Raw genomic sequence first — 55,626 nt, 5'->3', positions numbered from 1 at the left:
ACGAAGCGCTGTGGCACGCCGTGGCGCTGGCGGTCAGCCTCAACGTGCACGCGGTGTACGTCCAGCTGCTCGAGGATGCGATCGGTGAGGCGACGCTGCAATTTCCCTGGCCGCCGCCTGCGGGCGCGGAGCGGCTGCTCGAGCATTATTCCTGCGCGGTGAAGTTCAACGCTGCCGCCTTCATCTTCGAGGTACCGAAAGCGCTTGGCGCGCGGCCGTCGCCGTTTGCCGATCCGCAATTGCACGCCAAGGCCATCGAAGCGCTCGAGGCGATCGAAAATCCGCAGCCCGACACCACGGCGCTGGCGGGGATCGTCGAGCGCCTGATCGCGGCCCGCCTGCCGCGGCGTCTCGCTGAGGAGGAGGCCGCGCGCCTCGTCGGCACCTCGCGGCGAACGCTGGTGCGGCGGCTCGCCGAGACCGGCAGCGCCTTCCGCCCGCTGCTCGACGGCGTGCTGCGCGAGCGCGCAAGGATCATGCTCGCGGCCGGCACCCAATCGCGCGACGAAATGGCGGCCGCGCTCGGCTACACCGATGCGACGAGCTTCAGCCGGGCGTGCCGGCGGTGGTTCGGAGAGAAGGGCGGGCGGGGTTAGGGCGCGGTTGACGCCTCGCGCAAGCCCACAGACCTGGTGGACGGTACGCAGACTTAAACGATGCCGATCCCGTCAATGCGTATGCAGGGCGTCGTAGGCGTGAGCAAAAAACACAGCGGCGCTGAGGAGCAGCAGCGCGACAATGGTCGCTTCCATCATGACACTTCCCCATTATTGTTTGGGAGAAGTGGTACCGGTCAAATGTTTCCGCCAGGTTTCGTCCGCTGGTGAAAATGGTTTCGTGGCTGCCGTCGCACGCTGCCACGGGGGCGTCCAAATCGTGGCGCGCTCGGAAGGATTCGAACCTCCGACCCTCGGAATCGAAATCCGATGCTCTATCCAGCTGAGCTACGAGCGCGTTGCGGGTCGATTATCAGACTTGGGCGGGGAGGGCCAGCAGGCACGAAGCGCGGCACCCGGCGGTGCCGGCGCCCCGGCGGTCCTCTCCCTTAAAGCCGTCAGAAGCAGGGATGCCGTCGGTGGTCCTGGCCGATATAGGCGGCCGCGCCCTGGTAGCACTTGTTGCGCGGGGAGCCATCGTAATAGGCGAACGTGCCGGCAGTCGGGCCGGGGCCGTAATTGTGCAAATAGCTGATGTGGTAGGGCAGGCCCCAATGGGCGTGGTGGTGATGCCGGTGGTGGCGCGGATGGGCCGTGAGGTCGGCCGCAGCCGCCGGGGTCAGGGCCATCACGGCCAGAGCGAGGGCGGCGAAAAGCTTGGTCTTGGTCATGGGCGGCCTCCGGTCATTTACGGGAATCGGCATTGTGGGCCGCCCCGGGGCCCATTTAACCTGGAATCGGGGCCAAAAGCTGCGGGAAATCAGTCACAGCGCGCCAAATTTTGCCTTTTTGCGGATGCTTAACGGATTGCCAACACAGTCCGGCCAGAGTCTTGCGGTCAGGTCCGCCCGGGCCCGGCCTTTCCCGCGGTTTCGAACGATCCATGCGCATCACGCCCCTTGTCGCCTTGCTGCTCTCGGTTCTGGCCGCGACGCCCGCGCGGGCGGTGTTGCACATTACCCGCGACCATGGCGGCTATGTCGAGGAGTACAAGGCCAAGTACAAGCGCGTGCGCGAGAAAGGCGAGCGCGTCATCATCGACGGCATCTGCAATTCGGCCTGCACGCTCGTGCTCGGCATCGTGCCGATGAACAAGATTTGCGTGACGCCGCGCGCGAGCCTCGGTTTCCACCAGGCCTATTACGACAAGGCGTTCACCTTCGGCATCAAGGTCACCAGCGCCGAAGGCACCTCCGATCTCATGTCCTACTACCCCGACAAGGTGAAGGACTGGATTCGTCGCAATGGTGGACTCACCACCGACATGAAGAAGATCAAGAACGGCGTCGAGCTCTGGAAGATCATCGATCCCTGTCCGGAAGAATGGTAGGCGCGGACGCGCTCGCGCTTCGAACCTCCTCAGGTCTCTCTTGGGGCTTCAAGTCTTGGGATTTCAGGTCCTGGGCCTGACGTCGCCATCCGACACCAGCAGCACGGACGCCTTCGACTTGCCAAGCACGGCCGTGGCGACGCTGCCGAAATTCAGGCTGTCGCCCTGGATGCGGTCGACGCCGATCACAACGAGGTCTGCCCGGCTTGACGCGATCTCCTGCTGGATCGCGACCTCAGGTGCGGTGTTGGCGCGCAGCCGCGTCGTCACGTTGATGTCGTAGCGCGCCGCGGTCGCCGCGATGTCCTTCAGGATTGCTTCCTCATGCGCCAGCGACATACTGGGGCTGGTGCGGCGGGCGCCCTTGTCGCGCGTGGTCGAGACATAGACCACCTGCAGCGGCTCGCTCGAAAGGCGCGCCAGCGCGATCGCGACCTCGGCTCCGCGCCGTGAGACGTTGCTGCCCGAGACCGGCACCAGGATCTTCCGCGCATTCGCCGTCGGCTCTTTCTCGTGTACGCCCTTGGCGGCCGCGATCGCCAGCGGGCCGTCGAAGCCGGAGGTCAGGTCGTCGAGCTGCCGGTCGAAGCCGCCATCGGGGCCGGCGACCGCGTCCATGCCGACCACCAGCAGGTCGAAACCTTTTTTGGCTTCCTCGGCGATCGCCTCCGCCGCCGTCTCCTCGCGGGCGCGGCTGATGACGTCGACATTGCCGCCGCCGTCGGCATCGGCTTCGGCGCTCGCCTTGGCCGCGTTGATGACCGCCGCCTCGGGGCTCTCCTCATCGGCACGGTTCTTCTCCTGCAGCTTGGCGTTGGCGCCGACATGCAGCACCGTGATCGGCAGACCGCGCCCGCCGGCGAGCTGGCCGGCGAGATGCGCGGCGAATGTCGCGTTGCTGCTCTCGTCGACCGCGAGCAGCAGGCGCTCGAGATTGGCGACGAAGCCGCGCTTCTCGAATTCTTCGCGCTCCAGCCGCTCCCTCTCCTCCTCGTTCATCGGGAGCCTCGCCAGCGCCGCGCGCAGCATCGGCGGCATCGCCATCGTGGTCACGATCGCCATGGTCACGATCATCGTGAACAGGTTCTGGCTGAGCACGCCGATGGAGAGGCCGATGGTGGCGATGATGACCTCGGTCGAGCCGCGCGCGTTCATGCCGCTGGCGAGCGCATAGGACTCCTGCCGGGTCAGCCCGCCGAGCGCACCGCCGACAAAGGCGCCGCCGAACTTGCCGACGCTCGCAATCAGCACCAGCGCCGCGGTCAACCCCAGCACCGACGGATCCTTCAGCACCGAGAGATCGGCGCTGAGGCCGGCGAGGCCGAAGAACACCGGCATGAAGAAGCTCGAGATCAGTCCGCGCAGGCGCTCGTCGATCTGCCGCGTCAGGATCGGGGACTCGCCGACCAGGATGCCGGCGACGAAGGCGCCCAACACGGTGTGGACGCCGATCAGATGCGTGATCATCGCCATGACGCTCATCAACAGCAGGATCACGGTGATGACGGCCGCCGCGCTGACGAGATTGTCGTTGGCCCAGCGGATCAGCAGGAACACCAGGCGGCGGCCGATGGTGAAGCTGACGGCGAGGAAGGCCAGCGTGCCGAACAGCGCCTGCGCGACCGAGAGGAGATCGAGCGTGCCGTGCGAGGCCAGGCTGAAGATGACCGCGATGATGATCCAGCCGATGGTGTCGTCGATGACGGCGGTTGCGACGATGATCTGCCCGACATTGCGGCGCATGAAGTTCATCTCGCGCACCACCACGGCGACGATCTTCACCGAGGAGATCGACAGTGCGGTGCCCATGAACAGCGAGGCGATCAGCCGCGCTTCGGGATGCGGCAGCAGGCCGTCGGGAAGGAATTCGCCGAGCACGAAGCCGCACACGAACGGCACCGCGATGCCCGCCACCGAGATCGTGGTCGCGGCGCGGCCGACCTTCCGCACCAGCTTGAGGTCGGTATCCATGCCCGTCAGCAGCAACAGGAGCAGGATGCCGAACTGCGCAATGCCGTCGATCAGCGCCTTCTGCTCGCCGGACGGCGGAAAGATCACGCCGTGCGCCGACGGCCACAGCCAGCCGAACAGCGACGGTCCGAGCAGAATGCCGGCGAGCAGTTCGCCGATCACCGAGGGCTGACCGATCCGCTGCATGACCTCGCCGAGCCCGCGGCCGACCGCGATCAGCAGCACGATCTGGACGATCAGGAGGAATTCGGATGGCTTGCTCGCCTTGTCGCCCGCGGCGTCGGCTGCCGTGATGCTCACGAGCAGGATGACGGTCGCCCAAATCGCCGGTTGAAGCCGCCCCCAGCGGATCACCATGGTATCTCCGATTTCCAATTCCAGCGCGGCTCGGCCGGCTTGCCGCATGCGGTCAACGCCCGGGTTCCGAAAGTGATCCACTGGGTCAGATTTTGGAACGGACGCACCGGCGGTTCGTTTCGCTCATGATGCGTTCATCCTGGTGATGCGAATGTCTCCATGAGCGAGCCTGACCGCCGGAGCGGCTGTGGCTCAGCTCGCGCGAACGGGAGGCTGCGATGGCAACCAGATCCAATCTTTCGAAGGCTGAACTCGCGCGTAGCGTTGCCGGCGCCACATCGGCATTGGTGCTTAGCGCGCTCGTCCTGTTCGTCGCCGCGCATCACCTGAGCGGCGGGTAGGCAGGCGGCGCGTGCCGCACCGATCCATCACAGCAGGAAGGTCCCGATCAGGAGGCCGGCCGCAAATGCCCAAAGCCCGAGGGTGCAGGCCGATATGACCCGGACGAGATTGCGCAAATCCACGTCCTGCCAACTGCTATGGGACCGATACGTCAATTGCAGGCACCCCCTGCGGTGGCCGCCTTTGCTTCGCTTTTGCTTCCTGGCCTGACAGCCTGTTCCCGATAGGTGCCGAAATGAAGGCAACCGGTGGTGGCGCCCGATCACGCATTTGCGAGCCGTCGCCTAAGGCGCGATGAGATCGGGTCCCGTCGTCATCGCGCTTCAGGTTGTTGTTCAAGCATGATCTTTTCGGAAAATCGCTGCGCACTTTCCCCGATCATGCTCGGGCGTGCGGTATTGTCTTGCTGTCTGCGGGGGCGCCCGCGGCCGGTCAAGCGGCCCGGCGTTTGCGGGTGCGTGCCGCCTTTTTCGCCGAGCGCGACCGCTCCGCCGCGGGGCGGCTCGCGGCCGCCTTGCCGCCGAGCTTGCCGCCCTTGCGCGACGGGGAATGATCCTCGCGCGTGCCGCGGCCGGAGCCGCTCTTCTTGCCGCCGTGGGTCTCCTTGTTGACGGTCGCCCATGCGCGCCGCTCGGCCTCGCGATCCGGAACACCACGCGTCTCGTAGCCTTCCTCGATGTGCTCGGCCTGCCGCTTCTGCTTGTCGGTATAACTCGACTTGTCGCCTCTGGGCATCGCGCTCTCCGGTCTATTTTGATCGAGACGTCTGTCGGACTTCGGCCGTGTCGTCGCTCGTCTCGACGACCTCGAATCTGGATCGGCTGAAGCGGCCCAATCCGCTGAGCTCGTAATAGCCGTCACGTTCGATATCCCTTGTCACCTCGTAGACGCGCCCGAGCGACAGCGTGTCCCGCTGCAACGTGTTGTCGACGCAGCGAACGTGAAAAATCTTGCCGGTTTCGGCCATGCGCTCACCCTGAATTGTTGGTCCGGTTCGACGTTACTTATCGCGCAACGTCACGATCGCAACCGGCAACCCTGCCGCGGGCCGATCACGAAATTTCGTTCGGTAACTTCCATTCGGGCGCTGGTTCGAAGACTTCGCCGTCGCCGGGAATTCGCTTCATGTGATAGCCGGCCGGCAGCACCTGGCCCGGCGCTTCATCCGCGACCGGAACGTCGAAGATCAGCCCGCAGATCAGTGCATGTTCCCACGCTTGCTTCTCCGTCGGAAAAGCCTTGTCGATCTGTCTGTCGCGATCGAATAGCGCGTAGGGCATCTGGCATCCTCGATGCATTGGCTCGACGCAGGCGGCTCGCGTGTCTCGTTCGCCCGATATGTCGAAAACGTCCGTTGCCGACCGGTGTTCCTAAATTCACCCACCAGCCGCGAACGCCGAGCCGCTACCTTGCATGATATCGCTGAGATATTTCGCCGGTGGCTTGCCGAGCGCCTTCTTGAACATGGTGATGAAGGCTGTGACGGACTCATAGCCGAGTGCGGACGAGACCTGCTGTACGCTCGCGCCGGCGGAGAGCTCGCGCAACGCGACGATCAAATGAAGTTGCTGGCGCCAGCGCCCGAATGTCAGGCCGGTTTCCCTCAGGATGAGACGCGCCAGACTGCTCTCGCTCAGCGCCACGCGTTCAGCCCATTCGGCCATCGTGCGGCGATCGGCCGGATCATCGGCGAGCGCTGCCGCGATCCGTCGCAAGCGTGGCTCGGGCGAGATCGGCAGATGCAGCTGCTGCAGCGGCATGCGCGGCAATTCGCTCAGCAGCAATTGCGCAACGAGCGTCTCGCTGCCGCCGTCGTGCTGCATGCGGTCGGAAAGCGCGATGATCAGCTCGCGCAGCAAGGGTGAGATCGACAATGTGCAGCAGCGGTCGGGCAGGTCGGCGGCACCGGGCTCGATGAAGACGAAGAAGATCCGCGCATTGGCGGTTGCGATGTTGGTGTGGCGCGTGCCGCCGGGAAGCCAGACGCCGCAATGCGGCGGCACCATCCACAATCCGTTAGGAACGCGACACATCACGCCGCCGCCGAGCGCAAAGACGAGCTGTCCCTTCCGGTGCGCGTGCTCGGCCGCCTCGACCTTGTTGTCGGTGACGTCGAGGCGCACGGCGATGGCCGCCGCCGCGACGTCATCCGGATCAAGGTCCGGCCAGGGATAGCGAAGTTGAAAGCCCATAACGGAGCTGGAAACCCGTCGAGTGACCGAATTTAGCGATCGATAGAATAGATATGTAAATTCTTCCGACAGCCAAGTCGATAGCTTGGTGCATGCAGATGGCCAGGAGCATGCGATGACGATGATTGCGCCGATGCGCACGCTGGGCGGGCAGGGGCTGTTGTTGACGGGGATCCTGCTGATCGCCTCGACGCTCCGCGCGCCCATTACCGGCGTCGCGCCGATGCTCGGCATGATCGGTGAGACCAGCGGGATCAGCGCGGCGGAGGCCGGAATCCTGACGACGCTGCCCTTGCTGGCATTCGCCGCGATCTCACCGGTTGCAGCTGTGCTCGGGCGCGAATGGGGCATCGAGCGGTTGCTGTTCGGTGCGCTGCTTGTCATCGCGGCCGGGATCGCGCTGCGCTCGTCCGGTCCGGTCTGGGCGCTGTTCGCGGGCACCGCCACCATTGGTGCCGGAATCGCCGTTGGAAATGTGCTGCTGCCGAGCCTGCTCAAGCGGGACTTTCCGACTCGCATCGCCAGCCTGACCGGCGCTTACGCGATCACGTCCGCATTGGCCCAGGCGCTCGCATCGGTCGTGGCAATCCCGCTCGCGCAATTGCCGGGATCGAACTGGCATCTCTCGCTTGCGAGCACGCTGATCTTTCCGTTGGTGGCGCTGATAGCCTGGGCACCCCAGCTGGCGACGCACTCGGCCCCGACGGTCGAGCCGGCCTCATCGCCGCATCGCGGGCGCATCTGGCACTCGCTGCTCGCCTGGCAGGTGACCGGCTTCCTCGGCCTGACCTCGCTGGTGTTCTACATCATCATCGGTTGGTTGCCTGCCATCCTCGTGCAGGCAGGCTACCCGGCGGCGACGGCGGGTACGCTGCACGGTGTGCTGCAATTGGCGACCGCGCTTCCCGGCCTGATCCTCGGGCCGATGGTCCGGCGCATGAAGGACCAGCGCGGGATTGCGATTGCCGTGTCGCTTGCAACCTGCGTCTCGCTGCTGGGATTGTGGCAGTGTCCGTCGCTCGCAATGCTGTGGGTCGCGCTGTTCGGCTTCGGAGCGGGTGCAGCCTTCATCCTCGGCTTGACATTCGTCAGCCTGCGAACCTCGCACAGCCACCAGGCGGCCGCGCTGTCGGGCATGGCGCAGTGCCTCGGCTACTCGCTCGCCGCTGCGGGCCCGCCGCTCGCCGGACTTGCCCATGATGCGACCGGAGGCTGGGAGGTTGCGCTCGCGTGCTGCGCCGTCGCGACGGTGCTGATGGCAGTCCTGGGCCGATCAGCCGGCCGCGCGGCGACAATCTGATTGTCGTTCGATGCGGAAATATCGCGAGCCAGATCCGGCTCGCAGCAAGGCGTGGCGGGGGCCGGTCGGTTGTCTGCGTCGCAGGCGCGCGCTAGAGAAGGCGGGAAGCCTCGCAAGCAAGAGCCAAGGGAAGAGCATCGTTGAGGACATCTGCCAGCACGCGCATCGCGATCGGATCGACACTCTTTGCCTTGGCGTCGAGTGTATTCCTTTTTCTGGTTCCTCCGAGTCCGATCGACAGGAACCTGCTGCGTGGCGCCTTCCGCCTTTACAAGGGATATGCGTATCTCATCCCCGTCAAATACGTGGACGGCACGCTCGAGACTGCCCGATTGTACGAAGACGACCGGCTTCTCGGCCCCGCTAACACCGCCCAGCAAGAGATCATCGACAAGGGTGCCGGCCGCTTCGCATTTTACCGGGACACCTGGAATTACTTCGGCCCGGCTTTGATGTTCTCGACAAGCGACAACACCGACCCGAACACCAACGGCAGGAAGTATCACCTGAGATGACGAACTGACGTGCGCTGTGTCCGGCTGTCGTCACGTCGTGCGTATCACGCCCAGTTCCTTCGACCGTTGGAGAAGAGCCGGCCGGTAAGGCGGGGAGGGATCGTCGTCGTCAGGGATGGCGCAATGGCCGAACTCCTGCTGGATGCGCTGGATCTCGACGACCCGATCGTTCAACCGCTGCAGATGCTCAAGCGATGTTGCCTTCCAGTAGCGGAAGGTGTCGAGCGTAACCGGCACGAAGGCGGTGCCGAACAGCGTTGGATCGGGCACGATGGTCCGCCCGAGCAGCAGGTAGCGGTCCTGACCGACGATGACGAGGGTGGCATACGGCCGCCCTTCACTTACCCTGAGGCCCTTCAACGAAAGTTCGCACAGCTTGCTGAAATAGGGTTCCTCGCGCCAGCGGTCGGGATCATCGAGGTCGACCTGCACATTCAGCGCATCGAGCCCGAAATGCGGCACCATGCCCGTGGTCTCGGGAAACCAATCATCATCGAGGTGGCCTTGCAGCCAGGCACAGCTGAATGAGCGGCACTGCCGGGGACGCTCGTGGTAGATTTCGCATCCGCCGCCCGCCAGGATGTGGCTGCAGACCGTATTCACCGGCTTGCCGAGATCGGTCACCTCAAGCACCTTGCAGCAGAGTGTGCATGATCCACATTGCCTGACGGTCGGAGCCACGGGAAAGCCGAGGGCCCACAAGCCTTGTCGTTCGCGGAGGAGCAGCTTCTGCTTCTCCAGCGTGCTCAGTGCACGCTCGACCTTGAGACGCGACAATCTGGTCACGCCGATAATATCTTTCGTCGTCGTCGCGCCGCTCTCGACCGCCCGAACGACGACCAACGCCACTTGATCCATTGTTTTTCTTCTTGTCCGGCTCGTGGCCGGCTCTTCTTGTGCAGTGTTTTTGGCCGCCGGTATTCGGCAACGGTAAATTCCAGTGCAATCCGGAACGTGCCGCGACCGACGGCTGCGAGATTCTACCGAAGCGTATCGGCGAGGGCGGCATGTCGCATCCGATAAACGCGCATGGCATCCCTGAGGACACATCGTCGTGATTGGCAGCACGTGCGGCCGGCGCTTTGCGTCGCATCGCGTGAGAGGACTGGCGAGGCCGGCGAGCTCGCGAGCCGCTGTTGCCACGGCAAGTCGACCCGACGCGCAACTCAGTGAAAACCTACTCAATCTCCTCGCGCACACCACTGACCGCGCAACACACTCAGTGTCGTCCCTGCCTAGTGCGCAATTGCGCACTAGGCAGGGACGACAGTGTGCTTGCGGAACGGGCGCGGCCACCCCACCAAAATTCACGATTGCTGGCTGCCTCGTCTTCAGGCAATGACAGCCTGCAATGAACAAGAGCTTCGAGGAAACTGCCGCTCGTCTGGCGCCGGCGATCTTTGTGGTGCTGTGGAGCACCGGATTCATCGGCACCAAATACGTCATCAACAATGCGGAGCCGCTGACCTATCTGGCGATCCGGATGGCGTTCGTGGTGGTGGTGATGGCGGTCATCGCCGCGATCGCGCGGCCGAAATGGCCCGACCGGATCGGCATCGCGCACAGCGCGGTCGCCGGCATCCTCGTCCACGGCTTCTATCTCGGCGGCACGGCGATCGCGATCGCGCATTCGATTCCTGCCGGGCTCTCTGCGCTGATTCCGGGACTGCAGCCAATCCTGACCTCGACCATCGCCAATCGCTGGCTCGGCGAGAAGGTGACGCCGGTGCAATGGGGCGGACTGGTGCTTGGCCTCGCCGGCGTCGTCTTGATCCTGCACAACCGGCCGATGACGGGTGAGGCGGGGTGGGGCTGGCTTGCCTCGGTGGTCTCGCTGATCAGCATCACGCTCGGTACGCTCTATCAGCGCCGCTACTGCAACCACATCGACTGGCGAGCCGGCAATCTCGTGCAATACATCGCGGTGACGATCTTTTTCGGCATTGGCGCCTTTGTGTTCGAGACCAATGTCGTGCATTGGACCGGCGAGTTCGTGCTGGCGCTGGCCTGGCTGGTGTTGGCGCTCTCGATCGGTTCGATCGGGCTGTTGTACTGGCTGATCCGCCACGCTGCAGCAACCTCGGTCGCGAGCCTGTTCTACCTGGTGCCCGCCGTCACCGCGCTGATGGCCTACGTCTTGTTCGACGAGCGGCTGGATCATGTCGCCATCGCCGGCATGGCCGCCTGCGCCGCGGCGGTGCTGCTGGTCAACCGCCGCGCTTAATTCTTGCGGCGGATCTTGGCATAGGCCGCAAGCGCGCGTTCGCGGCCTTTTTTGTGATCGACGATCGGCGGCGGGTAGGTCTTGCCGAGTTCGATGCCGGCGCTCGCCAGCTCGATCGGTGTTGCTGTCCAGGGCTGGTGGATCAGGTCGTTGGAGAGCTGCGCGAGCTCCGGCACCCAGCGCCTGACATAGCCGCCGGCGGGATCGAACTTCTCGCCTTGCAGGACCGGATTGAAGACGCGGAAATAGGGCGCGGCGTCAGCGCCGCAGCCCGCGACCCATTGCCAGTTCGCTGGGTTGGAGCCGGCATCCGCATCGACCAGCGTGTCCCAGAACCAGGCTTCCCCCTCGCGCCAGTCGATCAGCAGATGCTTGACCAGGAAGGAGGCGACCACCATCCGGACCCGGTTGTGCATCACCCCGGTGTGCCAGAGCTCCCGCAGACCGGCATCGACGATCGGATAGCCGGTGCGCCCGCGCTGCCAGGCCTTCAGCGCGCGGGCGTCGCGTTTCCACGGGAAGGCATCGAAGTGCTCCTGCATGTTCCGCTCAGCCAGGTCGGGGACGTCGAACAGCAAATGGCGGCAGAATTCGCGCCAGCCGAGCTCGCTCAGGAATTTTTCGATGTCGCCGGCAAGGCGCGAGTCTTCCGCGGCGGCGAAGCGGGCCGCGTGCCAGACCTGCCGCGGGCTGATCTCGCCGAAGCGCAGATGCGGCGACAGGCGCGAGGTGCCGTCGCGGTCGGGCCGATCGCGGTCGTCGGCGTAACCGCTGATCCCCTCATCGAGGAATCGCTTCAGCCGCGCCTGCGCCGCGGCTTCACCCGGTATCCAGGTCTCGCGCAGGCCGCCGGCCCAATCCGGCCTGTCGGGCTCAAGCCGCCAGTCGCCGAGGTCCTCGCTGGCGACGCCGCTGACGGATGTGAGCTTCTTCGGAGCCGGCAAAGGCTTTGGCGGATCGCCGAGCGACAGCACGCGCCGCCAGAACGGCGTGAACACGCGCAGGCCCCGGCCATCCTTGTTGCGGATCGCCGAGGGTGGGACGAGCAAATCGCCGGGACAAATCTGCGAAGCAATGCCGTCACTTGCGAGCGTGGATTCAACGTCTCTCGCAATCGCCTGATGCGGTGCCTGCGCGATGTCGTTCCAGAACACGGCGCCCGCGCTGATTTCGCTCGCCAGCGTGGCGATCACGGAGGCGACCGGTCCGGTGCGCAGCACCAGCGTGCCGCCGATCGCCTCAAGGCTGTTGCGAAGCGCGCGCAGCGATTGCGCCAGCCACCAGCGCGTCGCGCCCCCGAGGGGGCGCGGGGCTGGAGGTTTCAGGGTGCGGCTTGCTTCGTCGCGGACATAGAGGCCAACCACGGGCGCGCCGCGGCTGGCTGCTTCGTGGAGGGCCGGGTGATCCGACAGCCGCAGGTCATCACGAAACCAGACGACGATTGGCCGTGCGCGGGTCACCCGGACGCAGTGAGCGTGCCGTTATTTCGGCTGCGGCACGATGCGCAGGTAGGGCTTCGGCTCCTTCCAGCCCTGCGGGTAGATCGTCTTCGCCTCGTCGTTGGAGACCGAGCCCGCGATGATGACGTCATCGCCCTGGGTCCAGTCGGCCGGGGTGGCGACACGATGCTTGGCGGTGAGCTGGAGCGAGTCGATGACGCGCAGGATCTCCTGGAAGTTCCGGCCCGTGGTCATCGGATAGACCAGCACGAGCTTGATCTTCTTGTCCGGCCCGATGATGAAGACGTTACGGACGGTCTGGTTGTCGGCGGCGGTACGCTTGAGGGGATCGCCCGAGATCGCAGCCGGCAGCATGCCGTAGAGCTTCGAGACGTTGTAATCGGTGTCGCCGATCATCGGATAGTTGGGCGCTGCGCCTTGCGTCTCCTTGATGTCCTCCGACCAACGGGCATGGTTGTCGACGGGATCGACCGAGAGCCCCATCAGCTTGACGCCGCGCTTGTCGAATTCCGGCTTCAGCCTGGCGAGCGCGCCGAGCTCGGTGGTGCACACCGGCGTGAAGTCCTTGGGGTGCGAAAACAAGAGCGCCCAGCTATTGCCGATCCAGTCGTGAAACTTGATCTTCCCTTCGGTGGTCTCGGCTTCGAAGTCGGGTGCGGTAGCGCCGATCGGAAGTGTCATGATTTTACCTCATCACATTGAAGTTGCGATTGAATTTGTATTTGAGGCTGTCTGTTTCAGTATAGGACGGGATAAGGCTTAAGTGAACGGGTTCTGAAAAAAGGTGAAACATTTCTTCTTGAGGGTGGAATTCCAAGCAACTTGTTTTGATCCGGATCCCTGCGGCGAAATATCAGCTGCGGCACAAAGGCTTGGAAATGCCCAGATAATGCCGCTTATCGCCGTCATCACGCCGGCCCTGGCTGCTATAGGACTGAACCGTGACGACGTTTAAAGCGACCAAATAGCAACCATCTAAAAATCTCGGAACGCAAGTTCCGAATCATTAACCACTCGTTTACGCCCGCATGGAAAAGCTGGCCTGAGATAGGAATTGAAAGCTCCCACAATGTCTACCCCAAGTACCAAGACCGCTGAGCCTCTCAGCGGTGCGTTGCATCCGTCCTGCCGCGACACCGCGGCTCATGCACTCTCCATCGTGCGGGACGGCGTGATCACGGGCGAAGGCCCGACCACCAAGGGCCGCGTCCACTTCTCCCGCTCGCTCGATGCCGATGACACCGCCTGGTGCCTGCGCATCCTGACCGCGACCGCCGTCAACGACCAGCCGGTCAGCCGGGCCGAGATCGAGGCGCTGTTCGCGATCAACGAGGCCGCGGCCGAGCGCACCGATGGCGGCCGGTTCGACGACCTGCTCGCCAAGGCGGTTGCCCATTGCGCGGCCAGCGCCTCGGGCCTGAAGGTGCCGCCGCGGAGCGTGGCGCTGTCGGCCGACACCGAGATCGAGAGCTGGGCGCCGTGGCAGGGTGCCAAGATGGACACAAAGGTCCTGGAGTGGATCGCGGGCCAGATGCGCGGTCAGCGCCGCACCGGTCGCGCGCTGGCGGCGATGGTGGCGACGCTGGTCGGCGCGACTGCGCTGCCGCTCGCGGCGCAGCTCCCCAACGTGTTCGACATCGGGATGATGTAAGCCATCATCCCGCGTCACTGGAATTCGACGAGAGCGGCGGGGATCACTTCCCCGCCGTTTTCTGTTTGCCGCCGGTTTCCTTGAGCCCGAGCGTCCGCCCCGGGAACCCGGCGACGTCGAAATAGCGGGTCGACAGCACGCGCTGGAATTTCAGCACGGTGCGCAGGCCGTTGGCCGACGCCTTCTTCGACATGATGGTGCCCTCGGCCATCTTCGGCACGATGCCGTTGGGCATGGCTTCCGACATCACGCGGCCGATCAGGCCGCCGTTCTGCGAGCCGCGCAGGCCCATCAGCCGGGCGGCCGTCATGCCGACGTCGGCATTGCTGACCGGAATCTCGTCGACATAGCCCGCCTTGAAGTCCGGACCGATCGCGGCCATGAAATTCATGGTGTCGCCGCGGCTGAAGCTGCCATGCATGCCCTGGCCCTGGCGCAGCACGGTATCGGCGACCTGAACCGAGCAGTTGGTCGGGATTTCGCAACCGCTCGACCAGGAGCGGAAATTGACCACGATCGACGGGGTCGGCGTCACCGCCTTGCCCTTCAGATTGAGGTTCGACATCGGCAGCGTGCCGGGAAAGGTGCCGAGCTTGTCGTCGACAAACAGGCCGCTGACATAGTCCTGCTCGAGCAGCGCCTTGATCACGCGGTCAGCGAGCTTCTTGTCCTTGTTCGGCAGATAGATCAGGTCGGAGCCGCCATTGGTGGCGACGACGAGATCAGGCTTCTCCGGATCCTTGCCGAGCACGCCGTTGCCCGCCCTGGGATGCTTGTTGCCTTCGATCTTCGCGTTCTTGTCGTTGGGGTCGAACAGCGGCAGGTCGAGCGCCTTCGCAAGGTCGAGCGCCAGGAATCCCATCGGCAGGAAATCCTTCGGCGTGTCGTCATAGCCGACCTTGGCCGACGGGCTGGACTTGCTCTCCTTGGAGATGGTCGAGAAGCCGTGATCTGCGGAGACGATGATGTTGGTGTCGGCGGAAAGGCCGAGCTCGTCGAGTGCCTTGCGGAGCTGGGCGAGGTTGGTGTCGGCGTTCTTGATGCCGGCCATCGAGGTCGGCCCGTTGATCCCGGGCATGATCTGGTTGAGGCTGTCGCCGGTATTGTGCTGGCTGCCGTCAGGATCGCGCGACCAGAACACCAGCACGAACGGCTTGTTGCGCGCCTTGAACATCGGCAGCACCACCTTGGTGGCGACGTCGGCGAAATAGGCCTGCTGCGCGACGTTGGCGACCGTGGTGCCCGGCGTCTTGGCATCGCCCGCCTTGGAGTTGTCGCCGCGCGGCGGCGTGGCGAGGGGCAGGCCGGCCTTGGTCAAGGCGTCCTTCACCTCGTCGGACAATGCGACACCGTTCTTGCCGCCGGTGGAATCGTCGAACACGACCGTGTTCTTGCCGCGATCGGTGTGGTCGAACTGGTAGGTCGGGCCGACCTTGCCGATCGCCGCGGTGCTCAGCCCCTTGTCGCGGGCCATCTTCAGGATGGTCTCTTCGTTGAGGTAGTCGCCCTTGAAATGCTCGTCGATGTCGCCGAGCACGGCGTCGTTCTCGATGAAGGGGACGACGGTGTCGCCCGCAGGTGCGGAGGTGTAGTTGGTCCAGATCGTGTTGGAGAACACACCGGTGTCGCCGAGATAATGACCGGTCGACATCGCCGAGCCGTTGGCCATGGTGAAGGTCGGGAACAGCGAATGCGGGTTCTTGAAGTTGACGCCCTTGTCGCGGACTTCGGCCATCGCTGGCGCGGTTTCCGGCGTCACGATGCCGCCGCGGAGGCCGTCGGGGACGAACAGGATGAGGTTGCGGGGCTTGGCGTTCTGCGCCGAGGCGGCGCCCGCCGCAAGCGCGATCATGCTCGCGGACAGTAACGTAATGGCACGACGCATATTGCTGTTCCCCCTGATGAAGCCCCGCGGCAGCCCGCCGCAGCCTTCGTTTAGTTTTGCCATATGACAGAAATGTTACAGCGCTTGTTCGTCGCTGTAACGGCCGGATTTTTCCCGCGGAATGCCGGTCAACACACTGTCATTCCGCAGGTTGAATCGCCGTTCTCTCATTGCGCGCAGCGCTTCCGGCATGCCCGTACCGGGCATAGAGCGCCGGCAGCACGGCAAGCGTGAGCAGGGTCGCGCTGATGATGCCGCCGATCACCACGGTCGCGAGCGGCCGCTGCACCTCGGCGCCGGCACCGGTGGCGAGCGCCATCGGCACGAAGCCGAGCGAGGCGACCAAGGCGGTCATCACCACGGGGCGGAAGCGGGTGAGGGCGCCTTGCTCGATGGCTTCCCGCATCGGCACGCCGCGCTCGCGCAACTGCCTGATAAAGCTCAGCATCACGAGCCCGTTCAGCACCGCAACGCCCGACAATGCGATGAAGCCGACCGCCGCCGAGATCGAGAACGGCATGCCGCGCAGCCAAAGTGCGGCGATGCCGCCGGTGAGCGCCAGCGGCACCGCGCTGAACACCAGCAGGGCATCGCGGGCCGAGCCCATCGCCGCCAGCAGCAACAGGAAGATCATCGCAAAACAGGCCGGCACCACGACGGCCAGGCGCTGGCGCGCCGCGGCGAGATTTTCCGACTGGCCGCCCCAGGTCATCCAATAGCCCGGCGGCAGTTGCACCGATTGCGCGACTTTTGCCTGGGCTTCCTCGACCACCGAGCCGAGATCGCGGCCGCGAACATTGGCTGTCACCACGATGCGGCGCTTGCCGTTCTCGCGGCTGATCTGGTTCGGCCCCTCGGTGAAGGAGAACTGGGCGACGCGGTTGAGCGGCAGGCTCTGCACCGGCGAACTCGGCGTTGCCTTCGGTAACGCGACCGGCAAATTGCTCAGCGCCTCGAGATCGGAGCGCACGCTCTCCGGCAATCGCACCACGATGTCGAAGCTGCGGTCGCCTTCGTAGACGACGCCGGCATCCTGGCCGCCGACCGCGGCACCGATCACGTCCTGCACGGCCGAAACGCTGAGGCCGCGCCGGGCGATCGCAGCCTTATCGACCTTGATCTCGAGCACGGGCAGGCCGCCGGCCTGTTCGACCTTGACGTCGGTCGCGCCGCGCACGCTGCGCAGCGCGGCGGCAATCTGGTTGGCGGCTTTCTGCATCGGCCCGAACTCGTCACCGAATACCTTGACCGCGATGTCGCCGCGAACGCCGGCGAGCAGTTCGTTGAAGCGCATCTGGATCGGCTGGGTGAATTCATAGACGTTGCCGGGCAGCCGGCCGACCGCCTTCGAGATGTCCTCGATCAGTTGCTCCTTGGTCAGCGATGGGTCCGGCCACTGCTCGCGCGGTTTCAGGATGATGAAGGTATCGGACGCGTTCGGCGGCATCGGATCGCTCGCCACCTCCGCGGTGCCGGTCTTGGAGAAGACGAACGACACCTGCGGAAAGCGGCTGACGGTCTTCTCGACCGACAGCTGCATCGCCTGCGACTGCGACAGCGCCGTGCTCGGAATCCTGAGCGCGTGCATGGCGATGTTCTTCTCGTCGAGCGAGGGGATGAACTCCTGGCCGAGGCGGAAGAACCCGAACAGGGCGGTCGCGAACAGCACGACCGCCACCGCGATAACCGGAATAGGCGTTGCAACCGCGCGCCGGAGCAGCGGGCTGTAGCAGCGCTTCAGGGCGGCAACGAGCCGGTTTTCCTGCTCCTGCACGCGGCCGGTGATGCCGATCGCGATCAGCGCCGGAACCAGTGTCAGCGACAGCACGAAGGCGGCCGCGAGCGCAAGGATCACCGTCAGCGCCATCGGCTCGAACATCTTGCCTTCGACACCGGTGAAGGTCAGCAGCGGCACATAGACCAAGAGGATGATGGCCTGGCCATAGAGGCTCGGCTGGACCATTTCCACCGCGGACGCCCGCACCGTCGCCAGCCGTTCGTCGCGCGTCAGCACGCGGCCGAGCGCATGCTGCTTCTCGGCGAGGTGACGCAGGCTGTTCTCGGTGATGATCACGGCGCCGTCGACGATCAGGCCGAAATCCAGCGCTCCAAGGCTCATCAGATTGGCGCTGATCCGGCCTTGCCACATGCCGATCGCCGTCATCAGCATCGCGACCGGGATCACCAGCGCCGTGATCAATGCCGCGCGGAAATTGCCGAGCAGCACGAACAGCACGGCGATCACGAGCAGCGCGCCTTCGCTGAGGTTGCGCGCCACGGTGCCGATCGTTGCATCAACCAGCTGGGTGCGATCCAGCACCGTCTTGACCTCGATGCCGGCCGGCAAGGACGGCATGATTGTCCGCAGTTTGGCGTCGACCGCGGCCGACACGGTGCGGCTGTTGGCGCCGATCAGCATCAGCGCGGTGCCGACCACGACCTCGCGGCCGTTCTCGCTGGCGCTGCCGGTGCGCGTCTCACCGCCGATCGAAAGCGTGGCGAGGTCGCGGATCCGAACCGGGACGCCGCCGCGGGTGGTGACGACGACGGCGCCGAGCTCGTCGATGTTCTCGAGCCGGCCGCCGGAGCGCACGACGAAGCCTTCGCCGTTGCGCTCGATATAGCGCGCACCGCGGCTGACGTTGTTGGTCTCGATCGCCTTGGCAACGTCGGCAAAGGTGAGACCGAGCGCGATCAGCTTCGCCGCATCGGGATGGACCTGATACTGCTTGAGGTATCCGCCGATCGTATCGACGCCGGCGACGCCAGGCACCATCTTGATCTGCGGCTTGATGATCCAGTCCTGCACCGTACGCAGATAGGCGTCCTTCTCGACCTCGCTTTGCAGCATCTGGCCGTCCGCCGTCAGGAAGCGGCCGTCGCTTTGCAGGCCCGGCGCGCCGTCGGCCTGCACCTTCTGCCCCGAATAATGGACGGTCCACATGTAGATCTCGCCAAGGCCGGTCGAGGTCGGGCCGATCCGCGGCTCGATGCCTTGCGGCAGGCGCGCGCGGACTTCGGTCAGGCGCTCGCCAACTTGCTGGCGGGCAAAATAGATGTCGGTGGCCTCGCTGAACACCGCCGTGATCTGGGAGAAGCCGTTGCGGGAGAGCGAGCGCGTGCTTTCAAGGCCGGGCGCGCCGGCCAGGGCCGTCTCGATCGGGAAGGTGATCTGCTTCTCGATTTCCGCCGGCGACAGCGCCGGGGCCACGGTGTTGATCTGGACCTGGACGTTGGTGATGTCGGGCACCGCGTCGATCGGCAGCTTCGTCAATGCAAGGCCGCCGACGAACATCAGGATCGCCGCCAATGTCACGATCACCCAGCGCCGCTGGATCGCAAGACCAATGATGCGCTCAATCATGGTCGTGCTCCGCCTCGTCCTTCTCGAACTCCGCCTTCAGCGTGAAGGTGTTCTGCACCGCGACGATCTCGCCGGCTGTGAGGCCGGCAACGATCTCGATATCGTCGTCGTCCTCGCGGCCGGTCCGCACCGATCTCGCCTCGAAGCCGTCGGCATCGCGCACGAACACGGTCGGCGTTCCCTTGATGGTTTGAAGCGCCTTCTTCGAGACGATCACGGTCGACGGCGCGCCCGACAGCGGGACCTCCACGGTGACAAAGGTGCCCGGCTTCCAGCGGTGGTCCTTGTTGGGCATGGTCGCGATCACGCGCGCGTTGCGGGTCTCGCGGTCGAGCAGGGGGCTGACGAAGATCACACCGGCATTGGCTTCATCTTCGGTGCCGATGGCGCGGATTTTCACCGAAACACCTTCGCGGACCGCGCCGATGTCTTCGGGTGAGACCGCCAGATCGACCCAGATGTCGTCGAGATTGACGATGACATAGAGCTCGCTCTCCTGGCCCTCGCGGCCGATCAAGCCGCCGAGATCGACGCGCCGTTCGGATACCCGGCCGCTGATCGGTGCGCGCAAGAACTGCGTCCGCAGGCTTTCCGGGGGCTGGTTCGGCAGATCGGCGATCTCGGCCTCCGACAGACCCAGCGCAAACAGCTTTTGCCGCGCGCCGTCGAGCTTGATCTGGGCATCGTTCGCGGTCAGCCGCGTGCGCAGGAACTCGTTTTCCGACACGATGCGGGTCTCGACCAGCGTCTTCTGCCGTGCGTAGAGGGTCTGCTGCAGATCGTTGGTGAGCCGCGCGGCGAGGTATTCGCTCTTGGCGTCGGCCACCTCGCGGCTTTCGATCGCGGCGACGATCTCGCCCTTCTCGACGACGTCGCCGAGGCGCTTGCGCAGTTCCGTGACCGTCGCAAGCACGCGTACCGAGACCCGGCCGATGTGATCCGCATCGGGGATCAGCGATCCCGGCGCGAGGAAATGCCGCTTCAGCATGCCGCCGCTGGCCTGCGCGAACGTGATGCCGGCTTCGCGAACCTGGTCTTCGCTCAGCTCGATATGCCCGGGGGCCTCGTGCCGGGCCTCGGTCTTTGTGTCTGTCGTCGCAGTCTCCTGCATCGCGGCCGGGAACCTGACCGGCCAGCCGATCCATCCGGCCGCCACAACGACCAGTGCAATGCCGGCGGCCACGCCGGCGAAAAATAGAACAACCCGTTTCATATGCGTCTCTCCGCAGCGCAGGCCGATGGCCCTGCGCCGTCGCGACATCGATCTGTGCGGAAGCGTGCGCGCGGCCGAATGGCAGCAGCGCACGGCCGGTCATGTCGACCGGATCAGGTGCGGGGTGGCTTGAAGGGAGAGAGGCGATCGGCCGAAGCCGGCAGCCCGATGCTGGTGTCGCCGTAGCTGTGCAGCGCATAGGCGATCGGGAACGCGGTCTCCTGCGGAGCCACGGAGGCGACGTGCGTCAGGCAATGGTCGCTGTGAGGCGAGGCGGGATGCGCCGGAGCCTTGCCGCCGGCACTGGCGTCATTGATCGGCTGCGCGATCGAGAAGCCGGGAGCCGCGTCGGCATCGCCGTCGGAGGTCCAGCCGTGGAAGAACGACAGCACCAGCGCAAGCGAAATCAGTCCCGCAAGCAGGCTGCGCCAGCGGCGCGATCCCGTTGCGTGAGGAGAAGACTGAATCATGGTGCGCGAAGCGTCCATGGGGCCTACTTAGCGCCGTGCCCGCGCGCATTCAAGTTCGGGTCCGCGACAGATTGGCCGCGGAAACTATAACGTTACGCGCTGTCTGCGGTTCGGCGCAGCAGCCATCGGCGCGCCGCGACGACGGACCAGATCGCCTCGACCAGCCCGAACGGCCAGGCGCCCTGGAGAAAACCGTAGACCGAGCCGAGCGCGCAGGATGCGGCGAAGGCCAGGATGAACCAGGGGCTGCGATCTTCGGCCGCATAGCAGGCGAGCATCATGGTCACGGCGAATAACCCGAACAGCGTCAGCGCATCCATTCCGCAGCAGAACTCCTGTTGTAACGCTGTTGATATCTGAGCATGCTTGGGATGGAATATCCATCCAGCGCCGCCGCCCTGAAAGGACCGCCCCATGAAGCGCATGCATGTTCACGTCGCGGTCAAGGATGTCCCGCAATCGGTCGGCTTCTACTCGGCGCTGTTCGGGGCCGAGCCGACGGTCGTGAAATCCGACTATGCCAAATGGATGCTCGACGATCCCCGCGTCAACTTCGCGATCTCGAGCCGCGGCCGCGAACCGGGCCTCGACCATCTCGGCATTCAGGTCGAGAGCGCTGAAGAGCTCGGCGAGGTGTACGGACGGCTGCGCGAGGCAGGCGGCGAGGTCATCGAGCAGGGCCAGACGGTGTGCTGCTATGCCAAGTCGGAGAAGTCGTGGATCGACGATCCCGCGGGGATCGCGTGGGAGACGTTCCACACGACCGGTGAGAGCATCGTCTATGGCGACGGCACCGGCGAGCGGACCGCGCGTGTCGCGCACGAGAAACAGGAGGGCAAACAGAGCGCTTGTTGCGCCCCACAGCCCAACGCCGCGCCCCCCGGGGCGTCGGCTTGCTGCAGCTCGTGAGCATGGAGCGGCCGAGGGGGCCGGTTCTGCGCGAGTCCACACTGGCCTTAACCGCCCGATAACTGATTTTCCTAACCACCCCTTGGGTTGTGTTCCCGTACAAGGGCATCCACAGGGGCAGGAAAATGTCGGTTGTCTCAACGAGCAGCGTGCCGGAATACCGGCGGCTGTGGATCAAGGGTGTGTTGCGCGCCAGCAGGATGGGCGCGATTCAGTGGCTCGTCTTGAGCGCCGCGCTGCTGGTGCTCGCCGTCACGCTTGGCACCGGCTATCTCGCACTGCAGTTTCGCGAGCGCGCGCTGGAGATGTCCGAGCGCGAGCTCAACAACACCGCGCTGCTGCTGTCGCGGCATTTCGACCAGCAGCTTACAGATCTCCAGCATGTCCACGACGACATCGTGAATTATCTGCGGGCCGAGCAGGTCGAGACCGCCGATCAATTCGAAAAGAACATGTCGCTCCTGAGCGCGCACGAGATGCTGCGCACGCGGCTGGCGGCGCTGCCGCATGTCGGCGGGCTCAATCTGTTCAACGCCAAGGGATGGCTGATCAACTCATCCGAGATGTGGCCGGTGCCCGACATCAGCGTTGCGGACCGGCGCTATTTCCAGGAGTTCACCTCGGGACGGCCAACGTCTCCTGTCATCGTCGAGCCCGCAATGAGCAAGGTGACCGGCAACTGGACCACGATCTTTGCGCGCAAGATCACCGGGCGCAACGGCGAGATCATCGGCTTCGCGAGCCGCGGCGTCGAGCCGAGCCATTTCGAGGATTTCGTCGCCTCGCTGGCACTGAGCGGCGACACCGTGATTTCGATGATCCATCGCGACGGCACCATCATCGCGCGCTATCCGCAGGATGCCAGCGTGATCGGCCGCAACATCATCAACCTGCCGGTGTTCCAGAAGGTCATCAGCTTTGGCGGCAACACCTCGGGAAGGTTCGTTGGCGCTTCGGGTGAGGAGAACGTCGGCGCGGTCAAATCGCTGTCGCATTTTCCAATCCTGATCCTCGCCACCACAAGAACTTCGAGCGCGCTGGAGGACTGGCGCACCCAGACCAAACTGCAATTCTGCGCGGCCGTGTTGGCGGTGCTGATCATCAGCTTCGCGGTCTTCCTGATCGTCCGCCAGTTGCAGCGGCAGCACGATGCGGCAAGCCGCAGGCTGTCCGAGAAGAGCCAGTACCTCGACGCCGCCATCAATACCATGACGCAGGGGCTGCTGCTGTTCGACGCCTCGGCGCGGCTCGTGATCTGCAACCAGCAATATATCGACATGTTCGGCCTTTCGCCCGATGTCGCGAGGCCGGGCTGCCATCTGCGCGACCTGATCCTGCATCGCCAGGCGATCGGCTCGTTTGTCGGCGACGTCGACGAGTACTGCGCCCGCTTCACCAATCCGAGGGGCGACGAGGTCCGGGACTCCGTGATCATGACGCCTGACGGTCGCAGCATCCGCCTGATCTACAAGCGTGCGCCCGACGGCGGCTGGGCCACTACGCTCGAGGACGTCACCGACGGGCGGCGTGCGCACGCGCGGATCGAGTATCTCGCGCATTACGATGCGCTGACCAATCTGCCGAACAGGACGCTGTTCCAGCGCCACGCGGAAGGGCTGCTGCTCGAGGCCGCCACGCGCGAGTTCGCCATCCATTACATCGATATCGACGAGTTCAAGCGGATCAACGACACGCTGGGCCATCTGATCGGCGATGAATTTCTCCGGCGCGTCGCCGAGAAGTTGCGCCAGTCGGTCGGGTCGAGCGACTTGATCGCGCGGCTCGGCGGCGACGAGTTCGCGATCGTCCAGCACGACATCACCTCGGACGACGACGTCGGCGACCTGGTCGCACGCGTCTATCAGTCGCTGCGCACGCCGTTCGACTGCCTCGGCCATCATTTGTCGAGCGACGCCAGCATCGGCATTGCGATCGCCCCGCGTCACGGCTCCGATCTGTTTCGCCTGCTCAAATGTGCCGACCTTGCGATGTACGCCGCCAAGGCGGCGGGCCGCAGGACCCATCGCTTCTTCGATCCGGCGATGGAGGCGCAGGCCAATCTGCGCCGCGCGCTGGAGGCCGATTTACGCACTGCGCTGGCCGATGGCGGCTTCGAGATTCACTATCAGCCGCTGGTCGACCTGCGCACCAACGAAGTCTCCGGCTGCGAGGCGCTGCTGCGCTGGCGGCATCCCGAGCGCGGCATGGTGTCGCCCGCGGAGTTCATTCCGGTCGCCGAGGACACCGGCATGATCAACGAGATCGGCGACTGGGTGTTGCGGATGGCCTGCAACGAGGCCGCGACCTGGCCGGCGCATGTGCGCGTCGCGGTCAACGTCTCGCCGATCCAGTTCAAGTCGGAGACGCTGGCGCTGAAGGTTGCGAATGTGCTTGCCGAGAGCGGGCTCGACCCGCGCCGGCTCGAGCTCGAGATCACCGAAGCGGTCCTGATCCGCGACGACGATGCCGCGCTGGTCACGCTCGGCCAGCTCCGCGCGCTCGGTGTCCACATCGCGCTCGACGATTTCGGCACCGGATACTCGTCGCTGCAATATCTGCACCGCTTCCCGTTCGACAAGATCAAGATCGACCGCAGCTTCGTCAAGGAAGTGACCCGCAACAGCGGCTCGGCCTCGATCATCCGCGCCGTGGTTTCGATCGCAGCCGACCGCAACATGATCACCACCGCCGAGGGCGTCGAGACCGATCAGCAGCGCGACACCGTGCAGATGCTCGGCTGCACGCAGATGCAGGGCTATCTGTTCAGCAGGCCGGTTCCTGCGCGGGACCTGCGGACGCTGCTCGCGGCCGATTGCGTCGCTGCCTGAGCGCCTGCCGATCCGGTCCGTCAGGAACAATCGTCGCCGTCTCCGATTGAGAGTGGAAGCTCTTGAGAGGCGAGGCGGTCCATGAAAAGCAAACTCGTATCCGATGCGCCCAGCGCGCAGGTTCACGTCGTCGTGCTCGATAGCGGCGAGGAAGCGTTCGGCGCGCTGACGAAGTTCGCCAATGATGCGAAGGTGACGGCGGCATCGCTCACCGCGATCGGCGCGTTCGAGCGGGCAACCGTCGGCTGGTTCGATTTCGCATCCAAGAGCTACCGGAAGATCGAGATCAACGAGCAATGCGAGGTGCTGTGCGCGATCGGCGATATCGCGACCGGCGACGACGGCAAGGCCAGCCTGCATGTTCACATCGTGCTCGGACTGTCGGATGGATCGACACGCGGCGGCCATCTGCTTGCCGGCATCGTTCGGCCGACGCTGGAGGTTGTGGTCACGGAAGCCCCCGCCAGGCTTCGCCGGCGCAAGCGGCCCGAGCTCGGCATTGCCCTGATCGATCCCGTCGCGACCGCCTGACGCTTTCCGCCGAAAGTTCCTAAAAATCGACCTGCCGACGCTAAGGCGCGGAACCGAAATCGTGGAACCGCGTTCCCTTGCGGGGCTCGACCGGCAGGCGACCAATGAAAACCGCAGCAACGTCCGCGGCCATGCTGCTGTTTGCCTCGTGCATGGCAAACGCAGAGAGTGGCCTTGCGTCTTATTATCGTGGCATCGGCAGGAGTGGCGAGATGACCTGCGCGCATCGCAAGCGGCCATTCGGCAGCATGATCACCGTCTCGTATCTGGGAAAATCGATCCGGTGCCGCGTCAACGACCGGGGCCCGTTCGTTCGCGGACGGATCATCGATGTGTCGACCACGGCGGCCCGCGCGCTCGGCATCCTTCAGCTCGGCGTCGCACATGTCGTGATCCAGTAGAGCGCGGCCGGCGGCAGGATCAGGGCTTGGAAGCGGTCGCCCGCTGTTCGGCGATCGCCTTGCGGAGCGTCCGCGAGAGCGCCTCGACCGAATAGGGTTTCTGGATCAGCTCGAAGCCGCTGTGCGCGTTCTCGGCGAGCACATTGCTGTAGCCGCTGGTCAGCACCACCGGCAGGCCAGGAAAGCGATCGCGGATGATTCCGGCGAGCTCGACGCCGTTGATGCCCGGCATGATCACGTCGGAGAAGACCAGGTCGGCGGCGAATTCGTTCTCCGAGAGGATCGAGAGCGCGGCATTGGCATTGGCCGCGCGCTTGACCGAATAGCCGAGATCCTCGAGCAGCTCGGTGGAGAACTGGCCGACATCGTCGTTGTCCTCCACCACGAGGACGCGATAGCCGCGGCCGATCGAAGCCTGCTCGGTGCCCGCGCGGGCTGCGACCTTGGCGTCCGCCGGGCGCATCGCCTGCGGCAGATAGATGGTGAAGGTCGCGCCGTGCCCGGGCGTGGAGGTGACCGCGATGTCGCCCTCGGACTGTTTTGCGAAGCCGAAGGCCTGGCTGAGGCCGAGGCCGGTGCCCTTGCCGACCTCCTTGGTCGTGAAGAACGGCTCGAAGATCGAGTCGAGATGTTCCGGCGAGATGCCGGTGCCGGTGTCCTGGATCGAGACCGTGACGAAATCGCCGCTGCGCGAGGCCTGGGCGCGCAGGGCGGGGATATTCTTGACCTTCCGGACGCCGATCGTCAGCTGGCCTTCGCCATCCATGGCATCACGGGCGTTGATGGCGAGGTTGATCAGCGCAGTCTCGAACTGGCCGATGTCGGCGATCGCAAAACAGTCGGAATCCTCGATCCTGACCTCGATGTGGATCCGCACGCCGACTAGCGGGCGGATCAGCTGCGTCACGCTGTCGACCTGCGTGCCGACATTGAACACTTCCGGATTGAGCGGCTGCCGTCGCGCGAACGCCAGAAGCTGTGCCGTCAGCTTGGAGGCGCGCTCGACCGTCTCGGAGATGGCGTCGACATAGCGGCGGCGGCGTTCTTCCGGCAGCTCGCGGCGGCGCAGGAAGTCGGTGGCAGAGCGGATGATGGTGAGGAGATTGTTGAAGTCGTGCGCGACGCCGCCGGTGAGCTGGCCGATCGCCTCCATCTTCTGCGATTGCCGCAGCGCTTCCTCGCCGCGGCGGCGCTCGGTGACGTCAACCGCCTCGGGCACCGCGCCGACGATGGTGCCGTGCTGGTCCTGCAGCGGCCGCATCGCGAAATCGAAATAGCGTTCGCCGATCGGCAGGCGCAGCTGCATCTCGATCGTGACTTCCTCGCCGCGCATCACGGTCGCGAAGGCATTCTGGATCACGCGCGGCATGCCCTCGGTCGCGGCGAACCACGGCGTGTCCCAGAACGGCTTGCCGACGACGTCGGCGGCATCGGTACAGATGCCGGCCAGCGCCGTCTGGTTGGTGTAGAGCAGGCCGCCATCGCGGTTGAGCAGCATCTGGTATTGATGGCTGGTTTCCAGGATCGCGCGCGTCTGCGCTTCGCGGGATTTCGAGCTGCGCGGTTCGCTCCAGGATGCGCTGTTCCAGCGTCTCGTTGAGCTGCCGGAGCTCGATCTCGGCCTGCTTGGCGACGGTGATGTCGTGGGCGACGCCGATGAAGCCGATATGCTTGCCCGTCGGGTCCCATCGCGGCTGCGATTCCGATCGAAGCCACCGCCATTCGCCTGCGGCGTTCCGATAGCGGGCCTCGAGCACGAATGGCTTCAGCGAGAGCTCGCCGGTGATCTGCTCCTGCAGGATTTGCGGCAGGTCATCCGGATGCAGCGCCTTGCGCCAGTCGAACACGATCGCTTCCTCGAACGGCAGTCCAAGGAAGTCGACATAGGCCCGGTTGGCGAAGGACCGCTTGCGGTCGAGCTTGGTGACCCAGATCGGCACCGGCGCGCTGTCAGCGATCAGCCGAAAGCGCTCCTCGCTCTCGCGCAGCGTCTCCTGCGCCAGCATCTGATCGGTGACGTCGAGATCGGCGCCGACCAGCCGCAGCGCACGGCCGCTGCGGTCGCGCTCGATCTTGGCGACGACCCGGATCCAGCGGGTCTCGCCGTCGCTGGGACGGATGATGCGGTATTCGGCGCTGTAGTCTTCGCTGCCGGCCTTGAGCACGCCGAACAGGTGCCGGATCGTGCGCTCGCGATCCTCGGGGTGGATGCGCGCGACCCAGCTCTCATAGGTCTCGTTGACCTCTTCGGGCGGCAGCCCATGCACCAGGAGATATTCGGGAGAGCGGCGGTTGCGCACGCCGTCGCGGAAATCGATCTCGAGTCCGCCGACGCGCGCGATGCGCTGGATCCGCGCAAGCTCCGCCTCGCGCTCCTGGAGCTCGCGATGGGCGCGATCGCGTTCGCGCGCGATCTCCTCGAGATGCTGCCGCAGCCGTTCGGCTGCCGCAGCTTCGGGAAGCACATCAGCGGGATCGGATGGGGTCATACGCGCCGGCAACCTCTCGGTGCAGTCTCACACAGGACGAGGCGGCTTTGCCAGCTTGATTTATCGCGATCACTTGCCCTTCACTGGTTCTTCATTTGGCTTTGGGCGAACGGCAATTATAGGCCCGGCGGAACCCGGCCGCCTGTGCATCCTCTTCGGAGCAGAACCAGCGATCCGGATTGCCGAGGCCCGGGTAACTGCGGCACGCCTGCAGGTGATAGATGCCGATATTGCCGGTGACGCGGGCGCGCACCGCAAGCTTGCCCTTGATGCTGCAACTGGGCGGCATCGGCAGGTCGTCGGGGAAGAGCGCATTGCGGATCTGCGTGTCACGGTCGGCGGGGCAGGCGTTGCCGAGCAGGGCGCCATCCTTCCTGGCCGTACGAAAATCGCGCGGCGCCACGAAGCAGCCCTTCCAGAGCCCGGCGCGATTGTCCTTGGCGGTGGCTTCATCCGGCTTGAATCGGCCAGTGGCCGACCCCTCGACATTGAGGGCGTAGCCCTTCTGGACCAGCACCTGGCTGAGGCTGGTCGGATCGCCCTCGATCTTGCAGACGCCGAGGCGGCGCTTCTTGAAGGTCGGATCGACGCCGATATCGTCGCAGTGAATTGGCTTGCCGCCGATCAGCCTGGTCAGCTGGTCGCGCGCCTCGATCCCGCAGGTCCAGACGTCGGCGTGCTCGTCGATGCAGAGCTGATCGACCGCCGGCGCGTCGATGCCGTCGAGCCGATAGGTTGTGTTGCCGAGCTGAACGGTGCCGGCGTCCTTAATGACCGCAATGGCCGTCGGGCCTGCGGTTGCAGTCAGGCTGGTGGTTGCAGACAGGAAGGCCAGGAGAAGCGTCGTGGCGACCGGATTTCGAAACCGCATTTTCTCAACTTCAGATCTTTGGCGGGCAGCCGAACTTCTAGCACAAGCCGGTACGATCCAACCAAGGACTGTTCGCGAGTGGGGGCGTGCGCATCGTCACGTCCCAATCGGCATTCCGCGAGGTAGAACGGCCGGACAGTGGCATTGAAGGGATGCGCATGGCCGAGTTCATCATCAAGGTCCTCGCCGAAATCGTCACCGACATCTGGACCCTGCATGGCCTCCCGCGCTGGTGGCGGAAGAGAAAAGCGGCCGAGGAGACCGCGTCCGATCTAAAGATCCGATTGACTTGATGAGAACAAAATAGGAACATGACGCACCACCTGAATCCCGGATACCCCATCATGTCTGCACGGCCCGAATCTGACGACGATGACGGGCTGGAAGCCGCTGTCGATCAGGCCATTTCCGCCTGCGGCGGGAATTTGCGCGCCACCATCCGGGCGCTGATCGTGGCCAATGAATTCCTGGAGAACGAGGTCAGCGAGCTGATGAAGGCCGTCGCGAAGGCTCATTCGCGTGGCCGCTTCAAGACCTATTCGGGCTGAAATACCCCTCGGGCTACCGCCGAGGACTGACCATGGACTGGCCGGGCAGCGGGCAGGGTCTGCATTAGACCGTTGCCTCCGGGGCAATTTGCTGTACCAACGGAGTGGTTACGCCCAATCGCCCGTGCCGGATTGCGCGGGGAGGAATCCTGCCAAATGGACAATTCGAAGTCCGAAAACGCCCAAGCAAGAAAAGCATGTTCAAACGGATTCTGATCGCCAATCGCGGCGAAATCGCCTGCCGGGTCATCAAGACCGCTCGCAAGATGGGAATTCAGACGGTTGCGGTCTATTCCGAGGCCGACCGCGACGCCCTCCATGTCGAGATGGCCGACGAGGCCGTTCTGATCGGCCCGCCGGCGGCGGCCGAGAGCTATCTGGTGATCGAGAAGATCGTCGAGGCCTGCCGCAAGACGGGCGCCGAGGCGGTGCATCCCGGCTACGGCTTCCTGTCCGAGCGCGAGGCGTTTCCGCGCGCGCTGGAAGCGGCCGGCATCGTCTTCATCGGCCCGAACCCGGGCGCGATCGCGGCGATGGGCGACAAGATCGAATCCAAGAAGGCGGCGGCGAATGCCAAGGTCTCGACCGTGCCGGGCTATCTCGGCGTCATCGAGGACGACAAGCACGCGGTCAAGATCGCCGACGAGATCGGCTATCCCGTGATGATCAAGGCCTCCGCCGGCGGCGGCGGCAAGGGCATGCGCATCGCGCATTCGACCTCGGAGGTCGCGGAAGGTTTCAACCTCGCCAAGGCCGAGGCCAAGGCCTCGTTCGGCGACGACCGCGTCTTCATCGAGAAGTTCATCGTCGATCCCCGCCACATCGAGATCCAGGTGCTGGGCGACAAGCACGGCAACGTGATCTATCTCGGCGAGCGCGAATGCTCGATCCAGCGCCGCAACCAGAAGGTCATCGAGGAAGCGCCGTCGCCGCTGCTCGACGAGGCCACCCGCCGCAAGATGGGCGAGCAGGCGGTCGCGCTGGCCAAGGCCGTGAACTACGATTCCGCCGGCACGGTCGAGTTCGTGGCAGGGCAGGACAAGAGCTTCTACTTCCTGGAGATGAACACGCGCCTCCAGGTCGAGCATCCCGTCACGGAACTCGTCACCGGCATCGACCTCGTCGAGCAGATGATCCGCGTCGCCGCCGGCGAGAAGCTCGCCTTCGCGCAGAAGGACGTCACGCTGACCGGCTGGGCGGTGGAGTCCCGTCTCTACGCCGAGGACCCGTTCCGCAACTTCCTGCCCTCGATCGGGCGGCTCGTGAAGTATCGCCCGCCGGCGGAAGCCAGCAAGGACGGCATCACCATCCGCAACGACACCGGCGTGCAGGAGGGCGGCGAGATCTCGATCCACTACGATCCGATGATCGCCAAGCTCGTCACCCATGCGCCGTCGCGCGCTGCGGCGATCGAGGCGCAGGCGACCGCGCTGGATTCGTTCTACGTCGACGGCATCAGGCACAACATCCCGTTCCTGTCGGCGCTGATGCACCATCCGCGCTGGCGCGAGGGACGGCTCTCGACCGGCTTCATCGCCGAGGAATTCCCCAAGGGCTTTGCGGTGCGCGTGCCCGAAGGCGAGGTCGCGCGGCGGATCGCCGCGGTCGGCGCCGCCATCGATCACGTGCTCGGTGAGCGCAAGCGGCAGATCTCGGGCCAGATGGGCGGCCGCATCGTGCAGCGAGAGCGACGCCGCTCGGTCTGGCTCGACCGCGCCGAGATCGCGCTCGATGTCGCCCGCGAGGGTGACGCCATCGCGGTGCGCTTCATTGCCGCCGACGGGCTCCCTGGCAATCCGCACAATCTGGTGTCGGGCTGGGTGCCGGGCGAGCCGGTCTGGCAGGGCACCATCGACGGCAACTTTGTCGCCGTCCAGGTGCGGTCGATCAACAACGGCATCCGCCTTGCGCATCAGGGCGTCGAGGTGCCGGTCTATGTCTGGACCGAGGCCGAGGCGGCTTCCGCGCGGCTGATGCCGGTGACGACGGCCTCCGACACCGGCAAGAAGCTGCTGTGCCCGATGCCCGGCCTCGTGGTTTCGATCGCGGTGACCGAAGGGCAGGAGGTCAAGGCCGGCGAGACGCTGGCGGTGGTCGAAGCCATGAAGATGCAGAACGTGCTCCGCGCCGAGCAGGACGGCACCGTGAAGAAGATCCACGCCAGCGCGGGCGCGACGCTCGCGGTGGACGCGCTGATCCTGGAGTTCGCTTAGCACCGTCATTGCGAGCGCCAGCGAAGCGATCCATCCAGCCTCATATGATGAGAGATGGATTGCTTCGTCGCTTCGCTCCTCGCAATGACGTGGATGGAGACACATCATGGCCTTCCGCAAACGCCGCGAAGCCCTGCGATCGATTCTCAACGGATCAATCTGCATCCGCCCCGGCTCGGTCTACGACGCCATCTCGATCCGCATTGCGGAGGACCTCGGGTTTCCGCTCGGCATGTTCGGGGGATCAGTGGCCTCGCTCGCCGTGCTCGGCGATCCCGATGTCACGCTGATCACGCTCACCGAGCTTGCCGAGCAGATGCGGCGGATGTCGCGGGCCGCAACACTCCCCGTTCTGGTCGATGCCGATCACGGCTACGGCAATGCGCTCAATGTGCGCCGCACGGTGCAGGAGCTGGAGATGGCGGGCGCGGCCGGCCTCACCATCGAGGACACGCTGCTGCCGGCTGCCTTTGGCGAGACGAAGACGCAGCTGATCCCGCTCGAGGAAGGCGTCGGCAAGATGAAGGCGGCTCTTGGCGGCCGCAGCGATCCGTCGCTCATCATCCTGGGCCGGACCGGCGCCGTCTCGATCACCGGTCTCGACGATGCGATCGCCCGCGCCAAGGCCTATGAGGCCACCGGGGTCGATGCGTTGTTCTTCACCGGCATCAAGTCGCGCGCCGAGCTCGAGGCGCTCTCGGCCGCGACGACGCTGCCGATCGTGCTCGGCGGCGCGCCGGAGGAGATGACCGCACTCGACTATCTGGCAGGCCGGCGCGTCAGGATCGCGCTGCAAGGCCACGCGCCATTCGCGGCCGCAACCCAGGCCGTCTACGAGACGCTGAAGGCGCTGCGCGAAGGCACCTCGCCGAAGAACCTCAAGGGCATTGCCTCAGCCGAACTGACCGGCCGCGTCATGCGCGAGGCGGAGACCAAGGCGCGCAGCGGCGAGTTCCTCGGTCTGAAGAAATGAGCGGCGTGATCCGCCACGTCACCATCCGCGGACGCGTGCAGGGCGTCGGCTATCGGGCCTGGGTCGAGTATCAGGCGACGGCGAGCGGCCTCGAAGGCTGGGTCCGCAACCGTCGCGACGGCAGCGTGGAGGCGCTGTTCGCCGGCCCCGACGACGTCGTCACCGAAATGATCACGGCATGTGGCCGCGGTCCGTTCTCGGCGCGCGTCGCTGCCGTGCACGCCGCATCTGGCAATTCCGATCTTTTGAACCAGCGCCGGGCAGGGGAGCGGTTCTCGGTCCTGCCCACGATCTGAAGCGCGCGTCGTTACGCGACCGCTGAGATCACCAGCGCCTGAATCCGGCCTTCGATCGCGCCGTTGCCGAAGCGGCGCGCGATCGCCGACGCGGCGTGCTCGGTCGCAGCATCAAGGCCGATACCGCCGCGCGCCTCGATCTCGCCGCGTAACGGTGATCCCTGGCAAAAGCCGATCGCAGGATCATGAGGCGCATTGGCCCGGCTTTGCAGCCGGACGTCGTCGATCTCGATCTTGCTGAAGCCCGCGGCTGCAAGGTCGGCCCGGATCGGGTCGGCCGCGTAGTGGCCATAAGGCGTGCGCGCCAGGAAGCGCGGCGGATCGGCCGGAAAGACCTCCGCCAATGCCTGGGTCACCACGTCGGCAAACTCGTTGTCTTCGATGCGACCCCACATGTTGAATAGGAAACGGCCGCCCGGCTTCAGCACACGGCGCGCCTCCGAATAACCCTTGGGCTTGTCGGGGAAGAACATCGCGCCGAATTGGCAGGCGACGACGTCGAAGCTCGCATTGTCGAACGGCAGGTTCAGTGCATCGGCCTGCCGCCAGGTGATTGCGGTCCCGCTTGGCATCTGTGACTTCGCTCGTTCGAGCATCGGCTCATTCAGGTCGGTCGCCACGATCCTGGTGTCGCTGCCGAGCACGGACGACAGCGCGCGGGTGACGGCGCCGGTGCCGGCTGCCGTCTCAAGCAGGTGGCGCGGGCCAAGAGCCTTGGCGCGTTGCGCCAGATCGCGTGCGTAGGGTTCGAAAATCATCGGCACGAGGAGCCGGTCGTAAAGCTCTGGAATGGACCCAACGAACTCCTTGTCGGACGCTGGCATGCGCAATCTCCCTTGCGGCCGCGACGCGGGCAAGCCGGTGCACGGCCCAATCATCCCCGCGGATCAGCTTGGACGAGGAGCGCGGGGGCCACAAAGGAAAACTCCTCACCTTTGACGCACGGCATTCGCCGGGGCGCGGATAGGTCAGGAGACCTGCCATGTCTCGTGCGCCGTCGTGGACCGTATAGCCAGCCTTGACTTCTGCTCCGAACCATCTGATATTTCTGTTATGACAGAAATAACCGCCAAGAAAAAACTTCCCGCCGTCGTCGAGCGCTTCATTCTGCATTGGGGCGACATGGGCGACGAATGGGGCGTCAACCGCTCGGTCAGCCAGATCCACGGGTTGCTCTACCTCGCCGAGGCGCCGATGACGGCGGAGGACATCGCCGACACACTCGGCATGGCGCGCTCCAACGTCTCCAACTCGATCAAGGAGCTGTTGTCCTGGGGATTGATCCGGCGGGTGCCGATCCTTGGCGACCGCCGCGACCACTTCGAGGCCGAGACCGACATCTGGGAGGTCGCGGCCAAGATCGCGGCGGGGCGCAAGGAGCGCGAGATCGATCCCGCGCTTGCGGCGCTGCGCGCCTGCGTCTCCGACGCGGCCGACGATCCCGCGATCAGCCCGCTCGCCAGCAAGCGGCTGAAGGAGATGCTGACATTCACCGAACTGGTCGACCGCTGGTACACGCAGATGCTGAACGTGCCGCGGCCGCGCCTGGTCGCGCTGATCAAGCTCGGCGAGAAGATTGTGAGTTTCCTGCCCACGGGCAGGGCCAAATAAAGGCCGCGGCGTAACGGGAGTACGCGATGGCGTCAGCAAGGATATCCACCTTAAAGACAGCGCCGGCTTCCGATACAAAGCTGCTCGACGACCATCGCTTCCGCGCATTGCTGTCGGACGAGGATTGGGGCCGCCTGCCGGTTGCGATCTGGCGGCGCTTCTCGAAACGGTTTGAAGACGGCAACACCGTCGTCTATGTTGGCGAGGTCGAGGAAGCCGCGTGCAGCCGCATCGGCTGGTGGCTGGCGCAGGCCGCACGGCTGATCGGCGGACCATTCCCGACCGGTACCGAAACGCGCGTGCCGATGATCGTCACCGTCACCGAGGACGCGGCAAGCGGCGGCCAGGTCTGGACCCGCATCTGCGCGCGCCGCGACGGCTTCCCGCAGGTGATTCATTCCGCCAAGCGCTTTGCCGGTTCGACCGGGCTCGAGGAGTATGTCGGCTTCGGCGTCAGCATGGCGCTGCGGATCGCGGTCGAGCACGAGGCGCTGGTGTTTCGCAGCGTCGACTATTCGCTGCAACTCGGTCCGTTTCGCCTGCCGCTGCCCGAATGGCTTACGCCGGGCGATCTCACCGTGACCCATTCCGATCTCGGCTGCGGTTACTTCCGCTTCACGCTGGAGATCATCCACCCGCGTTTCGGCCGGCTGATCCGTCAGTCCGCCGTGTTCAGGGAGGCCACGCCATGACGCCGCTGCTTTGGACGCTTGTCGCCATCCAGATTGCGATGGGCGCATTCGATACGTTCTATCACCACGAATTCACCGAGCGGCTGGCCTGGCGTCCCTCGCAGCGCCACGAGCTCCAACTGCACAGCGTGCGCAACATGCTCTATGCGCTGCTGTTTCTCGTGCTCGGCTGGCTGCAAGCGCACGGCATCCTTGCGATCGCGATCATGGCCGTCCTCGTCGTCGAGGTCGTCATCACCTTGATGGATTTCGTCGAGGAGGATCTGAGCCGAAAGCTGCCGCCGAGCGAGCGGATCAATCACACGCTGCTGGCGATCAATTATGGGGCCATCCTCGTGCTGCTGGTGCCGGTCCTGATCGGCTGGGCGATGCTGCCGACCGCCGTCGCGCCGGCCTATTCGGGTCCGCTAAGTCTGTTCGCGACGGCTGCGGCCTTCGGCGCCGCGCTGTTCGGCGCGCGCGACTTTGCCGCGGCCAGACGCCTCGGACGGATGGCCAGCGTGCCGGCCGCGACGCTGGTCGGGAAATTGCCGGCGCGGCAGACCGTGCTCGTCACCGGCGCCACCGGCTTCATCGGCGGCCGCCTGGTCGCGAGCCTCACCGCATCTGGCCATCAGGTGATTGCGTTGATCCGCAATCCGGCAAAGGCCGACATGCTGCCGCCGCCGGTGACGCTGATCACGAGCCTCGACCAATTGCCCGCCGACTCCGGGATCGACGCCATCGTCAACCTCGCGGGCGAGCCGATCGGCAACGGCCTGTGGACCGAGGCCAAGCGCCACAAGATCATCGCCTCACGTATCGACATGACGTCTGATGTGGTCAAGCTGATCGCGCGCCTCGAACGCAAGCCATCGGTACTCGTAAGTGGCTCCGCGATCGGCTGGTACGGACTCTGGCAGGACCAGGTGCTGACGGAGTCGGCGAAATCCCATGCCTGCTTCAGTCACGAATTGTGCGAGGCCTGGGAGAATGCGGCGAAGCCGGCCGCGGATCACGGCGTGCGGGTGGCATTTTTGCGCATCGGTCTCGTGGTCGGCTCCGATGGCGGCTTCATCACGCGGATGCTGACGCCGTTCGAGTTCGGGCTTGGCGGCCCGCTCGGCTCGGGCAAGCAGTGGATGTCGTGGATTGAGCGCGACGACCTCGTGCGCCTGATCGCGCATGTGATTGCGAGACCTGAACTATCCGGTCCTGTCAACGCGACCGCGCCGATCCCGGTGACCAACACGAAATTCACCGAGGAGCTCGGACGCCGTCTGCACCGGCCGGCGATCTTCCGCGTGCCGGCGGCGCTGCTCCGCGCCGTTGGCGGCGATTTCGCCGACGAGCTCTTGCTCGGCGGCCAACGCGTGCTGCCGAACAAGGCGCTGAGCAACGGCTTTGTGTTCCGGCACGAAACCTTGCGCAGCGCGTTCGATGCGATCCTGTGAGGAGGCCTCGATGTGCAGCACCTGTTCCCGTGCATTCGGAGGTTGGCTTGCGGGCTGTGGTGCCGTGACCGCGGTGATTTCCGCCGTCGGTCAGACCGTTCTGATGATGACGTCGCACGGCGATGTCGCGCGGCTGCTCTACGGCATCGTCGTGATGCTGCTTCCGTCGGCCGCGGTCTTCGTCATCACCTGTCTGCTCACGGCAATTCCCACTGCGATCGTCGTCTGGTTCACTGAGGAGTTCCATATCAGGGCCGCGGGATTTTTCGCCTGCGCAGGCGCGGCGATCGGCGCGTTGAGCATCACTGTCCTTCTACGATCCCCGGCTGTCTGGACATCCGGACTGGTTTGCCTGTTCGTCGTGGCCGGGTTTGTCGCCGGCCTGACCTACTGCTTCGTCATGCGCGAACTGGCGACAGGCGAAGACTCGATGTGAACCGCTGCGAGGTTCAACCTATGCCGCAGACGCCAGGCTCCGGAACGTCGCAGCCACCGCGCGCAGCGCCGCGAGCTTGGCGGGATCGCCGACTTTCGAATGCAGCATCACCTTCGAGCTGCCGAGTCTCGGCAGCTTGTGCGCCGGCCCGAGATCGACCAAGCCCGGAGGCGCGATCCGCCGGACGAGGGGCGCGACGGCAAGCCCTGCAAGCGCGGCCGCCACCACCGCCGTGACACCGCCGCCGACAAATCGCTCGCGCCAGGCGATGCCGGCCTTGTCCAGCGCACGCACGGCGATGGCGCGGACGCCACAGGGCGGGGCGAGCGTTGCCAGCGGCAGTGCTTCGCCGCGCGGCCAGACGAAGCGTTTGGCGGCGAACCAGCCGAATTCATCCTCGGTCAGCTTCTCGCCGCCGCGCCGGCTGCCCTCCTGGCGCACGATCACGGCGTCGAGCTCGCCGGAATCGTAAGCATCGAGCATTTCGCGCGAGAAGCCGATGGTCACGGAGAGGGCAAGCTGGGAGGCCATCGCGTGCAGCCGCTCCAGCAGCGGCACCAGCTCCGGGCCCGCGGCGTGATCGCTGATCCCGAGCGTGAGCTGCTGCCGCGCCGGCTTCTCGCCGGCCAGCGCGCGATCATGCACCTCGATCAGCGCGCGGGCGTGCTGCAGGAAGGCCGCGCCGTCGGCGGTCAGCCGCACGGCGCGCGGCGAGCGCTCGACCAGCCGCTTGCCCAGCACCGTTTCGAGCCGCTGCAACTTCATGCTGATCGCCGCTTGCGTGGTGCCAAGCGCCTCGGCTGCGCGGGTGAAGCCTTGCAGCTCGGCGACCAGGAGGAAGGCCTGCACGGTGTCGATATCGAGCGTGGTGGTCATGATCAATGATCGTTATCATTGCTATCAATCTAGATAAGATACCAAGATGATGCGCGAAGGTCTAGCTAGAGGAGGCGCGATTGACCCGCGCCAACCGGATTCAAGGAGACCGATCATGCCGCTCATCACCGTCACCGACGCGACCTCGCGCGAGAGGCCGTCGCTGAAATCCGACATCGCCGCCGCCGTGTCGGACCTGACCGCCGGAATTCTGCACAAGGATCCCAAGGTCACCGCCATCATCGTGAGGTCCGTGGACGCGGGCGACTGGTTCGCGGGCGGCAAGTCGCTCGCCGAGCAGAAGCTCGCAAGCTACTGGATCGACATCCACGTCACCGAAGGCACCAACACCAAGGACGAGAAGGCGGCCTATCTCGCGGCGCTGTTCAAGCGGATGGGCGAATTGCTCGGGCCGCTCCACACCGAGAGCTACGCCCATGTCGACGAGGTCAAGGGCGATGCCTACGGTTTTGGCGGCCTGACCCAGGAGCGGCGCTACATCGCCGGCAAGCTCGAGGTCGCGCCGCAGAAGGCGGCGTGAAGCCTATGACGTCGCTTCCGGCAGGCGCGCTGCGGTGTCGCCGAACACCTCGGAAAAGGCCTGCCGGAGCGCGACGTCGACATCGGCCATGGTGACCGGCAACCCGAGATCGACCAGCGAGGTGACGCCGTAGCGGGGATCGGCGACGCCGCAGGGCACGATGCCGGCGAAATGCGACAGCTCCGGCTCGACATTGATGGCGATGCCGTGGAACGACACCCAGCGCTTCAGGCGGACGCCGATCGCGGCGATCTTGTCCTCGTGGCCCGCTCCCTTGTCGGGCCGCCTGACCCAGACGCCAACCCGGTCCTCACGCCGCTCGCCGCGAATGTTGAAGGCAGCGAGGGTGCGGATGATCCATTCTTCCAGCGAGGCGACATAGGCGCGCACATCGGGCCGGCGCCGCTTGAGGTCGAGCATCACATAGGCGACGCGCTGGCCTGGGCCATGATAGGTGACCTGGCCGCCGCGTCCGCTCTGGAAGGTCGGAAAGCGCGGCGCGAGCAAATCGTCGGCCTTGCCGCTGGTGCCGGAGGTATACAGTGGCGGGTGCTCCAGCAGCCATACCAGTTCGGGGGCCGAGCCCGCTGCGATCTTCGCCACCCGATCGTCCATTGCGGCGAGCGAATTGGGGTAGGGCACCGCGCGGTCCGAAATCCGCCATTCGACCGCTTCGCCGCCCGAAGAGCGCGCAAAGGTCGTCAAATCGAGGTTTTGGCGGTCGTTAACCATTAGCTAACCCTAACGTGGTCAGGTGAACCCACAATCTAGTTCCCGTTCGGCGGTTCAGAAGTGCCCACTCTCGATAAAGTCACCGTGGATCTCATGGTCGTCCTCGGGACGACCACCATGCCGATCCATCAAGTATTGCGTCTTTCCCGCGGCGCCATCATCGAGCTGGATGCCACCGAGGCCGACGAGGTCAAGGTCTTGGCCAATAATCTGCCTGTTGCTTCCGGCGTCGTGCTGGTCGATCGCAACCGGATCGCGGTCGAGGTCAAGCAGATGCTGCCGAAATCTCCCGGGGTTCGCAGTTAATTCCCGCATTAATCGCCTTGTCCCTGCATCCGTGATTTGTTACATGGCCCCGTCGATCCGGCGGTGCCTTCGGGGTTCCATCCGGCATCCCAAGCGCTCGTGGCGGAACTGGTAGACGCGCTGCCTTGAGGTGGCAGTGAGTAAAATCGTGGGGGTTCGAGTCCCTCCGAGCGCACCACAAACCCAAGTTTCCATCTGAAATCATTAGGCTTTTACCGGGTGGTGCCCGGGAATGCCGCCGTTCGCGTCCGGCCCCGGCAAGGCGCTGTCGAATGACTGGTCGCGCGGACCTGCAGGGTTGCGCTGCTATCTTCTCGGCTTGGGCGATGACAGTTCGAGGCGCCGATCGAATCGCTGGACCTCGGCGATAGCGGTCGCTTCCGGCGAGACTAAGCTAGATCTCGACGCCTGACCTCAACACGCGCGACCGGCCATCACGCAAAGCCACTATCAAACTGCTTGAGCAGCCAGTCGGTGAGGTCGACCTTCTCGGCCAGTACCCGCGCGTGCCGCTGCGCCATCGTTGCTTCCAATGCTGGATCAGCGACCATCCCCGACACGAGGGTCACCAGTTCCTCAAACTGCTGGGGCTTGAAGCCCCAGGCCAACCGATACCGCTGCTCCAGTTCAGCGATCACGGAGCAGCGCCCGACGAAGCTATTGCAGCGGATCGCGGGGCGACCGAGCAAAGCCGCCTCCATCGTCATCGTCTGGCTGTCGCTGATCAGTATCTTCGCATGAGCCAGAAGATCATGCATGCTCTCGGGCGGAGCCTTCAGAGCGTATGGCTGAAGGCGCGGAGCGATGGAGCTTTCCGCGTTGATGAAGACGCGGCCATGCGGTTCGAGCAACGCAATCAATCGAAGAACCTGAGCCTCGGAAAGCCCGCGCTCGCCGGCGTCATGATGAGCCGTCAGCGAAACCAGCCGTATGATGAAGTATGGCTCGCGAGGCTCTATTCCCAACAGGCGGACCACGTCCTGGTCGGGCTTGAAATGGTTCGGGTGGAGGTAGGCCAGCTCATGATAGCTGTCGTGAGTCCGTACCTTCGCGGTCTTTTTGTCCCGCAAGACCGCCGGTATGACGATGCGATTTGCGAAAGGATAGGTAATCTTCGCGAACAGCGGCACGTAATCGGCGTCGTCTTCGTTCAGGACGATCGAGGGCCTGCCAATGACGCGGCCGACGTGAGCAACCGATACAGACGTGCCGACAAGGAAATCCGGTCTGTCTGGAAGCGCGGCTTTCAGGACCTGCCAGTTGTGGATCGCAAGCTCGATGGCGCTGCCGACAAGGCCCCGGCGCGGCTTCGAGGCGACGGTATAGGGCAGGCCGTAGTGATCGAGCAATCCACCGATAATGCCGCGATCACGGATTGTGACGGTGATCTTGTCGCCACGCGCCTGCATGCGCTGCGCCACGTTTCGAAAAAGGTGAACGTGCGCGGGATGGCCGATATCAAACAGAACGTGCATCGCTCTTGTTAACTTTGCTGGGATAGAGCATTGGGATCTGAGCGATGCGCTCCAGCACCTCGGTTGGATCGAGACCGATTACGCCGCAATACCACGCGATCGATTCGAAGCGCGGGATGTTCTCCATTTCGACGAGACGAAGCGCGCTCGCTCGATCGAGCACGCCCTCTCGAATCTGGTTCGAGCGGAAGGTGTCGTTCTCGCTGAAGCCCGCGACCCGCGTATAAATGTAGTTATAGAAAGCAGCCGTCCCATCTCCGATGCGCCAGGTCGAGCGCGTATCGTTGGCGGTCTCCCAGTCGTATTGATCGATCAGCGTGTCGTTTACTTCGCTCTCGACCCAGGGAATGTAGTCGAACAGTCGGAGATATTCGTGCTTGATCGAATAGTAGCTGAAGAAGGCGCCGGCGGTGTCGAGAAGCGATTTGTTGATGTAGCGCGGGTTGAGCAGAAATTCCTTGCCGTAGTAGCTCGCCATCTGAAGCTGCGCGAATTGTGACGGCCGGTGTCCAAGGGTGGGCGGCACACCACAAAAGCCGGCCTTGAAATGTGTCTTCTCCAGCGGATTGGAAGCGAGCACCGTAGCTTCAAGGTGAAGCTTTTTCGCGAGGTTGTTGGCGTAGTAGAAATACTGCTTGTCGCCGGCCATGAAGAGGGGGACCATTCCAAGTGACGGCCGCTTGAGCCAAGCAGAGACGTTGCGACGAATGTTTGCCCGCTTTTCGGCAATGTCGGCCGAGACGAGAATATGCTCGACCTTGAGCGCCCCGCACATCCGCGCCTGATTGCGGCGCGCCAGGTCCGTAATCATTCCCCAGTCGTAGGTGTAGGCGATCGGCTTCAGGCCGAGCTCACGCACCGCGTAGTGAAGGCCAAAGCTGCTGTCGCGTCCTCCGCTCAGCGTGATGAGGCAGTCGGCGGAGGCGCCGTTGCGCCGTGCCTTCAGCTTGTTGGCTTCGGCCTCCAGGGCAGGACGCCCTAGATAGGTCTTCGGTTGGTGGCTCTGGCAGAAGTTGCAGACGCCGCTTGCGTCGAAAGCGATGAAAGGGATCGTTTCCGGCAAAATACAGCGGGTGCACCGGCGCAATGCCTTGATCGGTTGCGGATCGATTTCGAAGCGCGAGAAGTTGCCAAGCCTGACTGCGGGCATCGAATTGAAGGTCGTGGCGTTGCGGACCTTGGCGGGTGTGTCGTCCCGGATCTCGCGCCGCCGCGGGGCGATCGCCGGCGTCTCTTTGGTGTCGGTCCCAAGATCGATCTCGTGGCTGACCAGCGTATCGAGCCCGATCAGCAATGCGCTACCAGCCCTGATCTGTCGGATAGCGTCTGGACGCGCAGGCCAGGCCAGGCCTGGCGTGGTCAGGAATTCCTCCAGAATGTAGCGCTCGGAGGCGAAGACGATTGTGTCCTCGGCCGGGCTCGGCGCCACATAAAGAGAGCCGTTATTCGTTGCGAGGACCATGCAGTTGAGGTCGTCGAACACGAGTGCGGTCGAAACCGTCCCAAGCAACCTGCGGAACGTCGAACTCATCGCGTCGGCGAGGGATTCGCCCCGATCGAGATGCTGGCGGAGCAATTGGAGCATCACTTCGGTGTCGACTTCGGCCTGCCGCTCGGCCGTGTTTATGGTTCGCCACAGATCTTCGTCATTGACGATGATGCCGTTGTGAACGCCCAGGATGCCGCCGGCAAGAACCGGCTGGTTGTTCGCGTGCAGGTTTTGAGTGCCGTTCGTGACGAGCCTCGAATGTCCAAAGACAGCGATGGGCTCGCGAGACTTGTAGAGCGTGTCCAGAGCGCCCTTGAAGAAGGGAGAAAAGTCTGTCGAGGAGAGAAAATCGCGCGGACGCTGCGCGCTTTTGCGAAAGGTGACGGTGGTCGGCCCAATGATGGCGAGCCCGGACAATTCCTTGCCGCGCGTTTCCGACAGGAGGAACAGCCGTGAGACGGCGCGTTCCATGATCTCGCGATCAAGCGCGCCCGGGCTCGTAATCACTCCGAAAATGCCGCACATCGCAACCGCTCGCCGTCGCTCGATCTATTTCAGGTGCTTGTTCATTTCCATGTCAAGCCACATGGCAAACATGACGGATTGCCAGCCCATCAAGACAAGGAATGTCGTGAAAAGCGGTGTGTTGTCTGCCACGAATCCAATGAAGAGCCGATGCATCACAACGTAGAGTCCGACGAGCATGCCGAGGGACAGTAAAACAGCGCCCGTGAAATAGAACAGCACCAACGGATGAAAGTCGCGGATGATGTATTTCTGCAGCATGCGATAGGCAAACAATCGCACGAGCAACAGTGACAGCCTCGGCACAAGGCGAATTGGCTTGATGCCCGATTGTTCGCCGATACCGTAGATCGGCTTGATCGGGATGTCGCGTACTCTGAAATCAAAGATATTCAGTTTCACGAGCATGTCGTTCGGCATCCCGTACCGCTTGTAGATGTCGTCCAGGTTCAGCGTCTTGAGCACCTTCCGGTTGGCCACAGTGTAACCGGTCTGCGAGTCCGCCACGTGCCAATAGCCGGAGGCGATCTTGGTCAACATCGAAAGCAATCCGTTACCGATGTAGCGAACGCGCGGAATCAGGTTCCACGCCTCGCCGGTGAAGAGCCGGTTTCCCTTGGCGTAATCGGTTTCATCGGCAATGACGGGCTCAAGCAGTGCGTGCAGGTCGCCGGGATCCATTTGCGCGTCGCCGGCCATGACGGCTGTCGCATCGATGTCGTGGTCGCGCGCCCAGCGATAACCGGCGGCGATCGCCCCACCGACACCTTCATTTTTGGGCAGCCGAATCAGTATGACGCGTTCGGGTTGCGCGGCAGAATAGCGCTCGACGATCTCGGCGGTGCGGTCGCGGCTCTGGTCGTCCACGCAGACGATGTGGTCGACAAATTCCGGCATGGTCTCGATGACGCGGCCGATCAGTTTTTCCTCGTTGTAACAAGGCACCACAACCGCGACAGTCTTCGATTTATACATGCGCATTTCCCGCCGCGGCGCGGCTTCGTGAGTTGTAGGCCGGTTGGGGAACCTGCTTAAGCCTCTGTTCCAGGTTGAACCACCCTGCTTGAATGCGGTATCTGCAGTTTCGTCAATAGGCTGTCCACCGACGCGTCGGTCAGGAGATCGCGCTCGGCTCCAATTTTTCTGGCTCTCGTGTCTGAATTTGTTGCATTTTCGACTTTGGTGCCGGCGAAGGGGCAGCAGGCCAAGCCCGCGGATTCGCGTCTTCAAACGGGTTGCGCCATATTATTCAGTAAGATCAATAAGATGCGTCAGAATCAATTTCGGCGGGCAGGCGCGGATCGCACTCCATGAACGAGGAAACGCTCCGCTTCTACAACCTGCAGGCGAAAAACTACACTGCGCTCAGAGCCCGCCCCATTCAGGTTTACACCGACAGGCTCGAGCGGGAAGCCATGGCCCCGCTCGTTGCGGCGGCGACAAATATCCTCGACCTTGGCTGCGGCGAGGGGCGTTTGACGCGATGGCTTGCGCAAAGCAAGCGAGATCAGGGCGGAGATTTCACCGTGCACGGTGCGGACTTCAGCCCCGAAATGATCGCCCATGCGCGGGCGCTGAATGGCGGCCTCCCGGCAACCTACGGTATTGGCGATGCGATGGCGTTGCCGTTTCCGGACAATAGCTTTGATCTGGTCGTATCGTGCACGGCCCCCAACAATTTTCCCGACCTGAACGCTGCGCTCGATGAAATCCGTCGAGTGCTGCGGCCGGGCGGTACATTCTGCGCAACGATCATAAACAGCCAGGAGACAGCACGCTTCTCGCGCTATCTTTACTACTCGCCATATTATCTCGCGAAGCTTGTGCAGCGCATCGTGAAGGGGGCGTCGAGCTATCACCGCGTCTTGTTCTCTCGCGAAGAGCTCGAGCGTCTGCTGCAGGGCCGCTTCAAGATGATAGAGATATCCGGAATGCGGCTCATTCCCGATTTCGTGCCGGAATTTCCGCTGAACATCTGGCCGCCCTTGTTTCCGGTCATGTCGGGCCTGATCGACGCCACGCAGAGCCTTGATCATTGGCTTGCAAAGCATCCGACATTCGGACGCCGCGCCCGTTTCCACCTTGTGATTGCACAGGCAGTGAAATGAAGCCGGGACGACAGCGCCCGAAATTCGTCGTGACCGTAGACGTCGAGGACTTCTTCGAGCCGCGGCCTCCGATCGACACCTATCGGGGCCGTAACGCCGGGCGCGATTACGCAACTCCGCGCATCATGGATATCCTCGAACGACACGGCGGCCGCGGCACCTTCTTTGTCGATGTCCAGAACCGCCGGACCGTCAGCGAGGAGCTCGTTGCCGGCGTGACACGCGAGATCGCCGAGCGTGGCCATGAGGTTGGCCTGCACACCCATCCGGCGTTTCCGGAGGGAAAGCGTGGATACGGAATGGCGCAGACGATGAAGACGCTGTCGCTCGACGAGCAGCGCCGGTTCATCTCCGAAGGGGTGGCGCTGATTGAATCCTGGACCGGCCGACCGCCTGTCAGCCATCGCGCCGGCGGCTACGGCGCCAACTACGATACGCTCGCTGCCCTGGAGCAAAATGGCATCGAGATCGATTCGAGTGTCTTTTACGGCTATCCGCACTGCGGACTCAATCATCCCCCGCTCACAGCGAACGCCGTTGTTCGGCATGGCGATCTGCTCGAAGTTCCCGTGACCGTGACGCGCTGCGATCTTGCGATTGGACCGGCCCGCCTGCTGTCGCTGACGAAGAAGCTCGATCCGGACTGGTGCAGTCCCGGCGAGTTGCGCCGCCAGATCGAAGCCGTCTTGGCGTCCGATCAGCAAATCATCGTGCTGTTCTTGCATTCCTATTCGTTGATAGATATCGAACGCGGGTTTCGGCCGGACGAACGCGCTTGTGCGGTTCTCGATGAATTACTGGCCGACTGCGTCGGTCGCTTTGACGGAGAGATTACGACGCTGGAGCGTGCGGCTCGCGCCGTCGATCCAGTCTCCAGCAAGGAAGCGGTAGGCCAATCGCTACCGGTCGTTCGCTCCGATCTGCTGTTTCGCAATGTCGAACTCACCGGTTGGCTGATGCGAAAAGTACGGCTGCGGCACTTGAAGATTCTGGTCGGGCAACGGTAGCGGCCTAGCCTGTTGCACACACGATAGAGTAAATGGCTACAGCGCGCTTTTTTGTAGAAGGCCTCCACGCATGATGACCGGTCAAGGTCCGGCTTCGGATCGGGATCTGCTCGACCGTGTTCGCGCAGCGTCCGATGCTCTCGGCAACTGGCTCGAGCAAAACGACTATGCCGGCAACGATCCCTATCAGCTGGACAACATTATTTCCCAGGTTGGCGGCCGACCTATCATCGGGCCGCTCATGCACTTTGCCCGCCGAACGCTCAAGCCCTACCATGCTCTGATCCCGAAACGCCTGTTCCAGGCGGCCCCGGCCATTGTCATGCCACAAGCACTCGGAGACAGCCTCGCGGGTGAAGCTCGCCAACCCGACGGCAAGGTTTCGCGTCGACGAGCGGCGAGGTTGCTGACCCTGCTGGAGGACACGCGTAGCCCGCTGGCTCGCAATGCAGCTTGGGGTTTGCCGTTCAACTGGGGAGGAACGGGAAAGCACCCGAAGCATTGGCCGACCACGATTACGTCCACCATTGTGTTGACCGGTCTCCTCGATGCCATCCATCTGCTCGACCGCGACCGGGGGCTGGCGCTGCTCGAATCCGGCATACGTTTCATGCTGGAGGAGGCGGGCATGATCGAGTTGCCCGAAGGCGCATGTGTCTATTTTGGTCCGGGCGACACGCGTCTGATAATCAATGCAAGTGTTGCAGCCGCAGGCTTGCTGGCCCGGGCGGGAAGGGTGCTTGATCGCGACGAACTCGTCGTGCTTGCCGGGCGGGCAGCCTTGTTCGCCGTGCACCATCAAAATCCGGATGGATCCTGGTTCTATGCGCCGGCGTTCCGCGATCACCCTGTCGACACGATCATCGATAGCCGGCACACCGGCTACATCATCGAAGGGCTTATCGAAGTCAACGCGACAATGGGAGACCAACGTATCGCGGATGCGATCGGGCGTGGTTGGGGCTATATGCAGGCCCAGTTGATCGACGACGACAAGCCGCGTTGGAGTCCCGAGCAGACCTGGCCAATCGATTCCCACGATGTCGCACAGAGCATCATGACCGCATTGGCCTACGGGGATAAAAGTCTGGCAAAGCGCCACATGGCTTTTGCCATGGATCGCTTTTATGCCGGCGAGGGCAAGTTCCGTTACAAGGCGTTCGAGAACGGCAACAACAACGACGCCATCTTTATTCGCTGGACGCAAGCACCGATGTACAAGGCGACCAGCAAATATCTGGCGAATTTTTCCGTCACGGAGCGTGGATGAAAATCCTCACCCGCCGCTCGCTGCGAGCCGGATTGCCACGCTGCGCGTTGCTCGCCGGGAACCTCTCTTGCGGCTCGAACTCAATTGAGAGGCACGGAGCCTGATGGGTCTGCTTACTCGCAAGCGGTTGCTTTGGGGCGCGGCCTTCATTGTGGGCGCTGCGGCGCTATTCTATTTGGTCGATCGCATCGATTGGCACACTCTTCGGTCGATCTCGATTCAGACGTTACTCGTACTCTGCCTCTCGTCGATCGTTATGATTGCGCTGCATGCTGCAGGCGCAGCGACGCTGTTGGCGGGAATGCGTCATCCAGCCAGCCTGATGGATGTCATGATGGCCATGCTGGCAGCGGGCACGGTGAGCCTTGCCGGGGATCCTAAGCTCGGCGTGCCGGCGCGCCTGGCGTTCTACAAGATGCTGGCGGATATCCCGGTGAGTGTCGGCGCGGCTCAAACGACGATCGAAAGCCTTCTTTGGCTGTTCTTGATGGGGGCGGTCCTGGTCATTCCGGGCGAATTGGCAGGTGATCGCGCGGTCCCGCTTTCGCTTGCGGCCGCCGGATTGCTGATCGCCGGCCTCGCAGCCGTGGGGCTTGGTCCTGCGGTGTTGGACAAGATGTGGGTACTCGGCCCGTTGTTTCGGGCCTCCGGGCCGATCCGTCAGTTCGTCTTCGATCTGCGAAACGCAATGTTCGGGATTAAGCCATTTGCGCTGGCTGTCGCGACGCTGTGGCTTGCGACAACTTATGTGGTCGACGTCGCTTCGATTTGGTATCTCGGCCGGGCCTTGGGTGCTGATCTTCCCCTTGTGGCCATCGGGCACGCGATCGTCATTTCTTATCTGGCCGGCGCAGTTTCCCTGCTGCCGTTGGGACTGGGGGTGCGTGACGTCACGTTCGTGCTGCTGTTGCAGCAGGCTGGAGCTTCCGCGGAGACGGCTGCAGCGCTTGCTCTGATTCACCGCACCGTGCGCACGGTTCTTCCGCTACTGATTGGTTTCGTCGTCTCCGGACTGATCGCAACGCGTTCTCGGCCGTAGAGCAACTGCTTGACGCGCCGCGACCGCCCGAAGATTGGGTAGCCGCCCGTGCGCGGGGTGACTACAACATCGTCGAGTTCCGGCTTCGCGATAGGGAACGCTTAGCACGAGCCGAATGCCGGGGTTTGAAATTTGCGCAATGGGCCGAACGACAAAGGGACAATGGCTTGAGCACTCCGTTTCTGATCGGCCAGCTCGTTCTAGCTTCCGGCTTGGCGAGGTTTTTCTACGTCTTTGACAGCGTCCTCCCGATTCCTCCCTTTGGGCGTATTGCCTTCGGAGTGGCGACGACCAGCTTTGTCACAGCATGTCTGTTGTTGCTGCTCACACTTGTTGCACCTGGGCTGGCCCTTGGAGGGCACGCCAGCGCGCCGTTCATCGTTGGATTGGCGTTGCTTGCAGTGCCATGGAAAGGACCGACGCCTCGAGGTCCCAAGAACCACCGCGCGTTGCGCGATCCGGTCGTTCTGGCGTCGGTCGTGGCCGTACTGATGGTGGCCTGCATTATCGTGCCGCGGCTCTGGTTCTATGCCGGCCAGGTGACCGGCAATTCCGACGCAATGCAGTACCTTGCGGAAGCGCGGCAACTTCTTTCGCAACGTAGCTTCTTCGATGCCTCCGGGATCGGAGGCCTTTCCGACGGCACTCTGCGCGGCGATCCCCATGGCCTGCTCTGGCCGGCCTACAATGCGTCGGCCCTGCTTTGGTCCGGTCTCGGCGGGGCCGGATTGAGCGACGAAATGGTGCCGCGCGTTGCATTCCAGCTGACGATCGTCACCTATGTTGCGGCGGGCGTGGCTCTCGCGAGCGCTGCGCGGGTGCGTGGCCTCGCGATCCTTCTACCGCTTCTGCTTCTGGCGGTCCCTCTCATCCACAGCGGATCAATCGACGGCAGCCGCGACGTATTCCGACTAACGGCGCTCTTGCTGCTTTGCACGTTTCTTGTGGCGCAGTGGCAAGACGGTGCGCGTTACCCAAGCGTGGGAGCTGCGCTATCGGGCGTTGTGCTCGGCGGCTGGGCGATGCAGGGCCATGCACTATCCATTGTCCTTGTGCCGCTGATTGTCGCGCCCTGGACGCTTCTGAGCGTTTCATTCGGGCAGTCCCCGACGCGCATTGCGCTGCTGACCGCCGCAGTGGCTGCAGGCTATTGCCTGGGCGGCCTTCATGTCGCAATGGCCTATTACAAGACCGGCTCCCTGACCGGCGACAACGTTGACGCAGCCCGGGTCGCCGCCGGTACGCTCTATGCGCACAGCATCGAAGCGCGAGATACGGCACGTATCGGCGAAGGCGCAGTTCTGTCTAGCCGGCTCCTCATCAGTTTTGCCAGGGACGGTGGATGGCCGAGCGCAGCGGCGCTTGTCGTCTTGTTCGCGACGATAGTCTGGTACGCCGTCCAGCGGGTTTTGTCCCGAGGTCGCTCTACACTCCAGTCAATCGACTGGCGGATCGGGGCGATGTTTGCGGCGTGGTTTCTCAGCCAGATACTCCTGCTGTTGGGCGCCTTCGATGTCGGATACTACAATCTGTCGAGTTGGACAGTGTTGAATGCGCGCTACGCGATGCAGTTTTACATGTTCGCGGCTCTGTTCGTCGCTTGGGGAATAGCGGTTGCTCCGGTTGCGCTGACCGCCACGTCAACAAGCGTCGAGCGCCGCGAAACCTGGACCCGGGTCGCCTTGTTGTTGGCGATTCTCGGTGTGGCAGTTGCCACGACCTGTATGCTCGTCAAACGATGGACGTACTATTCAACGAGCGGCTATCAACGGGTTGCCAGGCAGTTGAACGCTTTGACCGCGAGCCTGCCACCGACGTGTCGGGTACTGGCCGAGGATACCGGCATCAATTTTCTCGCCCAACGGCAGGTTCTGCAACTCTACAGCAAATACATGCGCGACCTTCTCGTCGAGCGCGACAAGGAAAAGCTGCTGCATGAGCTGGACAAGCGCAGTATCTGCGCTGTCGTTCTCTATGATGGGTTGTACGTCGACATGGCCGGGCCTGCGGCGCCGCTTCTTGAAGCGCTGGCCTCGCCGAACTTCAAGATGTATGGCGTCGAGCCATGGCGCATCTACGTGCGGGCGGCGCCCTAACTGGCGACTTTGGCAACGCGAGCGATCGCGCGGCTGCAAGCTTGCCTTACTCGGAGCGCTTGATGATCTTTGCCAGCTACGCCTACCGTGTTGTCTCCAACTTCGTGTTCCTGGGGCTGGTCTATTTCACGCTGAACCTTCTGGAGAAGTACGAGCAGCGCGCGACGGTCGCGATTCTGGTCCTGGTCTATGCGGCGATGCACGCCTTTTCCGGCCTGCGCTCGTTCTATTTCTTCCAGCGCATCGAGCGCTTGGAGGGCGAGACGCGACGGCTCGCCGCGGCGGCGGGCGAGGGGCCCAATGCTGTCGCCTCGCGCAGGCAGATCGTCGCCGATGTCACCGTGCTCAGGCATGCCGGCGAGATCAAATCCTATATCGACATCTTCTTCCTGGCGCTGGTGATCCTGCTCTGCGTCGCCAAGATCGTGGCCGGCTAGATCACGTCAATCAGGCACGCGCTTGCCGGCCGCCGACGCCTCGGCGCGCGGCGTGCGCTTCTTCATGTTGTTGGCGAGGTGGACTGACGCATTGTCGGCAGCCGGCGGCGCGACATGCAAGGGGGCGCCATGGGCTCGGCCGTGCGCCGCGGCGGGCCCTTGATGCGCGGCCCGCTTCGGATGCCGGGCCTGACGCGCGGAGAACGCCTGCGCGCGCGGTACGCCAACGCCAACGGCCGCACGCTGCGCGAGGCGGCGATTGGCCGCCGATCGGGCCGCGAGCAGGGTCAGGTCGAGCGCTTCGGGAACGCGGAACACGTCGGACGCCGGGACCGGCAATGTCGGGACGGTTGCGAACCGCGCAAGCTGGGGCTGCGGCCACAGCGTGCGGACGGGCATCGCGACCCGGGTGCGCTGTGCGTGGTCGAGGATATCGGCATCGCGCCAATCCATGTCGGCAAACACCGGGGCAGGCAGCGCCCGCGTCGCGGTGAACACGAAGTTCGGAATTTTGGGCCAGCGCGTGGTCGCCACCGTCTCGGTCGGTGGATGCAGGTACCATTGCTGCGGCTGGGTCGGCGTCGCCGGGCGATCGGGCGTTGCGGGCACGACATGAACGATCCGGTAGCCGCGCTCCTTCAGCGTGTTGAGGATGCGCGGCAGCGCCGCCACCGTGCGGGCCTGGATGTCGTGCAGCAGCAGGATACCCTTGCCCTTGGCCTCCAGCCGCTGGATCGCGAGCTGGTAGACGCGGTCGGACGACACATGCCGCCAGTCGTCGGCGGGGAAATCGGCGCTCCAGACCTGGATGCCGTGGGACGCCAGATAGGCCTCCGGGATCTCGGCGCGCATCAGGCCGGGAATCCGGAAGAACGGCGCGAGCTTGCTCTTGTCGCCATTGAGGGCTGCGAGCGTCGAGGCAATGCCGTCGTCGACCTCCTGCCGCACCTTCTCGAGCGGCATCTTGTTCATCGTCAGCGGATGGTTCTGGCTGTGCGTGCCGACCGTGTGTCCGGCTGCGATCAGCTTGCGCACGCCCTCCGGATTGAATTGGGCCTGGGAGCCGATGGTGAAGAAGGTCGCCTTGACGCACTGGCTGGCGAGAATGGCCAGCACCTGGTTGCTGTATTTCGGCAGCGGCCCGTCGTCGAAGGTCAGTACCACTTCGTGATCGGCGAGCGGCAAGGTCTCCGGATACTGCATGGTGCCGATCCGGGGATGCTCCTTGGGATCGACGACGAGGGTCCGCGAGGTGCCGAGTGCGTTGGGGTTAGGGCAATCTGCAGCGAGGGCAGCGTACGGCGTCATCAAGCCGCAGCCCAGCAGCGTCGCGCGGACCACGGTCCGCGACCGCTTCCGGATCATCACCAGGACGTTTGCAATCATCGAATCTCGGCCGCATTCCAAACGCACTGACGAATCCTTAGGTGCGGCGCCATGAATGCCGCCTTAACGGTCTGTAATCCACCATGGGTCCCGGGTTCAATGTGTCCGGTCGGACACGGTTTTCAGCGCCGCCGGGACGATGTGGACGACGTGGTATTTATGCTCCTGCAGGTACCTCAAGAAGGCGGGCAGCATCTCGGCTGTCCGCACTTGCGGATCATGCAGCAGGATAATTCCCTTGCGGTGGCCTTCGAGCCGCCCGGTGAGCAGCTTGAGTTCCTCCTCGGGGGTCATCTTGTTCCAATCGCTGGCCCAGAAATCGGCTCCGAACACCGCGATACCGCGCTTTTCCAGGTGGTCCAGGAGGGCGGGTGTCGATTCGAAATAGGGGAACCGGAAGAACGGCGTGCTCGGAATCGTGCTTTCGGTGCCGCGCAGGGCCTTCTGGACCGCTTCGATCCCCCGGTTGATGTTCGCCTCGGCCTGATCCAGCGGGAGTTTGTTGAGATGCGGATGGTCCCAGCTGTGATAGCCGATGCTGTGGCCGAGGCGCGCGATCTTGCGGACCATATCGGGATGATCGGCCGCGTTGCGGCCGACCATGAAGAAGGTTGCCTGCACGCATTCGGCCGCCAGCGCCGTCAGCACCTTGTCGGTGACCCCCGGCGTCGGTCCGTCGTCGAAGGTCAGCACGACCTCGCCATCCCTGAGCGGCAGGGTCTGCGGAAAGCTCTTCAGCCCGACGCGGGGATAGGTCGCAGGGTCGACCTCGAGCACACGTGAGGTGCCGAGCGCGTCCTTGCGCTGGCATTCGGCGGCGTGCGTCGAGCCGAACACTGCAACAGGCGCGAGCGCGACCAGCGCCGCGAAAGCCTTCCGGAGCGGTCGCGGTGCGCTCGACATCTTTCTCATTGCACTGGGCCCCACCGATTAGGTAATCCGTTCCGCACTCATCCAACCAGTTTTTCCCCTCCTGTCAAACCGGCGAAACACGGCATGGCCGAGAATTTCGACGTTGCCGAACCCGCCGAGGCCGATCCGCTGGCCCGGATGTCGATGCGGGACGAGGAGGGCGAGCTCCGCGGCGAATTCGTTGCGGCGATCACCCGGGCCATCCACGCCGCCGACCGGCCGCTGCTGTGCGAGGTGGTGGCGGAACTGCACGAGGCCGATCTCGGCGATCTGATCGGTGCCCTGGAGCCCGACGACCGCGTCCGCCTGGTCGAGCTGACGGGGCGCGACTTCGACTTCTCGGCCCTGAACGAGGTCGACGAGGCCGTCCGCGAGGAGATCCTCGAGGAACTGCCGCCGGAAACGGTCGCCGAGGGCGTCCGCGAGCTCGAATCCGACGATGCGGTCGAGCTCCTGGAAACGCTCGACGAGGCCGAGCAGGAGGAGATCCTCGAAAAGCTGCCGGCGGCCGAGCGCGAGGACATCGAGCGCAGCCTGCTCTATCCGGAGAACTCCGCCGGCCGCCGGATGCAGACCGAGTTCATCGCCGTGCCCCAGGATTTTACCGTGGGCCAGGCGATCGACTACATGCGCGAGACGCCGGATCTGCCCGACCGCTTCTACGAGATCTACGTCGTCGACAAGGACCAGCACTGGCTGGGCGCGGTGCCGCTCGACGTGCTCCTGCGCACGCGCCGCCCGGTGGCGCTGACCGAGCTGACCGACGAAGACCGCCGCCGCGTCTCCGTCCTGGAGGACCAGGAAGAGGTGGCGCGCATGTTCGGCAAGTATAATCTCGTCGCCGCGCCCGTGCTCGATACCCAGGACCGCCTGGTCGGCGTCATCACCGTCGACGACGTCGTCGACGTCATCGAGGAGGAGGCGGACGAGGACCTCAAGGCGCTCGGCGGCGTCACCAGTGACGAAGAGCTGTCGGACACCTTCCTGACGATTGCGCGCGGCCGCTTCAACTGGCTGCTGGTGAATCTCGCCACCGCCTTTCTGGCGTCCTCCGTGCTCGGCCTGTTCGAGGGCCAGCTGGAACAGATGGTGGCGCTCGCGGTGCTGGCGCCGATCGTGGCGAGCCAGGGCGGCAATGCCGCGACCCAGACCATGACGGTAGCGGTGCGCGCGCTCGCCACCCGCGAGCTCGGCTCCTCCAACGCCTGGCGCGTGGTGCTGCGCGAGACGCTGGTCGGCCTCGTCAACGGCCTCGCCTTCGCCGTGATCACGGGCATTGCCGCGGTCGCCTGGTTCAAGATCCCGGGCCTCGGCATCGTCATCGGGCTCGCCATCATCTGCAACCTCGTCGCCGGCGCGCTCGGCGGCATCCTGATCCCGATGGCGCTGGATCGCGTCCGGGCCGACCCGGCGGTGGCGTCGGGCACCTTCGTGACCACTGTGACCGACGTGGTCGGCTTCTTCTCGTTCCTCGGTATCGCGACGCTCTGGTTCGGGCTGAAGTAACGCGCTCGCGGGCAGGGCGGCGCTGGTTCGGGCGCGAGCCGCGCTGGGCCGCTTATCGTTAATCCGAACTTAACGCGCTTCATCGATGATGCCGCTATCTCCAAGGGGCCATCACGGGGGCCATCATGCAGCGGTTGCGGCTGAAGGCGGACGGACGGATCGTCGAATTGCGGGATGGACAGGAAATCCCGCTCATGCCCGCACATCCCGACCAGGCGGCGATGCAGCCTGCGGCAGCGCAGCCGGCCGTACGCGATCTGCGCCGCCGAGCCCAGCTGACCCAGATGGAGTTCGCCGCCAAGCTCGGCGTCCCCGTCGAGACCATCCGCAACTGGGAGCAGGGCAAGCGCGCTCCACGGGGGCCTGCCCGCGCGCTGCTCGCGGTGATCGCGCATGCGCCGGACACAGTATTCGCCGCGCTGTCGAGCGAGCCGACGGCGGCTTGAGCGGCTAGGGCGCGCTCCCCATCATTGCTGCAATGTCGGTGTCGTCCCTGCGAAAGCAGGGACCCATACTCCGCGGCCCGTGTTGTGAACGGGACTCGTCGTTCGACCGTCCCGCAACAATGCCGATCTGTGATTAGGGGTCCCTGCTTTCGCAGGGACGACAGCGAGTGTGTTGCACGACCGGGAGTCAAACTTCCACATTCTCGCGACACGATTTGCCCGAGCTTTGCTCTTCGTTTCGCCGCTCTGGAAACAGAGGGCGCAGGGAAAGCCGGGTGCCGATCGCACCCGTGGGCCCCGAGCAAAAGATAGAA

53 protein-coding genes, 2 tRNA genes and 1 pseudogene (1 of these 56 cut by a window edge) are annotated in these 55,626 nt (G+C 64.3%); 31 read left to right on the top strand and 25 right to left on the bottom strand.

Annotated elements, in window-relative coordinates; translation table 11 throughout:
* On the top strand, nucleotides 1-596 hold the 3' portion of the coding sequence (locus RX327_RS23320; RefSeq protein ID WP_317247236.1) for a helix-turn-helix domain-containing protein. Its footprint begins 415 nt before the window's first position; 596 of the gene's 1,011 nt are visible here — the last part of the coding sequence; its start codon lies off the left edge, out of view; the stop codon is at nucleotides 594-596.
* 281 nt (nucleotides 597-877) lie between these two features.
* Here the strand turns inward: RX327_RS23320 and RX327_RS23315 are convergent.
* Nucleotides 878-954 (bottom strand) — tRNA-Arg (locus RX327_RS23315).
* 100 nt (nucleotides 955-1,054) lie between these two features.
* On the bottom strand, nucleotides 1,055-1,327 hold the full coding sequence (locus tag RX327_RS23310) for a hypothetical protein (protein WP_028337633.1): 273 nt from the start codon (nucleotides 1,325-1,327) through the stop codon (nucleotides 1,055-1,057).
* 212 nt (nucleotides 1,328-1,539) lie between these two features.
* Between RX327_RS23310 and RX327_RS23305 the strand changes: the two genes are divergently transcribed.
* The gene (locus RX327_RS23305) at nucleotides 1,540-1,986 is read left to right on the top strand and encodes a hypothetical protein (RefSeq protein ID WP_317247235.1); all 447 of its coding nucleotides are present in this window, start codon (nucleotides 1,540-1,542) and stop codon (nucleotides 1,984-1,986) included.
* A 63-nt stretch (nucleotides 1,987-2,049) separates the two neighbouring features.
* On the opposite strand, the gene RX327_RS23300 is transcribed toward RX327_RS23305, so the two are convergent.
* On the bottom strand, nucleotides 2,050-4,314 hold the full coding sequence (locus tag RX327_RS23300) for a cation:proton antiporter (RefSeq protein WP_317247234.1): 2,265 nt from the start codon (nucleotides 4,312-4,314) through the stop codon (nucleotides 2,050-2,052).
* Nucleotides 4,315-4,532: 218 nt separating this feature from the next.
* Here RX327_RS23300 and RX327_RS23295 point away from each other — a divergent pair, with 218 nt between their 5' ends.
* Nucleotides 4,533-4,655, top strand: coding sequence for a hypothetical protein (locus RX327_RS23295; RefSeq protein WP_256438759.1), 123 nt, complete (start codon nucleotides 4,533-4,535; stop codon nucleotides 4,653-4,655).
* 433 nt (nucleotides 4,656-5,088) lie between these two features.
* Here RX327_RS23295 and RX327_RS23290 read toward each other — a convergent pair whose 3' ends face one another.
* The 4 genes from RX327_RS23290 to RX327_RS23275 all read right to left on the bottom strand — a co-directional run bounded on the left by RX327_RS23290 (nucleotide 5,089) and on the right by RX327_RS23275 (nucleotide 6,848).
* The gene (locus RX327_RS23290) at nucleotides 5,089-5,391 is read right to left on the bottom strand and encodes a hypothetical protein (RefSeq protein WP_050385697.1); all 303 of its coding nucleotides are present in this window, start codon (nucleotides 5,389-5,391) and stop codon (nucleotides 5,089-5,091) included.
* A 13-nt stretch (nucleotides 5,392-5,404) separates the two neighbouring features.
* Nucleotides 5,405-5,623, bottom strand: coding sequence for a hypothetical protein (locus RX327_RS23285; protein ID WP_028337636.1), 219 nt, complete (start codon nucleotides 5,621-5,623; stop codon nucleotides 5,405-5,407).
* A gap of 85 nt (nucleotides 5,624-5,708) precedes the next feature.
* The gene (locus RX327_RS23280; protein ID WP_028337637.1) at nucleotides 5,709-5,936 is read right to left on the bottom strand and encodes a hypothetical protein; all 228 of its coding nucleotides are present in this window, start codon (nucleotides 5,934-5,936) and stop codon (nucleotides 5,709-5,711) included.
* 96 nt (nucleotides 5,937-6,032) lie between these two features.
* Nucleotides 6,033-6,848: an AraC family transcriptional regulator gene (locus RX327_RS23275; RefSeq protein WP_028337638.1), complete on the bottom strand. Its 816-nt coding sequence runs from the start codon at nucleotides 6,846-6,848 to the stop codon at nucleotides 6,033-6,035.
* 115 nt (nucleotides 6,849-6,963) lie between these two features.
* Here RX327_RS23275 and RX327_RS23270 point away from each other — a divergent pair, with 115 nt between their 5' ends.
* Together RX327_RS23270 and RX327_RS23265 are read left to right on the top strand one after the other, a co-directional pair.
* Entirely contained in the window at nucleotides 6,964-8,148 is a 1,185-nt protein-coding gene (locus RX327_RS23270) for an MFS transporter (protein WP_283087626.1), read from the top strand.
* 140 nt (nucleotides 8,149-8,288) lie between these two features.
* A complete protein-coding gene (locus RX327_RS23265; RefSeq protein ID WP_244482317.1) occupies nucleotides 8,289-8,663 on the top strand; it encodes a hypothetical protein in 375 nt (124 codons plus the stop codon).
* Nucleotides 8,664-8,693: 30 nt separating this feature from the next.
* On the opposite strand, the gene RX327_RS23260 is transcribed toward RX327_RS23265, so the two are convergent.
* On the bottom strand, nucleotides 8,694-9,521 hold the full coding sequence (locus tag RX327_RS23260; RefSeq protein ID WP_028337641.1) for a hypothetical protein: 828 nt from the start codon (nucleotides 9,519-9,521) through the stop codon (nucleotides 8,694-8,696).
* 493 nt (nucleotides 9,522-10,014) lie between these two features.
* Between RX327_RS23260 and RX327_RS23255 the strand changes: the two genes are divergently transcribed.
* Complete coding sequence (locus tag RX327_RS23255) at nucleotides 10,015-10,887, top strand: DMT family transporter (protein WP_317247233.1); 873 nt, start codon at nucleotides 10,015-10,017, stop codon at nucleotides 10,885-10,887.
* Here RX327_RS23255 and RX327_RS23250 read toward each other — a convergent pair.
* Together RX327_RS23250 and RX327_RS23245 are read right to left on the bottom strand one after the other, a co-directional pair.
* Nucleotides 10,884-12,347, bottom strand: a complete 1,464-nt coding sequence (locus RX327_RS23250; protein WP_317247232.1) for a deoxyribodipyrimidine photo-lyase — start codon at nucleotides 12,345-12,347, stop codon at nucleotides 10,884-10,886. The genes RX327_RS23255 and RX327_RS23250 overlap by 4 nt on opposite strands.
* Nucleotides 12,348-12,368: 21 nt before the next feature.
* Nucleotides 12,369-13,028, bottom strand: coding sequence for a peroxiredoxin (locus RX327_RS23245; protein WP_028136955.1), 660 nt, complete (start codon nucleotides 13,026-13,028; stop codon nucleotides 12,369-12,371).
* Nucleotides 13,029-13,416: 388 nt separating this feature from the next.
* Here RX327_RS23245 and RX327_RS23240 point away from each other — a divergent pair, with 388 nt between their 5' ends.
* Nucleotides 13,417-13,998 carry a hypothetical protein gene (locus tag RX327_RS23240; RefSeq protein WP_317247231.1) on the top strand — a complete coding sequence of 194 codons (582 nt, stop codon included), beginning with the start codon at nucleotides 13,417-13,419 and terminating at the stop codon, nucleotides 13,996-13,998.
* 43 nt (nucleotides 13,999-14,041) lie between these two features.
* Here the strand turns inward: RX327_RS23240 and RX327_RS23235 are convergent, their stop codons facing one another.
* The 5 genes from RX327_RS23235 to RX327_RS23215 all read right to left on the bottom strand — a co-directional run bounded on the left by RX327_RS23235 (nucleotide 14,042) and on the right by RX327_RS23215 (nucleotide 21,250).
* Complete coding sequence (locus RX327_RS23235; protein ID WP_317247230.1) at nucleotides 14,042-15,883, bottom strand: alkaline phosphatase family protein; 1,842 nt, start codon at nucleotides 15,881-15,883, stop codon at nucleotides 14,042-14,044.
* A gap of 139 nt (nucleotides 15,884-16,022) precedes the next feature.
* A complete protein-coding gene (locus tag RX327_RS23230) occupies nucleotides 16,023-19,247 on the bottom strand; it encodes a CusA/CzcA family heavy metal efflux RND transporter (protein WP_317247229.1) in 3,225 nt (1,074 codons plus the stop codon).
* Complete coding sequence (locus RX327_RS23225; protein ID WP_317247228.1) at nucleotides 19,240-20,460, bottom strand: efflux RND transporter periplasmic adaptor subunit; 1,221 nt, start codon at nucleotides 20,458-20,460, stop codon at nucleotides 19,240-19,242. Before RX327_RS23225 ends, RX327_RS23230 begins: the two co-directional genes overlap by 8 nt.
* A gap of 113 nt (nucleotides 20,461-20,573) precedes the next feature.
* Entirely contained in the window at nucleotides 20,574-20,930 is a 357-nt protein-coding gene (locus RX327_RS23220; RefSeq protein ID WP_152977721.1) for a hypothetical protein, read from the bottom strand.
* Nucleotides 20,931-21,022: 92 nt separating this feature from the next.
* Nucleotides 21,023-21,250 carry a hypothetical protein gene (locus RX327_RS23215; protein ID WP_317247227.1) on the bottom strand — a complete coding sequence of 76 codons (228 nt, stop codon included), beginning with the start codon at nucleotides 21,248-21,250 and terminating at the stop codon, nucleotides 21,023-21,025.
* A gap of 94 nt (nucleotides 21,251-21,344) precedes the next feature.
* Between RX327_RS23215 and RX327_RS23210 the strand changes: the two genes are divergently transcribed.
* From RX327_RS23210 to RX327_RS23195, 4 genes are all read left to right on the top strand, one after another.
* Nucleotides 21,345-21,839, top strand: coding sequence for an ArsI/CadI family heavy metal resistance metalloenzyme (locus tag RX327_RS23210; protein ID WP_050385705.1), 495 nt, complete (start codon nucleotides 21,345-21,347; stop codon nucleotides 21,837-21,839).
* Between the two features lie 125 nt (nucleotides 21,840-21,964).
* Complete coding sequence (locus RX327_RS23205; protein ID WP_317247226.1) at nucleotides 21,965-24,667, top strand: EAL domain-containing protein; 2,703 nt, start codon at nucleotides 21,965-21,967, stop codon at nucleotides 24,665-24,667.
* An 81-nt stretch (nucleotides 24,668-24,748) separates the two neighbouring features.
* Nucleotides 24,749-25,198, top strand: coding sequence for a PPC domain-containing DNA-binding protein (locus RX327_RS23200; protein WP_050385707.1), 450 nt, complete (start codon nucleotides 24,749-24,751; stop codon nucleotides 25,196-25,198).
* Nucleotides 25,199-25,410: 212 nt separating this feature from the next.
* Entirely contained in the window at nucleotides 25,411-25,599 is a 189-nt protein-coding gene (locus RX327_RS23195) for a septal ring lytic transglycosylase RlpA family protein (protein ID WP_310885847.1), read from the top strand.
* 19 nt (nucleotides 25,600-25,618) lie between these two features.
* Here RX327_RS23195 and RX327_RS23190 read toward each other — a convergent pair.
* Nucleotides 25,619-28,088 (bottom strand): annotated as a pseudogene (locus RX327_RS23190) (PAS domain S-box protein).
* 91 nt (nucleotides 28,089-28,179) lie between these two features.
* The gene (locus tag RX327_RS23185) at nucleotides 28,180-28,959 is read right to left on the bottom strand and encodes a thermonuclease family protein (RefSeq protein WP_317247225.1); all 780 of its coding nucleotides are present in this window, start codon (nucleotides 28,957-28,959) and stop codon (nucleotides 28,180-28,182) included.
* A gap of 86 nt (nucleotides 28,960-29,045) precedes the next feature.
* Here RX327_RS23185 and RX327_RS23180 point away from each other — a divergent pair, with 86 nt between their 5' ends.
* The 5 genes from RX327_RS23180 to RX327_RS23160 all read left to right on the top strand — a co-directional run bounded on the left by RX327_RS23180 (nucleotide 29,046) and on the right by RX327_RS23160 (nucleotide 32,989).
* Complete coding sequence (locus RX327_RS23180; RefSeq protein ID WP_152977723.1) at nucleotides 29,046-29,252, top strand: hypothetical protein; 207 nt, start codon at nucleotides 29,046-29,048, stop codon at nucleotides 29,250-29,252.
* Nucleotides 29,253-29,303: 51 nt separating this feature from the next.
* Nucleotides 29,304-29,507 carry a hypothetical protein gene (locus tag RX327_RS23175; RefSeq protein ID WP_157348769.1) on the top strand — a complete coding sequence of 68 codons (204 nt, stop codon included), beginning with the start codon at nucleotides 29,304-29,306 and terminating at the stop codon, nucleotides 29,505-29,507.
* A gap of 197 nt (nucleotides 29,508-29,704) precedes the next feature.
* Complete coding sequence (locus RX327_RS23170; RefSeq protein ID WP_317247224.1) at nucleotides 29,705-31,720, top strand: acetyl/propionyl/methylcrotonyl-CoA carboxylase subunit alpha; 2,016 nt, start codon at nucleotides 29,705-29,707, stop codon at nucleotides 31,718-31,720.
* Nucleotides 31,721-31,826: 106 nt separating this feature from the next.
* Nucleotides 31,827-32,693, top strand: a complete 867-nt coding sequence (locus tag RX327_RS23165; protein ID WP_317247223.1) for an isocitrate lyase/PEP mutase family protein — start codon at nucleotides 31,827-31,829, stop codon at nucleotides 32,691-32,693.
* Nucleotides 32,690-32,989, top strand: coding sequence for an acylphosphatase (locus tag RX327_RS23160; RefSeq protein ID WP_317247222.1), 300 nt, complete (start codon nucleotides 32,690-32,692; stop codon nucleotides 32,987-32,989). The genes RX327_RS23165 and RX327_RS23160 overlap by 4 nt, the downstream gene beginning before the upstream one ends.
* 11 nt (nucleotides 32,990-33,000) lie before the next feature.
* On the opposite strand, the gene RX327_RS23155 is transcribed toward RX327_RS23160, so the two are convergent.
* Nucleotides 33,001-33,813, bottom strand: coding sequence for a class I SAM-dependent methyltransferase (locus tag RX327_RS23155; protein ID WP_050385712.1), 813 nt, complete (start codon nucleotides 33,811-33,813; stop codon nucleotides 33,001-33,003).
* 229 nt (nucleotides 33,814-34,042) lie between these two features.
* Here RX327_RS23155 and RX327_RS23150 point away from each other — a divergent pair, with 229 nt between their 5' ends.
* The 4 genes from RX327_RS23150 (at nucleotide 34,043) to RX327_RS23135 (ending at nucleotide 37,161) form a co-directional block, all read left to right on the top strand.
* A complete protein-coding gene (locus RX327_RS23150) occupies nucleotides 34,043-34,600 on the top strand; it encodes a GbsR/MarR family transcriptional regulator (RefSeq protein WP_038385827.1) in 558 nt (185 codons plus the stop codon).
* A 26-nt stretch (nucleotides 34,601-34,626) separates the two neighbouring features.
* On the top strand, nucleotides 34,627-35,292 hold the full coding sequence (locus RX327_RS23145) for a DUF4166 domain-containing protein (RefSeq protein ID WP_050385713.1): 666 nt from the start codon (nucleotides 34,627-34,629) through the stop codon (nucleotides 35,290-35,292).
* Nucleotides 35,289-36,725 (top strand): TIGR01777 family oxidoreductase, encoded by a 1,437-nt coding sequence (locus tag RX327_RS23140; RefSeq protein ID WP_317247221.1) that lies wholly within the window; start codon nucleotides 35,289-35,291, stop codon nucleotides 36,723-36,725. Before RX327_RS23145 ends, RX327_RS23140 begins: the two co-directional genes overlap by 4 nt.
* A 64-nt stretch (nucleotides 36,726-36,789) precedes the next feature.
* Nucleotides 36,790-37,161: a hypothetical protein gene (locus RX327_RS23135; protein ID WP_050385715.1), complete on the top strand. Its 372-nt coding sequence runs from the start codon at nucleotides 36,790-36,792 to the stop codon at nucleotides 37,159-37,161.
* 18 nt (nucleotides 37,162-37,179) lie between these two features.
* On the opposite strand, the gene RX327_RS23130 is transcribed toward RX327_RS23135, so the two are convergent.
* On the bottom strand, nucleotides 37,180-38,037 hold the full coding sequence (locus RX327_RS23130) for a LysR family transcriptional regulator (protein WP_317247220.1): 858 nt from the start codon (nucleotides 38,035-38,037) through the stop codon (nucleotides 37,180-37,182).
* A 115-nt stretch (nucleotides 38,038-38,152) separates the two neighbouring features.
* Between RX327_RS23130 and RX327_RS23125 the strand changes: the two genes are divergently transcribed.
* Entirely contained in the window at nucleotides 38,153-38,578 is a 426-nt protein-coding gene (locus RX327_RS23125) for a 4-oxalocrotonate tautomerase family protein (RefSeq protein ID WP_317247219.1), read from the top strand.
* 3 nt (nucleotides 38,579-38,581) lie between these two features.
* Here the strand turns inward: RX327_RS23125 and lipB are convergent, their stop codons facing one another.
* Nucleotides 38,582-39,310 (bottom strand): lipoyl(octanoyl) transferase LipB, encoded by a 729-nt coding sequence (gene lipB, locus RX327_RS23120; protein WP_317247218.1) that lies wholly within the window; start codon nucleotides 39,308-39,310, stop codon nucleotides 38,582-38,584.
* 60 nt (nucleotides 39,311-39,370) lie between these two features.
* Between lipB and RX327_RS23115 the strand changes: the two genes are divergently transcribed.
* Both RX327_RS23115 and RX327_RS23110 read left to right on the top strand, forming a co-directional pair.
* On the top strand, nucleotides 39,371-39,616 hold the full coding sequence (locus tag RX327_RS23115; protein WP_317247217.1) for a FliM/FliN family flagellar motor switch protein: 246 nt from the start codon (nucleotides 39,371-39,373) through the stop codon (nucleotides 39,614-39,616).
* A gap of 93 nt (nucleotides 39,617-39,709) precedes the next feature.
* Nucleotides 39,710-39,794, top strand: a tRNA-Leu gene (locus RX327_RS23110).
* Nucleotides 39,795-40,050: 256 nt separating this feature from the next.
* Here RX327_RS23110 and RX327_RS23105 read toward each other — a convergent pair.
* Genes RX327_RS23105 through RX327_RS23095 form a run of 3 tightly spaced genes read right to left on the bottom strand, consistent with a single transcriptional unit; the run spans nucleotide 40,051 to nucleotide 44,080 of the window.
* On the bottom strand, nucleotides 40,051-41,091 hold the full coding sequence (locus RX327_RS23105; RefSeq protein WP_063779928.1) for a DUF354 domain-containing protein: 1,041 nt from the start codon (nucleotides 41,089-41,091) through the stop codon (nucleotides 40,051-40,053).
* Nucleotides 41,075-43,105: a hypothetical protein gene (locus tag RX327_RS23100; RefSeq protein ID WP_317247216.1), complete on the bottom strand. Its 2,031-nt coding sequence runs from the start codon at nucleotides 43,103-43,105 to the stop codon at nucleotides 41,075-41,077. The genes RX327_RS23105 and RX327_RS23100 overlap by 17 nt, the downstream gene beginning before the upstream one ends.
* Nucleotides 43,106-43,129: 24 nt before the next feature.
* Nucleotides 43,130-44,080: a glycosyltransferase family 2 protein gene (locus RX327_RS23095; RefSeq protein ID WP_050385720.1), complete on the bottom strand. Its 951-nt coding sequence runs from the start codon at nucleotides 44,078-44,080 to the stop codon at nucleotides 43,130-43,132.
* A 335-nt stretch (nucleotides 44,081-44,415) separates the two neighbouring features.
* Here RX327_RS23095 and RX327_RS23090 point away from each other — a divergent pair, with 335 nt between their 5' ends.
* From RX327_RS23090 to RX327_RS23065, 6 genes are all read left to right on the top strand, one after another.
* Complete coding sequence (locus RX327_RS23090; RefSeq protein WP_050385721.1) at nucleotides 44,416-45,213, top strand: class I SAM-dependent methyltransferase; 798 nt, start codon at nucleotides 44,416-44,418, stop codon at nucleotides 45,211-45,213.
* A gap of 29 nt (nucleotides 45,214-45,242) precedes the next feature.
* Entirely contained in the window at nucleotides 45,243-46,220 is a 978-nt protein-coding gene (locus RX327_RS23085) for a polysaccharide deacetylase family protein (protein WP_160321773.1), read from the top strand.
* Between the two features lie 70 nt (nucleotides 46,221-46,290).
* On the top strand, nucleotides 46,291-47,490 hold the full coding sequence (locus RX327_RS23080; protein ID WP_050385723.1) for a hypothetical protein: 1,200 nt from the start codon (nucleotides 46,291-46,293) through the stop codon (nucleotides 47,488-47,490).
* A gap of 103 nt (nucleotides 47,491-47,593) precedes the next feature.
* Nucleotides 47,594-48,529, top strand: coding sequence for a lysylphosphatidylglycerol synthase transmembrane domain-containing protein (locus RX327_RS23075; protein ID WP_050385724.1), 936 nt, complete (start codon nucleotides 47,594-47,596; stop codon nucleotides 48,527-48,529).
* Nucleotides 48,530-48,696: 167 nt separating this feature from the next.
* A complete protein-coding gene (locus RX327_RS23070; protein WP_317247215.1) occupies nucleotides 48,697-50,625 on the top strand; it encodes a hypothetical protein in 1,929 nt (642 codons plus the stop codon).
* A gap of 62 nt (nucleotides 50,626-50,687) precedes the next feature.
* Nucleotides 50,688-51,062, top strand: coding sequence for a hypothetical protein (locus RX327_RS23065; RefSeq protein WP_050385726.1), 375 nt, complete (start codon nucleotides 50,688-50,690; stop codon nucleotides 51,060-51,062).
* A 6-nt stretch (nucleotides 51,063-51,068) separates the two neighbouring features.
* Here RX327_RS23065 and RX327_RS23060 read toward each other — a convergent pair whose 3' ends face one another.
* Both RX327_RS23060 and RX327_RS23055 read right to left on the bottom strand, forming a co-directional pair.
* Nucleotides 51,069-52,448 (bottom strand): polysaccharide deacetylase family protein, encoded by a 1,380-nt coding sequence (locus RX327_RS23060; protein WP_317247214.1) that lies wholly within the window; start codon nucleotides 52,446-52,448, stop codon nucleotides 51,069-51,071.
* A 96-nt stretch (nucleotides 52,449-52,544) separates the two neighbouring features.
* Complete coding sequence (locus RX327_RS23055) at nucleotides 52,545-53,360, bottom strand: polysaccharide deacetylase family protein (protein ID WP_082190670.1); 816 nt, start codon at nucleotides 53,358-53,360, stop codon at nucleotides 52,545-52,547.
* A gap of 84 nt (nucleotides 53,361-53,444) precedes the next feature.
* On the opposite strand from RX327_RS23055, the gene mgtE reads away from it, so the two are divergent.
* Nucleotides 53,445-54,866, top strand: coding sequence for a magnesium transporter (gene mgtE, locus RX327_RS23050; protein WP_317247213.1), 1,422 nt, complete (start codon nucleotides 53,445-53,447; stop codon nucleotides 54,864-54,866).
* A gap of 125 nt (nucleotides 54,867-54,991) precedes the next feature.
* Nucleotides 54,992-55,312, top strand: a complete 321-nt coding sequence (locus RX327_RS23045; RefSeq protein WP_317247212.1) for a helix-turn-helix domain-containing protein — start codon at nucleotides 54,992-54,994, stop codon at nucleotides 55,310-55,312.
* Nucleotides 55,313-55,626 lie beyond the last annotated feature (314 nt).

Source organism: Bradyrhizobium sp. BEA-2-5, from assembly GCF_032918025.1.
In the GTDB taxonomy this organism is placed as follows: Bacteria; Pseudomonadota; Alphaproteobacteria; order Rhizobiales; family Xanthobacteraceae; genus Bradyrhizobium; species Bradyrhizobium pachyrhizi.
Note: the sequence above shows the minus strand (reverse complement) of the source record. Positions and strands in the feature narration are given on the sequence as shown.

Bases quoted from the DNA above. Each gene is read 5' to 3' on its own strand.
- RX327_RS23285 (WP_028337636.1), bottom strand. From the start codon at position 5,623: ATGGCCGAAACCGGCAAGATTTTTCACGTTCGCTGCGTCGACAACACG.
- RX327_RS23290 (WP_050385697.1), bottom strand. From the start codon at position 5,391: ATGCCCAGAGGCGACAAGTCGAGTTATACCGACAAGCAGAAGCGGCAG.
- RX327_RS23305 (WP_317247235.1), top strand. From the start codon at position 1,540: ATGCGCATCACGCCCCTTGTCGCCTTGCTGCTCTCGGTTCTGGCCGCG.
- RX327_RS23060 (WP_317247214.1), bottom strand. From the start codon at position 52,448: ATGATTGCAAACGTCCTGGTGATGATCCGGAAGCGGTCGCGGACCGTG.
- RX327_RS23140 (WP_317247221.1), top strand. From the start codon at position 35,289: ATGACGCCGCTGCTTTGGACGCTTGTCGCCATCCAGATTGCGATGGGC.
- RX327_RS23225 (WP_317247228.1), bottom strand. From the start codon at position 20,460: ATGAAACGGGTTGTTCTATTTTTCGCCGGCGTGGCCGCCGGCATTGCA.
- RX327_RS23210 (WP_050385705.1), top strand. From the start codon at position 21,345: ATGAAGCGCATGCATGTTCACGTCGCGGTCAAGGATGTCCCGCAATCG.
- RX327_RS23105 (WP_063779928.1), bottom strand. From the start codon at position 41,091: ATGCACGTTCTGTTTGATATCGGCCATCCCGCGCACGTTCACCTTTTT.
- RX327_RS23075 (WP_050385724.1), top strand. From the start codon at position 47,594: ATGGGTCTGCTTACTCGCAAGCGGTTGCTTTGGGGCGCGGCCTTCATT.
- RX327_RS23235 (WP_317247230.1), bottom strand. From the start codon at position 15,883: ATGCGTCGTGCCATTACGTTACTGTCCGCGAGCATGATCGCGCTTGCG.
- RX327_RS23080 (WP_050385723.1), top strand. From the start codon at position 46,291: ATGATGACCGGTCAAGGTCCGGCTTCGGATCGGGATCTGCTCGACCGT.
- RX327_RS23270 (WP_283087626.1), top strand. From the start codon at position 6,964: ATGACGATGATTGCGCCGATGCGCACGCTGGGCGGGCAGGGGCTGTTG.
- RX327_RS23095 (WP_050385720.1), bottom strand. From the start codon at position 44,080: ATGTATAAATCGAAGACTGTCGCGGTTGTGGTGCCTTGTTACAACGAG.
- RX327_RS23205 (WP_317247226.1), top strand. From the start codon at position 21,965: ATGTCGGTTGTCTCAACGAGCAGCGTGCCGGAATACCGGCGGCTGTGG.
- RX327_RS23155 (WP_050385712.1), bottom strand. From the start codon at position 33,813: ATGCCAGCGTCCGACAAGGAGTTCGTTGGGTCCATTCCAGAGCTTTAC.
- RX327_RS23145 (WP_050385713.1), top strand. From the start codon at position 34,627: ATGGCGTCAGCAAGGATATCCACCTTAAAGACAGCGCCGGCTTCCGAT.
- RX327_RS23245 (WP_028136955.1), bottom strand. From the start codon at position 13,028: ATGACACTTCCGATCGGCGCTACCGCACCCGACTTCGAAGCCGAGACC.
- RX327_RS23220 (WP_152977721.1), bottom strand. From the start codon at position 20,930: ATGATTCAGTCTTCTCCTCACGCAACGGGATCGCGCCGCTGGCGCAGC.
- RX327_RS23065 (WP_050385726.1), top strand. From the start codon at position 50,688: ATGATCTTTGCCAGCTACGCCTACCGTGTTGTCTCCAACTTCGTGTTC.
- RX327_RS23200 (WP_050385707.1), top strand. From the start codon at position 24,749: ATGAAAAGCAAACTCGTATCCGATGCGCCCAGCGCGCAGGTTCACGTC.
- mgtE (WP_317247213.1), top strand. From the start codon at position 53,445: ATGGCCGAGAATTTCGACGTTGCCGAACCCGCCGAGGCCGATCCGCTG.
- RX327_RS23230 (WP_317247229.1), bottom strand. From the start codon at position 19,247: ATGATTGAGCGCATCATTGGTCTTGCGATCCAGCGGCGCTGGGTGATC.
- RX327_RS23100 (WP_317247216.1), bottom strand. From the start codon at position 43,105: ATGTGCGGCATTTTCGGAGTGATTACGAGCCCGGGCGCGCTTGATCGC.
- RX327_RS23055 (WP_082190670.1), bottom strand. From the start codon at position 53,360: ATGAGAAAGATGTCGAGCGCACCGCGACCGCTCCGGAAGGCTTTCGCG.
- RX327_RS23240 (WP_317247231.1), top strand. From the start codon at position 13,417: ATGTCTACCCCAAGTACCAAGACCGCTGAGCCTCTCAGCGGTGCGTTG.
- RX327_RS23160 (WP_317247222.1), top strand. From the start codon at position 32,690: ATGAGCGGCGTGATCCGCCACGTCACCATCCGCGGACGCGTGCAGGGC.
- RX327_RS23260 (WP_028337641.1), bottom strand. From the start codon at position 9,521: ATGGATCAAGTGGCGTTGGTCGTCGTTCGGGCGGTCGAGAGCGGCGCG.
- RX327_RS23300 (WP_317247234.1), bottom strand. From the start codon at position 4,314: ATGGTGATCCGCTGGGGGCGGCTTCAACCGGCGATTTGGGCGACCGTC.
- RX327_RS23255 (WP_317247233.1), top strand. From the start codon at position 10,015: ATGAACAAGAGCTTCGAGGAAACTGCCGCTCGTCTGGCGCCGGCGATC.
- RX327_RS23195 (WP_310885847.1), top strand. From the start codon at position 25,411: ATGACCTGCGCGCATCGCAAGCGGCCATTCGGCAGCATGATCACCGTC.
- RX327_RS23045 (WP_317247212.1), top strand. From the start codon at position 54,992: ATGCAGCGGTTGCGGCTGAAGGCGGACGGACGGATCGTCGAATTGCGG.
- RX327_RS23090 (WP_050385721.1), top strand. From the start codon at position 44,416: ATGAACGAGGAAACGCTCCGCTTCTACAACCTGCAGGCGAAAAACTAC.
- RX327_RS23295 (WP_256438759.1), top strand. From the start codon at position 4,533: ATGGCAACCAGATCCAATCTTTCGAAGGCTGAACTCGCGCGTAGCGTT.
- RX327_RS23125 (WP_317247219.1), top strand. From the start codon at position 38,153: ATGCCGCTCATCACCGTCACCGACGCGACCTCGCGCGAGAGGCCGTCG.
- RX327_RS23280 (WP_028337637.1), bottom strand. From the start codon at position 5,936: ATGCCCTACGCGCTATTCGATCGCGACAGACAGATCGACAAGGCTTTT.
- RX327_RS23215 (WP_317247227.1), bottom strand. From the start codon at position 21,250: ATGGATGCGCTGACGCTGTTCGGGTTATTCGCCGTGACCATGATGCTC.
- lipB (WP_317247218.1), bottom strand. From the start codon at position 39,310: ATGGTTAACGACCGCCAAAACCTCGATTTGACGACCTTTGCGCGCTCT.
- RX327_RS23150 (WP_038385827.1), top strand. From the start codon at position 34,043: ATGACAGAAATAACCGCCAAGAAAAAACTTCCCGCCGTCGTCGAGCGC.
- RX327_RS23170 (WP_317247224.1), top strand. From the start codon at position 29,705: ATGTTCAAACGGATTCTGATCGCCAATCGCGGCGAAATCGCCTGCCGG.
- RX327_RS23310 (WP_028337633.1), bottom strand. From the start codon at position 1,327: ATGACCAAGACCAAGCTTTTCGCCGCCCTCGCTCTGGCCGTGATGGCC.
- RX327_RS23175 (WP_157348769.1), top strand. From the start codon at position 29,304: ATGTCTGCACGGCCCGAATCTGACGACGATGACGGGCTGGAAGCCGCT.
- RX327_RS23165 (WP_317247223.1), top strand. From the start codon at position 31,827: ATGGCCTTCCGCAAACGCCGCGAAGCCCTGCGATCGATTCTCAACGGA.
- RX327_RS23185 (WP_317247225.1), bottom strand. From the start codon at position 28,959: ATGCGGTTTCGAAATCCGGTCGCCACGACGCTTCTCCTGGCCTTCCTG.
- RX327_RS23130 (WP_317247220.1), bottom strand. From the start codon at position 38,037: ATGACCACCACGCTCGATATCGACACCGTGCAGGCCTTCCTCCTGGTC.
- RX327_RS23275 (WP_028337638.1), bottom strand. From the start codon at position 6,848: ATGGGCTTTCAACTTCGCTATCCCTGGCCGGACCTTGATCCGGATGAC.